Genomic DNA, 43,898 nt, shown 5'->3' with positions numbered 1-43,898 from the left:
TCAACCAGGTGGAGCGCTGGTTTGGGATCATCACCCAGCGGGCCATCCGCCGGGGCAGTTTCTCCAGCGTCAAGGGGTTGATCGCCAGGATCGAGCAGTTCGTGGCGGCTTACAACAAGACCAAGGCCCCGTTCAACTGGACCGCCACAGCGGATTCAATCCTGGAGAAGCTCCAGCGACTTTGCTCGCAAATCTCCGGGACAACACACTAGCAAGACTGCTTATGCCAGCCGGTTGCCGATCCTCAGGGCAGAGGCCGAGGCCCTCGACCTAACGATTCGCGATCAGGAGCTGCAGGCGCTCCTCACCGCTGCACGTCGCGCCACAACCGGCTCAGATCAGCCGGTCTTGCCAGGCCAGTGGCTTGATGTGACGCCAACCCCATGGCTCTGGGATGGCCTCGTAATGCTTGGCCGCCTGAACCTGATGATCGCCCTCCCGAAGCAAGGGAAGACCTCCCTGCTGCTGGTCTGGATCGCTGCTCACCACCGCAACGAGCCTGCATTCCTGGATCGCACACTGCATGGCCCCTGCCCTGAGGTGCTGGTGATCGGCACCGATCAGGGGGGCAACGACTGAGGCCAGATGCTCGTGCAAGCTGGCTTGGCGGAGCGGCAGGGGAGCAGGGTCCGTATCGGCGCCCCGCTTCACCTGGACCCCGAGGGAATCGACCGGATCGCCGCCTATGCGCAGCAGCGTCCCGGCCTGCTGATCGTGATCGACTCCCTCTCCGCCTGCGTCGCCCCCTTGGGCCTCAAGGAGGAGTCCCCGCAGATCGCGGAACCGATCCACCACCTCATGCAGCAGGTGGAACCCCACGGCGCCACCGTGGTTCTGATCCACTACGCCGGAAAGGGTAGGGCAGGGGAAGGCGCTTCCCAGGCATCCAGAGGATCCACCGCCGTGCCTGCGGTGGCGTCTCCCAGACAATCAAGCTCGCCCCCGCTTCCGCCAGCCACAACGACCCGCGCAAGCTGCTCACCACCGAAGGCAGGGGAGGCGCACCGCAGGCGTTGGTGATCCAAAGGGATGAGGGCACATGGAACTACCACGGCACCGCCGAGATGCTGGAGAAGGAGCAGGACGCCGCCGACGGCCGTAAGGGTCTGAACGATCGCCAGGCCGACACCCTCGACCTGGTGCGCGAGCGGTGGGAAGACCGGATGGAGCGCACCGCGGCCGCCGACGTGGTGGAGGGCCTCGCGCTAACAGGGAAGGATCCCGCCATCACGGCGCTCAAGACCCTTTAGCAGCTGGAGCGGAGGGGACTCCTCGGCAGCGTCCAGCCCCTTCAGTCCAAGCGGGTTGGAGGGAGGCCCGCCTACGAGTTCTGGCCGGTTTCTGCCGCATCGCCTCGCGCACGCACGCACGGGGGCCAACGAACCATCGGCAGAAACGGCAAAAACGGCAGAAACCTCCCTCGCGCCTGAGGGCCGGAAAGGTTCAGATCAGTGTCCTGTAGGGGCCCGGGGTTTCTGCACTTTCTGCCGTTTCTGCCGGTCATTCGGTGGAGATAAGGAAAGTGGCAGAAACCCCCCTTCGTTATCACAACGAACAATTCCAGCCACTGAATTCGCCTGGCACGCGCCCGCCATGGCACTGGAGCATCCCGACTGGCTGCCGGAGCAGATCGCCACCGCCCTGGGACCGGACTTCGCGCACGTTAACGGACGGAAGGTGAAGGCGTTCCTCGCTGATGGAGCCGAGACGTGATGGCCCCATCCCCCGACCACATCCACATCGCCCGGCGCTGCCGGTTGCACCCATAACCCGCCGCATACTCCGCCCATATCCATGCGGCAGCGATCGGCCCAGCACTCCACAGCCACCATGGCGCCACCGCTTCGCCTGGGCCTTCGGCAGAGGATTGAGTGTCAACATCATCAGCACAGGCGTCAACAACTTGGTATGAACAGCTGAGCTCAGCGCTGAACCTGGGCCGGCAGTGGTTGGGTGCTGATCAAGGGTCTGCCGGACGCGGCCGTGCCAGGCCTGGCTTCGGCTGGTTCATTCCAGACAACCCGCAGTCGGTTGGGAGCGATCCACTGATCCTGTTCGCGGATCAACTGTTGCTCACCAGTGGTGACGAAGAGTTGATCGAAACGCTTCTGAGCCTTCTGTAATTTGGCTTTCTCGATCTGAAGGATTGCACTCAGTTCATCATGCTGGTTTAACCGCTGCTGGTAGGCAGCAGCTAAATGGACCAGGCTGAGGCCCGCCAAGAGAGTCACACCCAGCTTGACGCTGAGGCCAATCACGCTGCAAAGCAATTCCTGCCGATCGATCGATCCCTGGTGAATTGAAACCACAGTCGCTGCACTGACGGGTAGTGCGGCGGCGGGCCGGGATGCTGGCCGTCGCCCGGATGCCGTCTGACGCTTCGGGGCGGATACGGGCCTGAGCTGCTGCGCGGCGGACAAGGGGGGGGAAGGAGAAGATCTTGCCCGCTTCTAGCAGTTCAGGCCATACATGCCAAGGGCGAGCCCTCGATTCAGGCCCGGTAAAGGCTGACGCAGAGACGAATCGCCAGAACGCCGGCATGTGCGGCGACCACCAGGGCGATCAGAACCTCTGCCTGGGTGAGTGTTGTGACCATGGACAACGAAGGGGTACAGGTGTCGCCACCATTGTTCGGCTCCCTTCTGCCCGGTGTCACAGGATGGCATCGTGCTGTCACAGCTCTTGATGGCTCAACCTCCTTCCAGTCTTTCTGTTTCCGCCGAGAGCGTCCGCGCTCTTGATCTTTCGCCGCTTCAACCCTGGGGCGCGTGCGCTCCAGCTGATCTACTCGCGTGTGCTGGAGCTTTGGGCCTCGACTTTGACTGGCCCCTTCAGCCAGGCGATCCACGCGAGCTCTCAGAACTGCCTGAACTGCGCCTGTGGAGTCTGAGGGCCGATGCGCTTAACCCCTGGCTACCGCTGGTGCTCGACCGCAGCAGCGGCCAGCTTTGCCGCCACGTCGCCATGCTTCTGCCCCATCGCTTCAGCCGCAATGAGGGGATCCGTTTTGCGCCGGAGAGCCTCGAGCTCTGGATCACCCACCGTTTCTTCCTGCTGGATCACTGGAGCAATGAGCGAGGCCTGAATTGCCGTCAGGGGCTCGCTCAGATGGCCGCGGTGCTGGGTTTCGAGCTCGATCCCAGCTTCTGGGAGCCGATCAGCCGATCAGCAGGCTGAAGGCCCGCCGGCCGCTGTCGAGGGCCAACAGGCCAGTGAGCCCCCGCAGCAGCTGAACCAGGACGGTCTCTGGAACTCTCTCCAGTCGTGCCGCCGACCAGCGGGCCGCCACTGAGGCCGATCCCCCCAGGATGAGGGCAATGTCCCCCTGGGCCTTCGCGCCGATCAGGAAGATCACCGACGCTGCCGACGCGGAGCACAACACGGCCAGGGTGCTCAGGCGGATGGACTCACGCACGGGCAATCGCAGGCACCTGATCATGAGGGGAACCATCAGCAGGCCGCCACCCACCCCCAGCAGCCCTCCGGCAAGCCCGGCGACGCTGCCCACCAGTGCCAGAGCCGGCAGCAACGCCGGGCCTGGAGACGGTTCCGTCTCATGGTCCTGGCGAGGAGAGATCGTCAGAGTCAGGGTCAAGTACATCAGGGCCTGCAGGCCCAGCAGCTGCCAGCCGCTGAGCAGTCCCCCCAGTCGGCTGAACAGCAGCCCGCTCAAGGCGGCACTCAGGCCGATGGTCAGGCCCATCGCAGGCAACACACGACCCTGGCGCAGATGCACCCAGGTTCCCCCCAGTGTGGTGGGCACGATCGCCAGGGTGCTGGTGGCCAAGGCCTGATGGGGCGCGAGGCCCACCATTAGCAGCATCGGTGCGAACACCAGACCGCCGCCGATGCCCAGCAGACCCGAGAGCAGCCCAGCCACCACACCGAGGGGCACCAGCACCAGCAGATCGCTGAGCATGATCGGGAATGAGTGGCGGCCGTACGGTGGCACCAGCATCCTCTGCTGACACCCCTTTCCCGTCGAGCTGGCGCTGGATCCCACCCCTCTGCCTGCGCGGCGACTGGCAGATGGCCATCGACGACTGGCTGCTGGATCAGCTGCCGCTCAAGCCAGGGCAGGGAGTCGTGCGCCTTTACAGCTGGAGCACACCGACTTTGTCGCTCGGCCACCACCAGAAGGCCATCGACCCGGCCTGGAGAAGCGCGACCCGACAAGGCCGACTGGCCCTGGTGCGCCGGCCAAGCGGCGGTGGCGCCGTGCTCCATGCCGGCTGCCTCACCTATGCCCTGCTCTGGCCCAATCCTCCCCGCCAGCGCCAGCAGGCCTACGTCTTGGTAGCCGCCTGGCTGGCTCAGGCTTTGGCGCGCCTGGGGCTGGAGCTCATTCCTGGCCAGGACGAGACCACGGCGCCGGCCTCCAACTGTTTCGCCAGCAGCACCTCCGCTGATCTGGTGGGCATCGATCGCCAGAAGCGGGTGGGCAGTGCCCAGCTCTGGCGCAAGCGCCAGTTGCTGCAGCACGGCAGCGTGCTGGTCGACCCTCCGGCTGCCCTGTGGCAGGAGTTGTTCGGTTCGCCCCTTGAGGCTCCAGCAACAGCTCCAGGGCTGTCTGAGGCTGCTTTGGAGCGCCAGCTGCGGCTTGCGGCGATCAGGAATCTGGGGGGAGGACCGCTGTTGGTTGAGCCACTGAGGCCAGAGGAATGGGCGGCAGTCGATCGCCGCCGCTTCAGGTTTCGTCTCTCTTGAGGAACGGCAAGAAAATGAGGGTCAACCCTCGCCGCTCTCGGCGATCCCCCGGGCCACCTGGGCCAGGGCCAGACCAAGCGGGTAAGTGCCCTGGCGCCGGGCGGCCTCCAGCAATGGCGGCGGCAGCCGCAACCCCAGGCGGGCCAGCACCACTTCAGAGAGTTCCGGGCGCTCCAGGGTGCCGGATGGCAGGCCCGCCGAACCCAGCACCAGCAGTCGATCGACGCCTGGCTCGTCCAGCTGCAGGGCGGCCTGCCAGAGCGGCGCATCGTGCTGGATGCTCGGGAGGGTGTTCAGGGGCTGAATGTGGTCCAGCACCCGCTCCTGATCCCAGCGCTGAACAGGCAGATTCTGCAGGGGGTCATCGCCGATCACCCCTTTCCAGCGCCCCCGCTCGCAGACGAGAACCCAGTCGGGATTGCCATCGCTGTCATCCCGCCGCATCCGAGAAAGCTCGCGTAGCGGCGCATCGCCCTCCAGGACCCGAAACCGGCGACGGGAGGCCTCACTGACCTTGAGGTCCTTGAGGGCCTTCTGCAGGGCCAGCAGCTGGATCTGGTTTCTGGAAGCGCCCAGCCCGAACCACCCGAGCATGATCAGCCAGAAGGCCCCAAGCCCGCCTCCCCGCAGCAGCAGCAGGGTGCCCATGCCCACTGCCATCAGCGAGAGGAAGCGACCCATGGCGGCAGCAACCTGCACGCCGCGCCGTTGACTGCCAGTCCACTGCCAGACCAGCGCCTTGACGATCAATCCACCGTCAAGCGGCAAGCCGGGGAGCAGGTTGAACAGGGCAAGTACCAGGTTGAGGGTGCCGAGCTGGCTGACCATTTCACCCAGCAACGGTGAGACATGGGCCACGGCATGGCTGCCACCGAGAAAAAGACCGGCCAGCAGCAGGCTGACCAGGGGGCCGGCTGCAGCCACCTGCAGGGCCGCCATCGCTGTGCTGCATTCCTTCTCGACACTGGCCACACCGCCCAGCAGAAACAGAGTGATGCTGCGCACTTTCACCCCATGGGCGATGGCCACCAGGGAGTGGCCCAGCTCATGCAGCAGCACAGAAACAAACAGCAGCAGCGCTGTTCCCAGCGCCAGCAGCCAGAGGCTGGCACTGGAGGCCTGTCCCGCCAGCTGAATGCCGTATTGCTGCTCAAAGCCCAGGGTGGCGAGCAGCAGGATCACGAACCAACTCGGGTGGATGCGCAGCGGGATGCCGCCGATCTTGAGGAGCTGCCAACCTTCACCCACCTGGTTCCCTCCTGCCGATGCCCAGGCAGATCCTGGGCGGTGTTGATCCGATCCTAGAAAGAGTGGCTCCGACCTTCCTGTGCTGACTCCCCCCCTGTTGAAGATCTGCGGTCTGCGCCAACCGGCCCAGGCCCAGGCGGTGGCCGAGCTGGGCGTGGATGCCGTGGGGGTGATTGCGGTGCCCTCTTCCCCGCGCTGGCTGGCCCCGGATCAGCGACTGCTGCTGTTCCAGGCGATGGCCGCCGGCCGCCCAGACTGCCGAGGGGTGCTGGTGCTGGCGGATCCAGGTGACGAGCTGATCGGGCAGATGGATCCCGCCCATGGCCACCAGGTGCTGCAACTGCATGGGCAGGAGTCCCCCGCTCGCTGCCGGGAGCTGGCCGCAAGAACAGGCTGCACGATCTGGAAAGCCCTGCGAGTACGTAGGCCAGAGGATCTCGACCGGGTCGAGGAGTATCGAGACGCGGTGGAAGCGGTACTGCTGGACGCCTGGGTTCCGGATCAACTGGGAGGCAGCGGTCGGCAGATCCCCACTGCCTGGCTGGAGGGCTTCCAACCATGCCTGCCCTGGTGGTTGGCCGGTGGCGTTGGGCCAGCCAACGCCGCTGATTTGCTGGCACATTTCAACCCCTGCGGACTGGATGTATCCAGTGCTGTCGAACGCGCTCCCGGCGAGAAAGATCTCGATCTGGTGCGCACTTTGGTGCAGGTGGTGAAAGGAGCAGCTTCTAGGGAAACCTGAACTCAGGTGCTGAGCAACGCTTGCTGTTGCTTCACCAGTTCAAAGAATTCCTGCTTGAGACTGGGGTCGTGGCGGAAATCACCCCGTACCACTGAATTGACCATGCTGGTCTGGGGTTCTTTGACCCCACGCCACTTCATGCAGTAGTGCTGGGCCTTGACCAGGATTGCCAAACCCTGAGGTTTGCACAGACGTTCGATTTCATCAGCGAGGATCATCACAGCTTCCTCCTGGATGTGCGGACGGGAAAACACCCAATCCGCCACCCTGGCAAACTTGGAAAGGCCGATGACCCGATCGCCGGGCTTGATCCCGATCCAGCAGTTGCCCAGGATCGGTACAAGGTGGTGGGAGCAGGCCGAGCGGACGCTGATTGGCCCAACAGTATAGATCTCGTCAAGATGTTTGACGTTGGGAAAGCTGGCAATCTTCGGTTGCTTATGATAACGACCCTTGAAAACCTCGTGGAGGTACATTCTAGCGACGCGCTCGGCAGTTTCCTCAGTGTTGTGATCGTTATCGATGTCGATAACGAGGCTTCGCAGCATCTCCCTGACCTTCCCAGCCACCTCGATCTCGAGCTGATCGAGTTCGCCCTCGAGCAGATGATCAGCAATGTTGTCGTTGGCGAAGTGAGGCACGCCAGCTTGGTTCAGGCGTTCGCGAATGCGGGCACTGATGGGCCCTGGTGCCACGTCGGGGGTGATCGACTTGGAGCGAGTGGTGGAGGGGATGGTGGATGTCATGAAAGACTCAGAAAGCGCCAGAGGCGGGCATGAGGGTCAGGTCCTCCACCACCTGGGACGGAGGCTGCTGGGCAAGGAACAGCAAGGCTTCCGCGGCTTGATCAACATCAAGCATGGCACGGCGATCGAAGGAACTGTGGACGGTTTTCGTCACCCAGAGAGGGGTGTCGACCGCGCCGAGAGTGAGGGTGGAGACGCGAATGCCATGGCTGCGTTCCTCGGCGGCGAGGCAGCGACTGAAAGATTCCAGCGCCGCTTTGGTAGTGCAATAGGCCCCCCATTCGGGAAACGCATTCCTGGCGGCATGGCTGCTCACGTTGATGATCAGGCTGGATTCTTGCTGACGTAATCCAGGCAGGACCGCCTGACAGACCTGAAAGACACTGGTGAGGTTGAGTTGAAGCAACCATTGCCATGCGCCCAGATCCATCGTGGCCAGTTCACCGGTGTACGCGGCTCCGGCATTGTTGATCACCACCGTGGGCAGCAGTCCGCGGCCCAGCAGATCACTTAGATGGCCTGGGAGGTTCTGGGAATCGGTGAGATCCGCCGTCACCCATTCCACTCGTCGGCCGATGGCACGAAGCGGGGCTGCGACGCTTTCGAGATCACCGCCGGAGCGTGCCAGGAGCAGAAGATCCCAGCCTGCAGCCGCGAAGCGGCTGGCAGCAGCTGCTCCGATGCCCCTGGAGGCACCAGTGATCAAAACGGAAGCCAAGCTGGTCGTGTGTCGAATCGAACCTTAAGGGGTAGCGCCGGATTCCGTGGCCTCTGGATCCAGGATCCGGCCCATGCGCCGGAACTTGGCATAACGCTGCTCCAGCAGGTCGGCTTCGCTGAGCTGACCCAATTCTTGCAGGCCCTGAACCAGGGCAACACGCAGGGTCTCGGCAGCCTGGAGCGGTGCCCAGTGGTTACCGCCGGAGGGTTCACTCAACACTGTGTCGACAACCCCCAACTGCAGTAGATCGTCAGCGGTAATGCGCAGGGCGGCGGCGGCGGCCGGGGCCTGGGCCGCATCCCGCCAGAGGATCGAGGCGCAGGCTTCAGGACTGGCCACGGTGTAGACGCTGTGCTCAAACATCAGCAGGCGGTCGGCCACACCGATGCCAAGGGCGCCGCCGGAGCCACCTTCACCGATCACTGTGGCGATCACCGGAACCCGGAGGCGGAACATCTCGCGCAGATTCACAGCGATCGCCTCGCCCTGCCCCTGCTCTTCGGCGAGCACGCCGGCGTAGGCGCCAGGGGTGTCAATGAAGCAGAGGATCGGCAAGCGGAAGCGATCGGCATGCTCCATCAGGCGCAGAGCCTTGCGGTACCCACCCGGGGAGGCCATGCCGAAGTTTCTGGCCACATTCTCCTTGGTGTCGCGGCCCTTCTGGTGGCCGATCAGGACAACCCCCTGCTCACCGATGCGGCCGATGCCGCCCACCAGGGCCTGGTCATCGGAGCCTCGGCGATCTCCGTGGAGCTCAAACCATTCATCGGTGATCACCTGGATGTAATCCAGGGTGCTCGGCCTCTGGGGGTGGCGAGCCACCTGGATCTTCTGAGCGGGTGTGAGGGACTGAAAAATCTCCACCCGGCGACGGGCCGCCAGGGTTTCCAGCTGCAGCAGTTGCTGACTGACATCCACTTCCGAATCCCTGGCCAGCTGGCGGATCTGATCAATCTGATCCTCCAGTTCCACCAATGGTTTTTCGAAGTCGAGCAGTGGGCGGCGGGCCATGGCGTGGGAAGGGGGATGGCTCTGGGGGAATCAGCGCTGGCTCATGGGGAGGATCGCCAGCTGATGTGTGATGACCGTTCAGACAGCCGCGAGCTGTGGGAGCTGAGCCTGATTCAGGCCGATCGAACGGAAGCCATGACGAAGAGACGCGGCCCCGATCAGCTCCATGTTCGCCAGGGTGATGTTGTTGCGGCCCCAGCTGAAATTGGTGTGAATACCCTCGAACTCCAGCAGCATGGCTTCTGCGAAACAGGCAAATAGCTGACGCCTGGGATTTTCCATCTCTGCCATCTCCATCATCTGCCAGCCGATGTCCTGCCAGAACTCAACGATGCCCCCCTTAATGACGTGCACGTTGGCGCCAGCCACCTTGCTGTCGAGATTCTTGGGATAGCCGCCATCAATCATCAGGCAGGGTGACTTGAGGCTGGCCGGATCGATGCTCAGGCTCTGCGGCAGGCTGGCCACCCACACCACCACATCGGCTTCTGGCAGGGCCTCTTCAAGGCTGAGGATGCGGCCGCCGCCAAGTTCGGTCTGCAGATCAAGCAAAGGCTGGGGCTGGCGTGCCACCAGCAGCAGCTCACCGACACCCGTTTTCTGACTGAGCCAGCGGCAGACGGCACTGCCAATGTCGCCTGTAGCCCCTACCACGGCCACCTTGGCGAGGCTCAGGTCGATGACTAGAGCTGGTGCGTTCGTTTCCACCTGTTGGGCAATAACCCAGGCGGTATGGGTGTTGCCGGTGGTGAAGCGCTCCCACTCCAGAGCGGTGCTTCGGATCTGCTGGTTCTTGAGCAGGTTGAAGTTCTCGAAGATGATCGAGGTGAATCCCCCCAGGGCAGTGATGTCAATCCCACTCTTCTGGGCCAGTTCCATCGCGCTGAGCACTTTGCGCCGGGCTGTCTTGAACCGGCTGAGCATCTCAGGCACGAACACCGAATCGATGTAGGCACCCTCAATGGTTTTGCCAGTGAGGCTGGTGACGCTGAAAGTCTCCACGAGCTGAGGTGGAGCAACACACCACAGGTCGAGGTCACCGTCGGCGTATTCGGGAAAACCCAGCTCCAGGGCCTTGCTCCGAGCTTGCTCAAGGCTGGTTGAGTGGCCGATCAGACCGAACATGCAGCTGTTGAGGGGGGCGGATGGATGCGGCTGTGGCCGACAACACATCCTGCCATGGCTGAAGTAGCTGGAAGAGCTCACCCAGTGGCTGGAAGAGCTCCTCGAGAGGCTTCAGCCCAGCAGCGCGGCGGTGGCCATGCGGGCGATCTCCCTTGTGGTGAAGCCGATGTCGGTGAGAGCTTCCTGGTAAGAGGTCATGAAGTCGGCCATCAGATCCTCCTGGTCCATCTGCAGCACCGCGGCGTCGCCGGCCACCTGCTCCAGCATCTTGCGCACCAGTGGCAGGTTGACCCTGTTGGCCTGCTCGAGTTCTTCGCGGGAGGACTCGAGGTTGGCCTTCAGCCATTCCTGACCGTAGTTGAGATGAGTGTATTCATCCTTGACCACACCTTCGGTGATCTTGCGGGCGAAGGGATCTGCAACGGGGATGTAGATGTGGTAGGCCGAGATGGCAAATGCTTCGATCAGGATGGCCTGGATCAGCAGACAGGTGACCACCTTGCCTTCGGCCAGTGCCGTCTGGAAATTGCCATGCAGGGGTGAGAAGAACTCCTTGGCGAAGTCCATGTCGGCAATGACCGACAGATTATTTGCGCAGGCCGTGAACCCCTTCTTATGCTTGAGCTCCATGCGGGCGAGCCGAGCAAGCTCTTCAGCCTGGTCGGGGATCAGGCTGCCGAGCGAAATGTAGTTGTCGTGGGCTTCCTGCTCACCTTCGATCACAATTGCGTTGATTCGGCTGTAAGCGTCCTTGTAGATGCTGCTGCTGAAATCAGGCAATCCGAGAGCCTGCTCAGCGCTGGCGCCGAGAGCCGTGACGGCGGCGGCTGTGGCGGGAGCAGTTGCAGCGATGGTGCTCTCGAGGCTGGACATGGCGTCGCCGGCAAGGGGATCAGTGTCAGCGACTGTAACCAGGCCTGCCGGAATCGGTTCAGGGGTGCGGTGGCCAGTCACTGGTGAGCAGATCCTTGAGCAGCGTGACCCAGCCCTCAACAAGGGCTCTGTACAGCGCTTCGCCTAGGGCTCCGTCGGCGCCACGGGCATCTCCCACTACCCCGCTGGCGGAGAGATCGGCTGTCAGCCAAGCGGTGGGGACAGCGCCCTCAAGGCTCCAGCCCGCTGGCGGGGCCGGATCGGGTTGACCCTCCCGGGGCCGTTCATGCCCTACCAGTTCCGGGGCCAGATGCAGCATCAGGCTCGTTTCGGCCAGTGCTGCATGCAATCCCTCGCTGCGTTCCGGCTCGGGCAGCAGTGCCGCCACCCCTGGCGGACCGCTCCAGAGGAAGCAAGGCATCACGGCCAGGCGGGGATGGGCAGCCCGCAGCTGCCGCGCCGCCACCTGCAACAGGGCGATCTGGCCGCCGTGGGCGTTGAAGAGCACCAGGCGCTGAAACCCGGCCCGGGCGAGGTCGCCCCCGACGGCCATCACCACCTGGAGCATCACCTCCGCTGGGAGGCTGAGAGTGCCTGGGAAGGCTCCATGTTCGGGGGAAAAGCCCAGCTGGAACAGAGGCAGCCGCCAGATCGGCAGCTCAGCCGGCAACTGTTCGAGTACGGCCTGCAGCACCCGTTCGGCAAAGATCGCGTCGGTGCCCAGCGGCAGGTGCGGGCCGTGTTGCTCCACAGCTCCGAACGGCCAGATCACGGTGCTGCCCGGTCGAGCGGCCGCCTCCTGGGCCGTCATCCAACTGAGACCTTCCAGGGCGTGCTTGGCAGGTACTCCCATCCTCTCCAAGGGCCGATCCTTACAGTGTGATGCTGTCAGATCACACTGGGCCATGGCTGGATCGCAGCGTCCCGTTCCTCCCGCAGGCCCCCGCTCCAAGCCGGTGCCTTCTTCCCAGGCGGAGCCGCCGTTGCGCAAGCCTCCCCAGCTCATGTATCTGAGCCGTAAAGATGAGGAAGATGACAAGACACCGGCGGAGTCCAACGCAGAACAGGCTGGAGTGAAAGCACCGCAGGGTGCCTCGACTGCGGCCCCACCCCGGCCGGCTTCAGCTCCCCAGGCTGGAGGAGAGCTGGCCAGTGATGACGACCGCTTCGAGACCGCGAGCCTCGAAGGCATGACCATGGCCGACCTGATGGGGGCGCCTGATGGTCCGTCCCGTCAGGGCCGCTCCAGCCGCTCTGCCGGTGGCGCCAGTTCAGGCGCCACCACATCCCGGCCAACCCGCACAGTCGATGATTTCGACTTCGATGAGGACGCCTTTCTCGCCGCGCTCGATGAGAACGAGCCTGTGGGCGCCACCGGTGATGTGGTCACCGGCACGGTGATCAGCGCTGAAAGCGATGGTGTCTACATCGACATCGGCGGCAAAGCGCCGGGCTTCATGCCCAAGGCCGAAGCCGGTCTCGGGGTTATCGGCAATCTCAAGGAACGCTTTCCAAAGGGTCAGCCCGTTGAGGTGCTGGTCACCCGCGAGCAGAACGCCGATGGCATGGTCACGATCAGCGCCCGGGCCCTGGCCCTGCGCCAGAGCTGGGAGAAGTTGAAGCAACTGGAGGCCGCCGGCAAGGTGGTTCAGGTGAAGGTGACCGGCTTCAACCGGGGCGGCGTCACCTGCGACCTGGAGGGACTGAGGGGGTTCATTCCCCGCTCCCAGCTGCAGAACGGAGAGAACCACGAGCAGCTGGTCGGCACTTCTTTTGCCGTGGCCTTCCTGGAGGTGAATGCCGATACCCGCAAGCTGGTGCTCTCCGAGAAGCGGGCCGCCAGTGCCTCATTGCTGGCGGAGCTGGAGGTGGGTCAACTGGTGGATGGTCAGGTGGTGTCGGTCAAGCCCTATGGCTTCTTCGTGGATCTCGGTGGGGTCAGTGGTCTGCTGCACCAGTCGTCCATCACTGGCGTTCATCTGCGCGACATCCGGGAGGTCTTCAGCCAGGGGGAGCGGCTCAAGGCACTGGTCACCCAGATCGATTCGTCCCGGGGGCGGATCGCCCTCAACACTGCCCTGCTCGAGACCCAGCCCGGCGAGCTGCTCACGGCCAAGGACACGGTCATGGCCGAGGCTGAGGACCGGGCCAATCGGGCACGCCTGTCGATGAGTCAACAGGAGCAGGAGGCAGGATGAGTCAGGCCGCCCCTGCAGTGCCCGGCGTCCAGCACACCCCCGACTGGGAGGTGGATTTCTTTTCCCGTCCAGTGCTTGATCCTGGCGGTAAGAAGCGCTGGGATCTGCTGATCACGGCTACGCCCGCCACTGATGGCAACCAGCCCCGCTTTCGCTGGGCGAAGAACTGTCCGGCCAACACGGTTAATTCGGTATGGCTCCAGGGAGCGCTCAACGAAGCGCTGGCGGCGGCAGCTGAGCAGGGACTGGGGACCCCGCGGCGGCTGCGCTGCTGGCGGGCCACGATGCGCACCATGGTGCAGCGTGCCGCCGAGTCCATTGGCCTTGAGGTCATTCCAAGCCGGCGCTGTTATGCCCTGGCCGAATGGCTAAGTGAACGGGAGCGCGACGTTTATCCCGCCGAGGAGGGGTACATGGCAGGCCCCCTGGCACCGCCTCCCCTGCCGATGCGTTCGCCCCCCCTGCCCCTGCCGGAGGCGGCCAGGGGGGATTCGTGGGCATGGGCTTCCCTGCCCCTCGGTGCCCTTCGCGAAGCCTCCGAGTGGGAGATCGGCTTCGGAGGGTTGTTTCCCATACCCGCAGATCTTCCCGATGAACTGGTGGTCCCGGGCCTGCGCCTGTTCAGCCGCAGCCGCTCCCTGGCCATCGCCGGCTGGTTCGCGGGACTTGAGCCTGCCCGTCTGGAGATGGAAGCAAACAAACTGGTGCTTGAAGCGGGCCTGGAAGACCGCTGGAGGCTCGCGGTCCTGGCTGAGAAGGAGGCGAAGGAGGTGGCCGAAGCTTTCACAGCGGCTCGCGATGCCGCAGCAGGTCTGCAGTTCATCGCCGTTCAGAGCGATGTGGACTCAGGGCGTTTCGATGGCTTCTGGCTCATGCGCGACATGCCCGACTTCTGAGACCGATCTCCCGTGGCTGAAGCCGTCGACCCCCCTTTCGATCGCCCCGATGGGGGCTTCAATGCTCTGGACGGCTGGACCTGGGTGGGTACCTATGGCGGCTACTTTCTCCAGTGCGACCTGCTGCAGGAGTTTGAGCACGGCTTCTTCACACGCCAGTGGAGTGGGCGCGGCCCCCAGGAGCTGGCGGCCGCCATCAGTGCCGGTGTTTCGGTTCACCGCACCCGCCAGATCCATAGTTCCCGGGTGCTGGCCGCCAGCGAAGCGGCAGCTGAACCCTGGCCGGAGGGCGATGGGCTGGTCAGCGATGCTGGGGGCCAGTCGCTCTGGGCCTGCGGCGCCGACTGCACCCCCGTGCTGATCGCAGATCGGGCCAGGGGCTCGGTGTCGGCCTGTCATGCCGGCTGGCGCGGGGTGGCCACCGGCATCCTGCCGGCAGCAATCGAAACCCTGGAGCGCTCGGGCAGCAATCGCAGCGATCTGCTGGTGGCCCTGGGGCCTGCCGTGAGCGGTGAGGCCTACCAGGTGGAGTTGGATGTGGCCCTGCAGGTGGGCAGCGCCTGCTGCGGCCCTGGTGAGGATCCGGCAGCGATCCTGGTAGAGGCAGGGGCACTCAAACCCGAGTCTTCGCCCGCCTCGCCTGGGAATCGGTACCGTCTCGACATCCGCCTGGCCGCCAGGGCCCAGTTGCTCAACGCCGGACTTGGCCCTGAGCAGCTGCGGCTCTGCCCCCTGTGCACGGTGGCTGAGCCGCAGCTGTTTCACTCCTGGCGCCGCGATCAGGTCAAAGCTGTGCAGTGGAGCGGCATCGTCGCCCAGGCCTGAACCTTGGCTGGATTCGAGTCATGCCTGTTTAGGACCCTGCACCCCCAGCAGACTGCAGGCCACCGCTTCTGCCACCCGAATGCCATCGATGCCGGCGGAGAGGATGCCACCGGCATAACCGGCGCCCTCCCCGGCTGGGTATAGGCCGCGGGTGTTCAGGCTCTGCAGGTCAGGCCCCCTCAGGATCCGCACCGGCGAGGAGGTACGCGTTTCGACCCCGGTAAGCAGGGCTTCGGCCATGGCGTAGCCGGGAATGCTGCGCTCGAAGGCTGGGATCGCCTCCCGCAGAGCGACGACGGCGAACTCCGGCAGGCAGGCGCTCAGATCAGCGGGGGTGGTGCCGGGGGCGTAGGAGGGCTGGATCGAGCCTGGCGGGCGACTGACCCCACGGCCCGCCAGAAAATCGTCGAGCCGCTGGACGGGCGCCCGATAGCTGCTGCCGCCGAGGGCAAAAGCTTTCGCTTCCCAGTGACGCTGGAAGGCAACTCCGGCCAGGGGGTCTTCTGGTCCCTGGCCGTAGGGGAGCAGATCTTCCAGCTCCAGTCCGACCACGATGCCACTGTTGGCATTGCGCTCGTTGCGGGAGTGTTGGCTCATGCCGTTGGTGACCAGGTGGCCGGGCTCAGACGCGGCTGCCACCACCAACCCGCCGGGGCACATGCAGAAGCTGTAGACGCTGCGGCCATCGCCCAGATGATGGACGAGCTTGTATTCGGCTGCGCCCAGTCGCGGGTGGCCCGCGCAGGGCCCCCAGCGGGCCGCATCGATCAACGCCTGGGGATGCTCGAGGCGCACTCCGATCGAGAAGGGTTTGGGCTCCATTCGCACCCCGCCTCTGTGCAGGCTGGCAAAGGTATCGCGGGCGCTGTGGCCCACCGCCAGCACCACATGACGGGCCGCGAGACAGGAGCCATCGGCGAGCACAACGCCACAGACCCGTTGTCCGCCTGGGGCCGCTTCGGTCTCGAGGCACACCACCTCGCTCTGGAAGCGGATTTCCCCTCCAAGGGCCTCGATGCGGCTGCGCAGTCCGCGTACCACCGTGGCCAGCTTGAAGGTGCCGATGTGGGGGTGGTGCAGCGTCAGAATCTCGGGATTGGCACCGCAGGCCACAAGTTCCAGCAGCACTTTTCGCCCCAGGTGACGGGGGTCGCGCACCTGGCTGTAGAGCTTGCCGTCAGAGAAGGTGCCGGCTCCACCCTCGCCGAATTGCACATTTGAATCAGGGTCGAAGGGCCGCTGGCCCCGCCAGAAGCCGAAGGTGTCGGCCGTGCGTTCCTTGATCGATTTGCCCCGCTCCAGCAGCAGGGGCCGCAGCCCCATCTGGGCAAGCACAAGCGCGGCGAAATAGCCACAGGGTCCTGCCCCGATCACGATCGGGCGCTCGGGCCGCTCTGAGGCCCCTGGCTCCAGGCGAGCCGGGAACCGGTAGGTGGTGTCGGGGGCCGGGCGCAGATGGGGGTCCTTCCGCCAGCGCTGCAGCAGGGCCTTGGCATCGGCCACCTCCAGATCGAGGCTGTAGCTGAAGCGGATGGCGTCCTTGTTGCGGGCATCGACGCTGCGCCTGACCAGCTTCAGACCACGCAGGCTCTGGGCTGGAAGCCCAAGCCGCTTCAGCACTGCCTGGCGCAGGTCGTCGTCGGTGTGATCAAGGGGAAGCTTGAGTTCGCTCAGCCGCAGCACGTGCCTGCCTGGTCCCGGGTGGAAATGTTGCTTGACCCTGTATTCCAGCAGCCCGCCCCCAAGGGCGCATCAGGGCTGTCAGGCTGGGGCCACGAATCCGTTGGCATTGCGACTGCTGTTTATGGGTCTTGCCCACTGCCCGCTCTGCGTTGCCCTGGCCGTTATCAGCCTGGTGCGTGGCGGCGCCCTGGGGGTGCTGCTCTTCCGGCTGTGCATTGGCGAAAGCCAGTCACGTTGGCGCCTCAGCGCTGCCTAAGTTCGAAGACCACACCAGTTTTCGAGCTCTGGCGCCATGGCATTCCAGGCCACCTACTTCGGCGCCAACGGCTGGCTGCTTGATTTCGACGGCTGCCGCATCCTGCTCGATCCCTGGTTGACGGGACCACTTGAATTTCCTCCCGGCCCTTGGTTCTTCCGGGCCGAGCTCAACCAGGCCTGGCCGGTCCCCGATGGGCTGGATCTGCTGTTGCTGACCCAGGGGCTCCCCGACCACTGCCATCCAGCGACCATGGCGTTGCTGGATCCCAGCCTGCAGGTGGTGGGCTCGGCCGGAGCTGCCGCCAAGGCGTCCCAACTGGGCTTCCAGGCGGTCAAGGCCCTCGTTCCCGGGGAAAAGTTTCAGTACGGCGAGCTGACGATCACCGCCAGTTCCGGGGCCCCTGTGCCCCAGGTGGAGAACGGGTACCTTCTGCAGCATCCCGCCGGCAGCCTTTATGTGGAACCCCATGGCTTTCTTTCGGCTGACCTCCCGTCCCAGCCGATTGATGCGGTGATCACCCCGGTACTCGATCTGGGCCTGCCTCTGGTGGGAGCCTTCGTCAAGGGGAAGCAGGTGCTGCCCCAGCTCCTGGAGCGCTTCCAGCCCAGGGTCGTCCTGGCCAGCACCAGTGGCGGTGATGTGAATTACGAAGGACTCCTGACCCGGATCCTCTGGCAGAAGGGGAGCATGGAGGAAGCGGCTGGGGTGATGGCGGCCGGCTCCCGCTTGATCGATCCAGTGCCAGGTGTGATCTACGACCTGCAGGCCGCTCAGGGAAGCACCAGCAGTTCATGTTCCACCATGAAAATGTTGCCGTAGAGATTGGCAAGAATCTCTTTGCCGGCCTGAGTAAGCTCTAGATATGGAATCGCATTCTTGATGTAGGGGAACACCTGGCCCCAGTAGAAGGTTGGATAGGCCTTGAGCAGCTGGCCGGGGTTTTCGCAGCCCAAGGCCTTGTTCACTCCCGTTTCCTCGAATTCCCAGAACAGGGCCGGAATCTTGTTGAGGTAGCGGGGATCGCTCAGCTGACCAATCAAATCAGAAGCACGCACCAGGCCGGGCATGTGGGTGGTGCACTGGTGATCGGTGGAGGCTGGAACTGGAAAGCGGGTGAGTTCGATGTTGCTCTTGATCGTCTCGGCATCGATCAGACCGTGGCCGCCGAAGCGCTCGTCGATGAACAGCTTGCCGCGATCTATGTGGTACGGCGTAAGCGCTGCGCAGGTGGCGCCTTCCTTGAGCCTCACTGATTCACCGTTGACGCCTGTGGCGTAATGGCCATCAGTGTCGTCACGGCAGACACCCTTGATGTAACCAATGTCGTGGCAGAGGTGTGAAATTGTGAAATGCAGCCAGTCGTCCGGTGTGATGCCACCTTCTCTCAGATGCTTTCCATAAAGGATGTGCTGGCCCACCAGGGTAACCAGGATCGTGTGCTCGACGTCGTGATAGAGAGCATCACCCGTGGCGATGTTTTCCAGGGCCATGGAAGCCGCCCAGGAAATGATCTCCTCGTATTCACGCTTGAGCGTGCCATAGGAGGATCGGTAAGTGGCGACCAGACGTTGCTGCACGTCGGCGATCATCAACCGTGTGGCGTTGAACATCGCGGATGGTGACGGACTGCCCGCCTGATTCTTCGCTACAAGCTTGCCACCTTCTCAGCGGCTGTGAAGACTGGATGGCAACCGACCGGCCATCCTGGCAGCAGTGCACCAGCTCTCTCTGTGACCACCATCGTAGATCCGGCAGCCCGCCCAGAAGCCAGCTCGATCGCTGCTCACGACCGCTTCGACCTGGTGGTGATCGGGGCCGGATCCGGGGGGCTGGCCGCCGCCAAACGCGCCGCCAGCCATGGGGCCAGAGTTGCCGTGGTCGAGGGGGACCGGGTCGGGGGGACCTGCGTGATCCGCGGCTGCGTGCCCAAGAAGCTGCTGGTCTATGGATCGGCCTATCAGCACCTGCTGGCCGATGCGGCCAGCTATGGCTGGAGCGTGGGACCGACCCACTGCGATCCCTCCCAGCTGCTGGCGGCGGTGCGTGCGGAGGTGGATCGCCTGAATGGATTGCACATCGGCTTTCTCCAGCGCGCAGGGGTTGAGCTGGTGACGGGCTGGGGGCGCTTTCTCGATGCCCATCACCTTGAAGTGGTCGGCCGCGGTGGCAGCTCGGATGGCAGCTCTGATGGAAGCCGGCGCCTCCTGCGCGGTGAACGCCTGCTGATCGCCACGGGGGGGCGCCCGCACCGCCCCTCGATTCCTGGGGCTGAGCTGGGCTGGGTGAGTGATGACATGTTTCTGCTGGAGGGTCTGCCCCAGCGGGTGCTGATCGTGGGCGGCGGCTTCATCGCCTGCGAATTCGCCTGCATCCTGCGCGGTCTTGGGGTGGAGGTGGATCAGTTCGTGCGCGGTGATCACCTGCTGCGGGGCTTCGACCGGGAACTGAGTGCCGCCGTACACGAGGGTATGGAAGCCGACGGCATCACCATCCACTTCGCCCAGACCCTGACCGCAATCACCGGCAAGGCCGGTGAGCTGATCGCAACCACCTGCCAGGGACGAGCGGAGCCCTGTGGCGGTGTACTACTGGCCACGGGCCGCCAACCCTTTCTGTCCGGCCTGAATCTGGCGGCGGCGGGAGTGAAGGTGGACGGCGGCCGTATCCCGGTGGATGCGGCTCAACGCACCAACGTCCCTCACATCTTCGCGGTTGGGGATGTCACCGACCGCATCAACCTGACTCCGGTGGCGGTGGATGAAGGCCGTGCGTTTGCCGACAGCGTCTATGGAGGACGAGCCCGACAGGTGGACCACGACCTGGTTGCCAGTGCCGTGTTCAGCCAACCGGAGCTGGCCACGGTGGGCTTGAGTGAGGAAGAGGCCATAGCCCGCTTCGGATCCGAAGGGATTCGCCTCCATCGGGCCCGCTTTCGCTCCATGGCCCAGGCCCTGCCTCGGCGCGGTCCTCGCTGCTTGCTGAAGCTGGTAGTGGAGGTGGCCTCAGACCGGGTGCTGGGCTGCCACATGGTGGGCGACCACGCTGCAGAGATTATCCAGATGGCGGCGATCGCAATCGGCATGGGGGCTACCAAGGCCGATTTCGATCGCACCATGGCCCTCCATCCCACCGTCGCCGAGGAGTTCGTGACGATGCCCCAGTGAGCAAGGCCGGATGAGCGCGGCCAGAGGGAAATGATCACAAAGCTGTCAGTGGATGCAGACAGCGGCAACATTGATCACCTTCTGTGGCAGGGCTGACTGAAAGTCAATTCATCCCGTCTGTGCGGATTTGACACCAACCCAGCCGAGCATTTGGTTGATGTCATGCGCCACGGCCATCAGGCCAGCGCGGATTGAGCGAAAGCCATTGCTGCGCAGGAGGTTGAGGGCCAAGGTGCGCAGCAGGGCCAGTACCTGTACGCCGTTGCGTTGGGTGTAGCGGTGCGCATCCTCGCCGAGCTGGGTGTCGCGCGGCCAGTGCCACTGGTTTTCGATCGCCCAGCGTTGCCGCACCAGGCGCAGCAACGCTTTTGGACTGGTGCGCAAGGTGGTGATGAACAAGTGCACATGGCGAAATGGCTTTCCATCTCGTCGGCCGGTGCTCACCAACTCGACGATCCAGCTGGCCCCTTCCCAGCGCTCACGGATGGCGTCTGTGGCATTGCGGGCTCTGAGCTGCCAACACACCTGACGCCCATGGCTTGCCTCGAAATCGCTGATATTTACTGGGAAGTGCCGGTGCCCGCGGAACTGGGAGAGGATCTGCTGATACAGCCGGCGCTGGTTGTTCTTGACCGTCAGGAGCAAGTCGGCGCCCTGCTCGGCGGCGAGTTGAAAAACGCGGGTGAGGTGTGCAGCGCATCCGCCTGGATCAGCACACCCTCCAGCTTCAGGGTTCCGAGAAGGGCCTTGAGTGCAGCGCGCTCATGGGATTCGCCGGTGTCGAATGATGTTTGGGCGATCGCCACACCCAGCTCCCGGGCGTAGAGCGTGACCTGGGTGACAAAGCGCGTAGCGCTATCGGGGCCATCGAGCTGTGCGGCAGAACCCCGCAGGGTCTTGCCATCACAAATCAGCTGGTCGAAATCCTTCTCCTGATCTGCGATCTGGGCAAGCATCCATTCCCTGAGCATCCCGAAGAGCTCCTCCAGCTCCACCCGCTCAAACAGGTAGAGGAAGGTGGAATCACAGGGCGACTTGGGCATCTCCAGATCCAGAGCTGCGCTGAATTCTTGGTGATGCCGTTTGGCAAAGCGCTCAAGATCACGGGCGCTACGGCAGCCGCTCAGGATGCCAAGAATCGCCATCAACAGCAGCAGCCACTGGGGATAACGCACCCCTCGGCGCTTGCGGCCTTCTGGGAGGGCCTGCAGAAAGGCGATCAGATCAACACTGGCAGAAGGCTGGGCCAATGGACGGGAGCAGCCCCGATAAAACCGGCACCAGCATGGCCGCACCAGCTCCCTTGTGCCTGACTTTCAGTCGGCCCTGCCTTCTGTGGTTTATTCGATTACGAGTAATGCGCTGCGATGGCCGCTCTCGTTCTCCTCATCGACCATGAACGGATCGGGCGTGAAAGCCTGGCCGCTCAATTGCTGGAGGCTGGCTTCGTGGTGGCGGAGGCCGAGGATGGTCATCGAGGCCAGGCCATGGCTTTGCAGGCCAATCCCCAGCTGATCGTGATGGATCTGTTGCTGCCGGGAATCGATGGTCTCACCATTCTGCAGCGCTTGCGGCGGGATCAACGCACCAGTCGGACCCCGATCCTGGTGCTCACGGTCCTGAGCAGCATTGATGACAAGGTGCGGGGCTTTACTTCCGGTGCTGACGACTACCTGATCAAGCCCTACGCCCCTGAGGAACTCCTGGCAAGGGTCAAGGCACTGCTTCGGGGGCGAGCCACCACACCCCAACTGGTGCGGGCACCGGACCTGCTCAGTTACGGCCCACTCACCCTGGTGCCGGAACGGTACGAAGCCCTATGGCATGAAACGCCGGTACGCCTGACACGCACGGAATTCGAACTGCTCCATTGCCTGCTGCAGCGTCACGGTCAGGTGGTGCCCTGGGCGGTGCTCCTGCGGGAGATCTGGGGCTACGGACCCGAAAACGATGTGGAATGCATCCGCACCCACATCCGCCATCTGCGCGGGAAGCTGGAACGCGACAGCCACAGACCAACCCACATCAAAACGATCTACGGGATTGGCTACTGCCTGGACCTGCCCCTGGATACGGCCGCTGAGTCTTACGTCGGCAAAGGGCGCCTGGAACTGGTGGAGGAATCCCCCGATCAGCCCGGTTTGACAAGCGCGCCAAGCTCCTTGGGCTGGGACCGAGGAAACCGCCGTCTGCAGGCCTGAGTAACATTAATCACATCGATCGGTCGTTCTTGGACGTCCAGCCTTGGCCAATGGCGCTTGGATGAATCCAGGATTTTTCCCTTCTCCCTGAATCCTGTGAACGACACTTGCCCCTGGATTGATCCCTGCCTCGAGCGAGTGGCCTGCCCGGTGATGAGCACGGCCAAATCGAGCGGAAAAGGCTGTAAAGCCAAGAAGTGCTCCAACTGGAAAGGCGGTCGCTGCCGCTGTGGCCGCGACTGAACTGCAGCCGTCTTTTTCCAGAGGATCTGATCCTCTGGAAAAAGACGATTCCTCGGGCAGAAGACGGCTCAGACAGACGATCGCTCAGGCTGCTGTGGGTCCTGCAGCGGCGCTGAGGGATTGGTCCAGGATCATCAGAGCGCCGAAGTCGGTGTGGCAGTGACGAACCTGGGCCAGCAGATGTGCCACTTCGCTCTCGGCATCCACCTGAGTCTTGATCATTGGGTCAAGAAAGATGGAGCTGCGGTAGTCGCCGCAGCGCTCCGCCAAGCTGTAAAGCTGTTGTAACGATGTCGTTACTTCTGCCTCCATCTCAAAGACGGATATCAGTACGTCTTCGACATTCGTCCACGTCTGTCTGGGTTGGGATAGGTCAGAGAGCTCGACCGGCTGGGAGCGGGCCACCAGGTAATCAACGAACAGACCGGCGTGGACCCTCTCGCCGTCGGATTCAGCCCTGGCATACGTAGCAAACCCATTCAGTTCTCTCTGGGTGAACCACACGGCTATTGAAAAATAAGTATAACTGGCCATCAATTCCATCTGCAGATGGTTGCACAGTCCCTGGTGCAATTCAGCCTCCATCTCCTGGGCCACCGGCCGTCGTGGCAGCAAGGGAACTGCATTCAGGCTGGTGACGCTTGCCGGATTGCTGATCAGCATGGATCCACTTCAATTGGCCCAGTCTACAAAGGCACCCTGGGTTGCTGCCAGCATCTGCTCGCCTGGATCAGGAACCGGCACCCGGACCCTTAAAGTCAAGGCCATCTCCAACTTGATTCTGTTCAATTGCATGTCTGAGGACTGGCGCGCCCCCGGCAGCATGCCAACGGATATGGCCTCCCTGACCCGATTGTGCTGGTCTCTTGGGGTGCGGAGTCGTCAGGCCCTCCAGGCCGCCAAGAGTTGCTCAAACCCGCAGTTGCGCAACAGGTTAGAGCACGAATTATTGCATTTCCGTCTGCAGAGCAACACCATTTCTCGCCATGCTGAGACCGTGGCGGAGTCGCTGGATTCGCTCCACTGGGAGGTTGCACTGCTCCGTGAAGTGGTGCGCCGTAATCAGCGTCACTTCGGTGTTTCCACGACCGGCTGATCCCTTTCTCGTCTCCCCCAGCGTCGTTGTCACAACGATTGACGGAGAAGGTGTCGAGAGGCCGTGAGAAGACCCCCACAGCCGTTGTCGTGTGGTCCCGGCGCGCCCTAGACAGGAGAGGTGAGATCAGATGTCATGAGCCCATCCAGCCCGTCGCAGCAGCACCACCAGATCCTGATCGTCGGCGGCGGAGCGGCGGGGATCACGGTGGCCAGTCAGTTTCTTCTCGCCCGTAAAGGTCTTGACGTGGCCATTCTTGAGCCCAGCAGCGATCACTACTACCAGCCCGGCTGGACCCTCGTGGGCGGAGGGGTGATGACCCAGGAGCAGACCCGCCGTGATGAGGCCGACCTGATCCCCGCCGGTTGCAGCTGGATCCGCGCAGCCGCCGCCAGCTTCGAGCCGGAGGCCAATCAGGTGACCACCACCGACGGGGACACCATCAGCTACGACGCCCTGGTGCTGGCCACCGGCCTGGAGCTGCGCTGGGAGCGGATCAAGGGGCTGAAGGAGGCGCTGGGTCGCCAGGGTGTCACCAGCAACTACTCCCGGGAACACCTTCCCTATACCTGGGCGACCATCCGCCACTTTCCTGGCGGTACCGCGATCTTCACCTTTCCGGACACCCCGATCAAATGTGCTGGGGCGCCCCAGAAGATCATGTACATGGCCGACGACATCTTCAAGGCCACCAGTGGCGTGGGGGTCAACACCAAGGTGGTGTTCGCCACCGCCGGGCCCGGCATCTTCGGTGTTCCGGTCTATGCCCGGGTGCTGAAGAAGGTGGTGGAGGAACGGGGCATTCAGGTCCTTCTGCGCCACAACCTCAAGGAGATCAGGGCCGATGAGCAGGTGGCGGTCTTCGAGGTCAGCGATGCTGAGGGGCCCATCTCCAGAAAGGAGATCCCGTTCACGATGATCCACGCGGTGCCGCCGATGTCGGCCCCCGATGTCATTGCCCAGAGCCCGTTGGCCACCAGCGCCCCCGGTGGCTGGGTGGAGGTAGACAAGTTCAGCACCCAGCACGTCCGTTATCCCAATGTCTTCTCCCTGGGGGATGTGTCGTCGTTGCCCACCTCAAAGACCGCTGGGGCGGTGCGTGGGGAGGCACCTGTGCTAGTGGCAAATCTGCTGGCCCAGCTCGCCGGTAAGCCTCTTCAGGCCCGCTACGACGGCTATAGCGTCTGCCCGCTGATCACCGGTTACGACAAGGTCGTGATGGCCGAATTCGACTACGACCTGCAGCCCGTGAGCTCCTTTCTGATCGACCCCACTCGCGAGCGCTGGAGCATGTGGCTGATGAAAACCAAAGGTCTGCCCTGGATTTACTGGAACAGAATGCTCAAGGGGCAACCCCATGAGAGCCGCTTCCTCAAGCCCTTCAAGCCACTGATGCAGGCCCTTGGACTGTCCTACAAGGGCGAACCGTCCGCCAGCTGAGTCAGCTGGTGCGGGCCAGTTCATCTAGCTGGTCCTGCATCTCTGCCACAACCCGCCTGTAGCAGGCCTGCACGTAGGTCCTGTCGCGACTGGCGGCATGGCCGCTGCGCTCGAACCGGATTGGCCGGCAGACCCGCGTGTGGATCTTGGCCGGCAGTGGCAGGTTGGGCAGTGGCCCCACGGCCAGGCCCCACGGCAGGCCGAGGTAGAGGGGAAAAACCTCGGGGTCGATGCCGAACAGCCATGGCAGGCCGCGTTCATGCCAGCGCTGCATCGGTTCGTAGCAATCCTCCAGGACGATCAGAGTGTCGTGGCTGCCCCAGGAGATCAGCGGCACGATCGGCACGCCGTGACAAAGGGCCAGTCGGATGAAGCCAGTCCGCCCCCTGAACTGGATTGTCTGGCGCAGGCGGTGCGGCCGGAAGGCGTCCTGGCCGCCGCCGGGGAACACCAACAGGCTGTCGCCTCGTTCCAGCACGGTCAAGGCCCCGCGCGGGTAATAGGGAATCGCCCCGGTTCGGGCAGCCAGTTGCGCCGCCTGGGGAAACACCTGCCACACCTTGGGATGGGCCAAGCCATAGACCCTCCGCTCCAGACCGATGCGCCAGAACCAGTCGAACATCAGCATCGGCAGATCAGGACTGGCCAGCCCGCCGTTGTGGGATCCCACGAGCAGCAATTGTCCTTCGCCAGGTATGTGCTCCCAGCCGCTGGTGCTCACCCGGAAGTAGTGGCGGTAAAGCCATTCCCAGAGCGGCATCAGGCGCTGGATAACCTCTGGATCGCGCTCGGCCCCAGGTTCAGGGCCCGCCGTTCGGCCTTCAGTCATGGGATTGGGTGAGGCCACCGCGTGAGTTGTTTGCCATGACACCGTCCATTGGTGGTTCTCTGCGCCTGCGCAGCCTGGTGGCCGAGATCCAGGTGCTGATGCTGCTGGTGGGGCGACTACCGCTCGACCGGAGCCAGCCCGGCGGCATCAAACACTCCTTCGAACAGCACCGAACTCAGGTAGCGCTCCCCGGAGTCAGGCAGCACCACAACGATCGTCTTGCCGGCGAAGGCCTCCTCAGCGGCCAGGCGCAGGGCCGCCACGGTGGCGGCCCCGCAGGAGATGCCCGCCAGTATGCCTTCCTCGCGCATCAGCCGCCTGGCCATTGCCACTGCCTCCTGGTCGCTGACAGCCTCAACTCGATCCACCAGGTCAAGATCGAGATTGTCGGGCACGAAGCCGGCGCCGATCCCCTGGATCTTGTGGGGCCCGGGCTGGGGTGGTTCGCCAGCCTTCGCCTGCGCGATAACCGGGCTGTTCACGGGCTCCACCGCCACGGAGAGCAGCGACTGCCTTCGTGTGGTCTTGAAGTAGCGGCTCACCCCGGTGATGGTGCCGCCTGTACCGACCCCCGCCACCAGTACATCCACCTTGCCGTCGGTGTCATTCCAGATTTCCGGTCCGGTGGTGTCGTGGTGGATCTGGGGATTGGCAGGGTTTGAAAACTGCTGAAGGAGTACGTATCGCTCGGGATCTGAAGACGCGATCTCATTGGCCCGTCCAACCGCGCCGGTCATGCCGAGCTTGCCCTCGGTGAGCTCGAGCCTGGCGCCGTAGGCGGTGAGGAGCTTGCGACGCTCCAGGCTCATTGTTTCCGGCATCGTCAGCGTCAGCGGAATCCCTCGGGAGGCGGCCACGAAGGCCAGAGCAATGCCGGTGTTGCCGCTGGTGGGCTCGATCAGCTCTTTGCCGGGACCGAGTCGACCCTCCTTTTCGGCCTGCCAGATCATCGCGGCACCTATCCGGCATTTGACCGAATAGGCGGGATTGCGTCCCTCGATCTTGGCGAGCACCGTGGCCCGGCTGACACCGACCACCCGATTCAGCTTCACCAGTGGGGTGCGGCCGATGCTCAGGCTGCTGTCAGCGAAAATCGACGCCATCAAGAAAACCGGAACTCTGGGAACCCTCGCATCCTCGGGCCATCAAGATCAATTGCCGGTCTCGGCCTGAACGCTCGATCGGCGCAAATGCTGCCAGACTTGGAAGGCCAGCAGCAGCACCAGCGCTGGAACGATGACCCAGAGGGTGAAGCTGCGCAGCGGTGACGCCAGGGCCGGAACGGTGAGAGGAAGGATCTGCTCCACCAGATAAAGACCGTAAAGGCCAACCAGAAGGATTCCTTCCTGCCGGGAAATCACCCCCCCGGTCCAGAAAATGGGAAGCAGCGCCAAGGTCGTGGCCACCATGATCGGAAGATCCCGCTGGACCATCGCAGGATCCACGTTCAAACCTCTTGATCCAGAGATAAAGGCGCATCCCCCCAGGATCACCAGCTGGTTCAGCAGGTTGCTGCCCACCACATTGCCGATAGCGAGATCGGCCTTGCCCTTGAGGGCCGCCATGATCGATGTGACCAGTTCCGGCATCGATGTGCCTGCCGCCACGATTGTGAGGCCGATCAGGGTTTCACTGACCCCAAGGCTGAGCGCAATGGCCGTGGCTCCTTTGACCAGAATCTGGGAACCCCAAACCAGCAGGCCGAGTCCGGCAGCCAGCTTCACCAGCGCCGGCAGGTAGCCACCCTCCGCTTCGGAGGAATCGATGTCACCGTCACCGCCGGTGGGCCCTGCTTCCCGGGCCGTGCGCGTTTCCCAGATGGTGTTGATCACCACCCCGGTCAGCAGGGCCAGGCCCGCCTGCCAGGTGACCCTGCCTGTGGAGGCCATGCCCCACACCGCCATAGACACCGCAAGCAACACAGGCACATCGCGGCGGATCAGGCGGCTGTGCACCCTCAGCGGCAGGATCACGGCACTGATGCCCAGCACCACCAGCACGTTGAAGATGTTGCTGCCCACCACGTTGCCGACCGCAATGTCGTCAGCGCCCTGCAGGGTCGAGAGAAGGCTCACGAACAGTTCCGGGGCGCTTGTTCCCATCGCCACCACGGTGAGGCCGATCACCAGCTGCGGCACGCCCAGAAGCAGTGCCAGGGCCACCGAGCCTTGGACGAACAGTTCTCCACCACCAAAGAGCAGGAGGATGCCCACGAGGATCTCGATCACGCTCAGCAAACTGGTCTCCACGGGGATCCCGATTATGCCTTGTGATAGCAGGGAGGAGAAGCAACCTTGGCCTCCAGCTGGATACCGCCCTGCTGTGGTCAGCTCACGATCGCCGGTTGTATGCGTTGTCACCAGGCTGACGGATTGTCACATCCTGGGCTGATCATCCCCATCGCCCAGATATTGGACGTACCTCTCTCTTAACGTCCGACCCAATCATCAGTAAGAACAGTGTGGCCATAGCCCGCCCGATGAGCTGGTTGAACCAGATCAGTTCACAACACATCAAAGGGGATGTGTTCGGCGGTCTCACGGCAGCGGTGGTGGCCTTGCCGATGGCCCTGGCCTTCGGTGTCGCCTCCGGTGCCGGCGCGGTGTCGGGCTTATGGGGCGCGGTGCTTGTGGGTCTGTTCGCCGCACTCTTCGGCGGTACCCCCACCCTGATCTCGGAGCCAACCGGTCCGATGACGGTGGTGATGACAGCGGTGATCGCCAGTCTGACGGCGAAGGCATCCAGTCCCGAACAAGGACTGGCGATGGCCTTCACGGTGGTGATGATGGCCGGGGGGCTCCAGATTCTGTTCGGCTTCTTGAAGCTGGGCCGCTACATCACGATGATGCCCTACACGGTGATTTCGGGCTTCATGTCCGGCATCGGTTTCATCCTGATCATTCTTCAGTTCGGTCCTTTCCTCGGTCAGGCCATTCCCAGGGGGGGCGTGATGGGCACGCTCAAGGCCCTGCCCCAGCTCATCCCGGCCACGCATCTGACGGAGCTGATCCTGGCGTTGGTTACTGTCGCGATCATCTGGTTCACGCCAGCCCAGGTGAAGCGGTTTGTCCCTCCCCAGCTGTTGGCGCTAGTGGTGGGAACGCTGCTGTCGCTCACCCTGCTCAGTGGCGACGTCAGCGCGGAGGTGCAAGGGATCCGCCGCATCGGCGAAATCCCCAGCGGATTCCCCCAGCTGGTGGTGCCCCACTTCGAGCCAGGCCTGTTGCAGCTGATGGTGGTCGATGCTTTTGTGCTGGGTCTGCTGGGTTGTATCGATGCCTTGCTTACCGCCGTGGTGGCCGACAGCATCACCCGTACCGAGCACAACTCTGACAAGGAGCTGATCGGCCAGGGACTTGGCAATATTGTATCTGGTCTGTTCGGTGGCATCGCTGGTGCCGGCGCCACCATGGGCACCGTGGTGAACATTCAGACGGGGGCGAGATCCGCTCTCTCGGGCATCACTCGTGCCCTGGTTCTGATGGTGGTGATTCTTGGGGCATCAGGGCTGGCTGCTTCGATCCCGATGGCTGTGCTTGCCGGCATTGCCTTCAAGGTGGGTTTTGACATCATCGACTGGAGCTTCCTGCGCCGGGCGCACCATGTCTCAATGAAGGGGGCGGTGATCATGTATGGCGTGATCCTGCTCACCGTCCTGGTGGATCTGATCGCAGCAGTTGGTGTGGGCATCTTCGTGGCCAATATCCTCACGATCGAGAAGATGAGCACCCTTGAGACCAAGTCAGTGAAGGCCATCAGCACCGCTGACGACGATCTCAACCTGCCTGAGAATGAAAAGGCCCTGCTGGATCAGGGAGGTGGCAAGGTACTGCTGTTCCAATTGATCGGACCAATGATCTTTGGTCTGGCCAAGACCATCTCCCGCGAGCACAATGCAATCCAGGAGTGTGATTCGATTGTGTTTGATCTCAGTGAGGTTTCGCACTTGGGGGTCACAGCTTCCCTGGCCCTCGAAAATGCCGTCAAGGAAGCCCTGGAGAAACAGCGCAATGTTTATGTGGTGGGCGCTGAAGGCACCACGCTCCAGCGCCTCAAGAGCCTGAAGGTGTATGGCCTGCTGCCCCCCGATCATGTGGAGCTCAGCCGGGCGGAAGCCCTGGCCGATGCTGTCAACTCCCTGCCCAAGGTCGGCATTGCCTGAAGCCCATTCCCAACTCACACTGGAGTAGGAAATTCAGGACTGCAGCACGAAGCCCCAGGTGGTGGCCTTTACGCCAGGAAGATGGGGAAGAAGAAGATCGCCGTGGGCCATCAGGTTAATCTGACCAAGTGTTTTGTACTTATTCAGGCTCTTAGTAACGGTCACCCGGGTCAGTCCAGTCAGTTCAGCGAGAATCTGGTGGGTCAGATTCATATCCTCCAAGGAGAGACTGTGCCCTAAGCTATTCACTCGTCCGAACTGGGCAGCCAGCCAGCGCAACATTGTCAGCAGGCGATCATCGGCCTTGCGGATCCGGCTGATGCGCATGATCTCCATCGAGCGGCTGATCTGCCGTGTGAGGGATTCGAGGAGTTCGGCATCGGTGGCTATCCGTCCCTCAAGTGAGACAGCGGAAATCGTGCTGATTTCGTTGCGGCACTCAAAGGTTGCCTGGGTGCCGAGGATGAGGTCGCCTGGCCCCCAAATCATCAAAGTGATCAGTTCAGCATCTTCATTCCAGGTGACCTGTCGAACATAGCCATCGCTGATCAACCAGCTCATTCCAGTCGGTATCACCGAGTTGGGCTTGAGTTGAAGGAATGGACAATGTCCCGGGTTGGGTGGGGGCATCACTGGACATCAGCACAATGTAGGAACTCATCCAAGGAACACAAAAACGGCCTGGTTGAGAGAGAACCGGCCTGGAACAGCTTCTCTTGTGGCTGGTTGCTGGTTGCAGCTGGTTCGTGGTTGGGCAAACCTAGAACCGCCTCAATCCCTTGGGGAGGCTGGTTCAGACAGTATCAACAATTCCAGGGATCAGCCGCGTTAATCAGTCGAGGTTTGGCTCCAACCTCAGATACAAAGAAACCACCGGTGGCAAAGGACACCGGTGGAGAGGTGGGGGGCAGCTGATTGGCCGGCTCGGGCGGGGGAGTGTGATTTCAGCTCTTAGCGTTCAGCGTCCCCGTGATCGGGAGACCCGAACAGGGACCAGCACAGGTTGCATCATTCCGCCACCGCCGTTGTCGTCGTCAGAATTGGTGGTGAGCCAGAAGGCCAGGCCGAACAACGCGAGAACGCTGGAGGCAAGCAGCAGTTCGGCCATCGATCCGGCTCAGAGTCCCCGTAACCTAGCCAGAATTCATGGCCACGCTGTGACCGATGCTGCGATTGGGTCGGTCCAGCCCGATGCCCGCTCGCAGCTGGCGTGTTTTTTCCAGCCGTTGCGCTCCGTCAGGGCCATGGCACCTCAGCTCTTGAGACCCAGTTGCTCTGCAGAGACGTTGTCAGCGCGGAAGGTGCCCATCCGCTTGAGGGTGGCGTTGTCGCCATAACCCTTGAGTGGGTATTCCTGATTGGCTTCGGCGTAGCCGCGTCCACCGCTGGTGGACGCGAAAAACTCCAGCAGTTACAGGGCAGCTGCAGGATTGTTTGAGGCGGTGGTCACACCACCTCCGCTGATGTTCACGTGGGCAGGATTGGGAAAGACCACTTTTACGCCTGGGCAAGGGCCTTGTCGGCCTCGCCACTTTCGCCTGAGAGCATCCGAGCCACGTAGTAGGTGTTCACCACTCCCACGCCGCACTCACCGTTGGCCACGGCCCGCACCAAGGGGGTATCGGAGCTGAAGAAGGGCTGGGTGGAGGCTTCAGCACGCTGGATCATCTGGTCGGCCACCAGTGGCTGATTGTAGGGACTCTGGCGGTTTCGCAAGCAGAGTTTTCCTTTTAACGCAGGTTTGGCAAATTCATCATAGGTGCGGATTGTTGCCGGATTGACCCGTTTTGGGATCACCACCACCCTCCCCACCCACCAGCAGAAGGTTCCCGGATCTGGGCAATGCCTTCGTGACCCAGTCCGATCGCATCCGCTGGAGGGCTCGTGACGGCGTCTCGAACCAGAGCCAGCAGCGGCAACAGGGCAAGGAAACAGATGGGCAGGACGGCAGCGACGAGAAAGAGACGGGTGCTCTTGCCTGGCGTCCTGGCCACGAATGAATGGCTGAGGAAGGCGACCTCCTACTTCCAATTGGCCTGTTGCATCAGCTGCACGGCTTCGCGGTTGCGCTGACCGAGCTGCTGGATCGTCACCGGAGTGGACCTGAACGTGCCAAAGCTGCGCAGCGTGGGGTTGTTGCCCCACCCCTTCACGGGATACTCGTTGTTGGCCCTGGCGTAGCCCTCGCCCGCGGTAGGGGAGGAGAGGAACTCAAGCAGCTTGCGGGCCCCTTCCGGATTGCGGGACGATCTGGTCACCCCGCCGCCGGTGATATTCACGTGGGTGGGATCGACCCACACCACCTTCACCCTCCGGGCGTTCGCCTTGTCGGTGGCGTTGTCAGAGTTGAGCAAGCGGGCGAGGTAGTAGGTATTGGCCACCGCGGCGCCGCACTCACCCTGGCCCACGGCGCGCACCATGGTGGTGTCGGAGGTGAAGAAGGGCTGCTTGACGTTGGCGACCATACCCTTCAGCCATCGCTCGGTGGTGGCTTTGCCCGCCCGCTGCAGCACATCGGCTGTGAGGGACTGGCTGTAGACACTGGCGCGGTCGCGCATGCAGAGCTTGCCCCTCAGCTCCGACCGGGCGAGATCGCCGTAGGTGCGGATCAGATTGGGATTCACCTGCGCGGGATTGACCATCACCGGCCGAGCCCGGCGGGTGAGAGCGAACCAGTGGCCGTTGGGGTCGCGCAGATTGGCCGGCACGTCTCTCCTGAGTGCGGCCGAGTTGATCGGGCGGAACAGATTCAGCCCCTGGGCTCTGACGAGGCGAGCAGCATCCACAGTCACAAGAACGTCGGCGGGGCTGTTGGCACCTTCTCGGCGCAGACGCTCGATCATTTCATCGTCCTTGCCTTCGATGAGATTCACCCGAATACCAGTTTCACGCGTGAACTGCGCGTAAAGCTCCTTGTCGGTGTTGTAGTGGCGGCCCGAGTACACACCGATTTCGGATCCTTTGGAGGACTGGGCCAATTCTCCGCCCATCTCCTGGGCAGCCACCTGGGGAATGGAGTCAGCGGCCGTGATGGAGGCGGTGAGAACGAGCAGACTGGTGACAGCCTGCTGGATTGGACGGGAACAGAGGGGCTTTGCCAAGATTGACGGCGGGATTGAACGCCTTGACGACGCTTCAAACGTAGAAATGACCGAGTAGAGTACCTCGCTTCAATGGAACAAGACTTGGTGATTTTTGTGACCTGATCGGATGTGATTTAGGCAAATCCCCGGCCCGGGTCCTTGGCCACGCAGGCCTGAAGCTGGCGGCGCAGGCGCTGGTGATACAGATTCTTACCGATCAGGACCAGCTGGTTCTTGCGCTCACCATTCCAGTCAGAGTCGTCGATCGAGAAGCGTTTGCCAGCCAGGTGGAACACATGACGGCGCTCGCTTTCGTTGAACCAGAGGATGCCCTTGGCCCTGAACACCTCCGTGGGAAGCTGATTGTCAAGGAAGTTCTGGAATTTGCGCAAGGCGAAGGGTCCGTCGCTGGAAAATGAGAGCGAGGTGAACCCCTCGATGGCGAGATGGTCGGCCGGATGCTCGTAGGAACCCTCTTGGTGCTCATGGCCATGCTCATGGACATGATCGTGGCCGTCATCGTGGTTGCAGTGACCATGATCGTGGTCACAGTCGCCGTGGTCGAGATGATCGCTTGCCTGGGCTCCAGCGACTGCAGATACGGCTGTGTCGCTACTGGCCACCACCCGGTCGGATTCGAACAGGCCCACGCTCAGCAGTAGTGGCAGGGCCACGTCTCCCTTGACTGAGCGCAGGATGCGTGCATCTGGTTTGAGGTTGCGCAGCAGAGCTTCCAGCTGCTGCAGCTTCGTCTCGGGCACCAGATCACACTTGTTGAGCATCAGGATGTCGCCGTAGATCACCTGGGCACGGCCCACTTCGCTCTCAAAACTGCTCGCTTCGAAATTCTCGGCATCGATCAGGGTGATGATCGAATCCAGGCGGGTGCTGTCACGCAGCTCGCTGCCCAGGAAGGTCATCGCCACCGGCAGAGGGTCGGCCAGGCCGGTGGTTTCCACCACCAGATAATCAACGGGCTCGGGGCGCTCGAGAATCCGCTCCACTGCTTCCAGCAGCTCTCCGTTGATCGAGCAGCAAATGCAGCCGTTGCTGAGCTCCACCATGTCTTCACCGGTGGCGATGATCAGGTCGTTGTCGATGCCGATCTCACCGAACTCATTGACCAGAACGGCGGTCTTGAGGCCGTTCTGGTTGCTGAGGATGTGGTTGAGCAGGGTGGTTTTGCCGGCCCCGAGGAAGCCCGTCAGGATCGTCACCGGCAGACTGGTGGGGCTCGGATCCTCACCCCCCCCCTTGGCGGGAGAGGACGCGGGACGAGCAGGGGCAGTGCGGGTCATCACGGGCAAGCGGGGGCGACATTCGCCTGGTGCGGGCAGTCTGGCGCCAAGGCCGTCGATGGGGCAGAAGAGTGGGCACCAGGCCTGGGCGCCAGTCCCGGAGTCTTCCCCCCACAGGACTTGCCTCAGCGCTGTTCTGGGGGCCTTGTTGGCTTGGTTCAGAAAACCGCTGCCCCCAAGGTTACCGCCCCCCAACCCGGCCTCCGTCAGAGCCCTGCCGGGTGAACCAGGGCAGTTGTCCCAGCCGGTGACAACACCATCACCACGCTGCTTTGACCGTTGACCCTGGCCCAGCGATTGGGCTCAGAACGAGAAGCTGGTCTTGACCAACCCGCCCAGTTGGCTGAATGAGCTGTCGCTGGGGGTGTCCTGGCCAAGGGGACGGCTCAGATAGAACAGCGCCGGGGTGACCGAGATGTTGTCGGTGACCTGAAGTTTGTACCACCACTCCCAGACGAAATTGCCGTCATCGGGGCTTTCGCCTCCGCTCAGTGCCGTGGCGAATACCGGCTGACCTACCGCCATGCCCAACGTGTTGCCCTTGAGCAGCACATCGGCCCACTCCAGACCCACCATCCACGACTGGCTGGCTCGCAGTGCCCCGCTTCCGGGATCTGAGCTATAGGAGGTGGTGCCGTATCCCCAACCGGCGCTTATCGAGGGGATCCAGCCAGATTGTTCAGGCTGCCAGTAGCCGCTTAGCCCGAAGGCATTTGTGCGGCTGGAGGACGGATCTTCGAATGCAGCGGTGGCGAATGGTGTGGCCCCTGGGATTGCCACGCCGTTCTGAACGTAGTTGTAGATGGCCGCCACGGCCCAGCGATCTCCGGCGTAGGCCAGCTGGGCGGTGCCGGTGCTCTGACTGTTGCCGTTGCCGAGTCCGCCACGGCTGGAGTCACCCAGAAACCCTGTGGCGGCCACATAGGCGGCGCTGAAACTCCAGCCGTTGCTTTGCCACCACAGGCCCGCGCCGGGTCCGGCGTTCTTGCTGTAGTTGAGCGTACTTCCGTTGAGGAAAAAGAGATTCAGAATCGGTTCAGTGACATAGGCGCTCGGCCAGATCGCCAGCATGTCTTCCTGCCCGAGGCGCCCGCCGATGGTGGCGGTGAAATTAGTGCCGATCGGGAACTGGTAATAGAGCTTGTCGATCCCAAGGGAGTCGGGGCCCGATGCTTCCTCGAAGGCAATCTCCAATGTGGAGAGGTTGCCGGTTGGCCCCGCGCCACCGAAGGCACTGGTGCCGAAATTGCCGGCCCGCAGAACTGTCCGCAGCAGATCCTTGCCGGTGAAGCTGGTGTCGAGCACCAGCTGCAGGTCGTAGTTGAAGGTGGTGGCGCCAACTTCCCGGCTGGCCGCATCCCGCAAATCGGTGGCACTGCCGCTAAAGGCATTGGCACCCACCACGAACGTGGCCAGTCCACTGAGCTTGGTGGTGGTGGAGAACTGGTTGGCCTCCAGCTCGCCGACCTTGGCCTCGAGGTTGTCGACGCGGCCGCGCAGGATGGCGAGCTCCTTCTCGAACTCCTTGAGCAGGCGGCGCAGCTCATCGGTCACCTCGGTGATCCGATCGAGGCAGGCGTTGAGCAGAGCGGCGGCTTCCCAGCGGCTCAGCGGCTTCTTGCCGCGGAAGGTGCCGTCGGGATAACCAGCGACGCAGCCGTAGCGCTCGATCAGGTTCGAGAGCGCCTGGTAGGCCCACTCGGTGGGCTGCAGGTCGGAAAACTGGGTGATGCTGGTGACCTGGTCCTGGCTGTTCTGACCGGAGCCGGCGGCGTACTGGTTGATGCCGTCCAGGTTCATGGCGATTGCGGAGGCACCGAGCGGGGCCACTGGCGCCAGCACGGCAAAGGCCGCAGGAGCGATCCGGCGAAGCAGGGAGTGCATCATCAACTTGAAAGTTTTGAAGAAAGAACTGGAAGGAGGGGCCTGACAGACCAGTCAGATCGTTAAATTCTTTGAGGATGATAACGGTTATCGCTCTGGCCAGGGCGCTGCTGCGGTGGGCATGTCTTCGCAGATGGGTCTCAGCTGATCCGCGACCAGGCCTGCACCAACGCCTCACCGCCCTTGCGGTCACAGCTACCCCCCCAGCCCTCCACGATCGTGCAGGTGTTGCGCACCAGGGTGGCCATCAGGCTGAGCGGGGTATCAGGCCCCATCGCCAGACCATCGGCGGCCAGTGGTACCGGGGCGATCGGCACCCCGCTGAGCTCGCTGATGCGCTGCAACGCCTTGGCAGGGGGGATCTGCTCTGCGAACAACCGAGGCGTGGAATCGGCATTCAGAGCCTCGATCACCTTGCGGAAGCCTTCCGGACGCAGGGCATCGCTGGTGCTGGTGGCATCCACCAGGGGCAGCTCCTTCAAGCCGTATGCCTGAGCCAGGCTGGCAAAGGCGCGGTGACTGCTGGCCAGAGCGGGCCAGGGCCTGGGGATGGAATCGAACTGAGCACGGTTCCAGGCATCGAGGCGGTCGAGCTGCTCGGCCATGGCCTTTGAACGCCGCTGAAAGTCCCCGGAGGCAGCTGGATCGAGGCGGCCGAGCCGGTCGGCGATCACTGCCGCCATGGCCGCCGCCTGGCGTGGGTTGTGCCACACATGGGGGTCGTAGTCGCCGTGGTCGTGACCAGCGCCATGGTGGTCTTCAGCGCTGTGGTCGTGGTGGTCTGTGGATTGGCCGCTGCTGGCTGGCGTGAGCCTCAGGGGTTGGGGGACGGCCTGCTCGGAAACCGCTACAGCCCCCTGCAGAGACGAGAGCGCTGGGGTGAGGTCGAAGCCACTGATCAACAGCAGACTTGCGTCGGTGATCTGGGCTTTCTGATCGGGTCTGAGCCGGAAGTCGTGGGGATCATCTGCCGGCTGCAGCAGACAGCTCACGGCCAGTTCGCCGCCGGCCAGCCGCTGGGTGAGATCGCAGAGCACCCCATCGGCGGCCACCACCCGGGGCTGGCCTGTGGGCGGGGTCTTGCTGGCTGCGGTTGAGGTGTCCGGGCCCCGGCTGCAAGCCAGCAGGGAGAGTCCAAGGCCGGCACAGACCAGGAATAACGCCGGGTTGAGCGGGTGGCGCTGATCGGCGAGCCGGGAACCAGGGAACGGGGCCAAGTCTCACCGATGACAATATTCGACGATAACAGTTCTCATTTCTGATGAGATCAGCGTTTGCCTGGCGCCGGCCTGACGGCTCCTGCGCGCCCCGGTCCTCGGTAGGTTGCGCCAACCCATCCCCCGTGCCAGTGCCGATGGCCCTCGAGGTCCGCCATCTCAGCGTGCGCCGCGGCGAAGGGCTGGCCCTGGAGGACATCAGTTTTCGTTTGGAGCCCGGCACTCTCACGGCTCTGGTGGGACCCAACGGCGCTGGCAAGAGCACCCTGCTTCAGGCGATCGAGGGCCAGGTCCCCCTGCTCTCCGGTGAACTGCTGCTTGACGGCGCACCGCTCACCCCCCGCCTGGCTCGGCGCCAGCTGGCCCTGATGCCCCAGCGTGGTGAGATTGCCTGGCAGTTCCCGATCAGCGTGCGTGAACTGGTGGGTCTTGGCCGGCTGGTGGCCGCCCGGCCCGGCTGCTGTGCCGTGGAGGCCGCCCTGCAGCGGGTGGGGATCGATGGCCTGGCCTCACGCCGCCTCGATCAGCTCTCCGGCGGCCAGCAGCAACGCGCCCTGCTGGCCCGCCTGCTGGTGCAGCCCGCCTCGGTGTTGCTGCTGGACGAACCCTGCGCTGCAATAGATCCCCCCTCACGCACCCAGCTGCTGCAGGTGATGGGCCAATTGAGGGATGCCGGCTTCATCCTGCTGGTGAGCAGTCACGACTGGGGCCATGATCTCGACGCCTATGACCGCGTGCTGGTGATCGACCGCCGGCTTCTGGCCGATGGCCCCCCGGCCTCGGTGCGCCATTCCCTTGGTGATTTGCGCCTGGGCAACCATCGCTGCGGCTGAATGGTCGCTTCTTCAGGTGTCCTCAGGGGCGGATTGGCGACAAAGGGAGCAGCGACCGAAATACTCCAGGGTGTGGAACAGCAGCTCAAAGCCATGGGCTGCCTCTGGTTGCGGCTGGATGCCATGCATCGGACAGTGATCAAGCGGCAGCGTCAGGCCGCAGGAGACGCAGGTGAGGTGATGGGTGTCCCTCTCCCTGGGGGCATAGAGGGCCTCACCGCTGGGGAGGTGGCGGCAGCGGGCCAGGCCCAGGCGCTGGAGCTGGCGCAGGTGCCGATAGACCGTGGCGAGCCCGATCGGCTGGCCGTTGAGGCGCAGGCGCTGATGCAGATCCTGGCCGGAGAGCTCTTCGGAGCTCTCTCGCAACATCGCCAGCACACTCACCTGCTTGGCGTTCAGCTGCTGAGCGGCTGCCTCGGAATCCATCGGTGTCTGCTCGGGCCCCTGGTCGGGATCCTATGCAGACCGGTTCATTCCCATCGCCCCGCAGCCGCCCTATGAGCCCGTCCTGGTGGATGCTTCCCCTGGCCCTGGCCCTGCTCAGCGGCCTGCTCTGCCCCCTGGCTGGCACCCTGCTGCTGGTGCAGGGGCGCCTGTTTCAGGCAAATCTGATCTCCCATGCGGTGCTGCCCGGCCTGGCAGTGGCCATGGCGCTGGGCATCGACCCAGGCCTGGGTGGTGTGGTGAGCGGGGTGGCCGGCGCCCTGCTGGCGGAGCGGTTCAGCCGGCCCGGCAGCTCCGGGGGTCGTGGCGATGAGGCGGTGCTGAACACGGTGCTGGCCGGATTCCTGGGCCTCGGGGTCCTGCTGATCCCCTTGCTGCGTATCCGGGTGAACCTTGAAGCGGTGCTCTTCGGAGATCTGCTCGCGGCAGGACTGCCGGATCTGCTGCGCACCGGCCTGTCGCTGCTGGCGGTTCTGGCATTGCTCAGCTTCCGCTACCGCCAGCTGGTGTTTCTCGGTGTGGACCCCCTGGGCGCGGCCAGTGCCGGGCTGGCGGTGGGGCGCCTGCGCCTGCTGCTCACCCTTGTGACCGCTCTGACTGTGGTCAGCGCCATGACGGCCGTGGGGGTGGTGCTGGTGATCGCCCTGATGGGGGCTCCGGCACTGCTGGCCCTGCAGGGGGCGGTCAGCCTGCGCCAGGCCCTGCTGCGGGCGGCGTTGATCGGCGCGCTGCTGGCTGGCTGCGGCTTTCTGCTGTCGATCCAGCCCGCCATCAACCTGCCTCCTGGGCCCCTGATCGGAGTGCTGAGCCTGCTGCTGCTTCCCCTGGTGCTGAAACTGCGGCGCTGAGCAGTGGCATGGGCACTCAGCCTGGAGGCAGCCAGCTCACCTGACGCACCGGACCCTTGAGCATGGTCAGCTCAAGGCTGGTGGCATCGATCAGGCCAGCCTGGGGTTCAGCTCGGGAGCTGCCCAGCGCAGGTGCTGGGAGTTGCAGGGGGCGCAGGGCCAGCAACAGGCGATCGGTAGTGGGGTCGTAGCTCAGCCCCGTGCCCGGCTCCAGTTCCCAGCCCAACAGACGCTGTCGCCGTTCGCCCCCATCGCGGCTGAGGGCCAGCACGGTGAGCACAGGCTGCTCGATTCCATCCAGCAACAAGGCCCAGACCCGATCGCCACCTCTTGAGCAGGCGCTGGCCAGCAGTGCCTCCTGGCCCAGCCAGAGGGTTTTCGGTGCCTGGGCCGGCTCCACCAGCTCCAGGGAGCGGCGGAAGTCGGGCCAGTGGCGGGGGGGCAGGGGCCGCCCCCCCACCGGGCGGAAGCTGCTGAGGTCGCGGCTGCCGGGTAGCAGCTGGCGGCGGGCCGGGCGCGGCGGCAGGGTTCTCAGAGCCAGGCCATCGGACTCGGGCACGATCATGGCTCCTCCCTGGGGCACCAGGGCGATCGGTCCACGGGGGTCCAGCCCCAGACTCCGGCGGCTGCCGCCGCGCTCCCACAGCACCACCTCCTCCTGGGGGGGCTCAGGTCCCAGGGCCTGGGCTGCGGCCTGCACCAGCAGATCGCCACTGGCATTGCTGCTCAGGCTGGCGAACACATAAGCGTGGGTACTGAATGGCTGCAACCGCCCCGCCCGGGCTGAGCCCAGGTCGCTGGAGCGCCTGGTCAGGTGGTTTCGCTTCAGCTCGAGTTTCCAGACCTGGTGTTCCCCCTGCTGGTTCCGGCTGACCAGGCCAAGACCCGAACCATCTCCAAGGGCGACGGACTGAGTGATTGCCGGCCACACGGGCGTCAGCGGTGTCCAGGCCCCAGAGGCTGTGAGCAGACGGACCTGCTCGCCCCCATCCACCGGAACCACCGCCAGAAGGTCGGGGCGGGGATCCCAGAACCAACGCTGGGTGGGAAGGGACAGACCTCGCTTGTCGCGCCCGGCCAGCCGAAGCTCCAGAGGTTGTTCGATGCGAGCCCCGACGGCCGGCAACAGCAGCAGGGGGTTGCCCTCCCCCTGGATCGTGAAGGGAAGCGGCGGCTGCAGCTTGCTGCTTGTGGTGACGCTTGAAGCCTGAATCGGCCGGCTGAAGCGCAAGCTCAAAGCCGCCGGCCCTGAGCTGGCGCTGGCCTGGCGCAGTTCCAGAAGGCGCGGCGGCCGGTGCCAGAGAAGCTGCTGCTGCAGTACCGCCACGGCGGCGGCGGCGATCAGCAGCAACCTCAGGCGCTTCTGCCGACGCCACCAGCGCAGGGGCGTCGCCCTCATGGCTCAAGCGGCTGGCGGGGCCGGGGGATCGGCACGACACGGCTGGCCTTGACCGCACTGCGCTGGCGTCCGCCGATGGTTTCGCTCACCATCACCCCCTCCAGCCGCAGCCACTGGTCGGGGCGGGGCCGGGGCTGATCGGGAGGCCAGCGCACCGGCAGCCCCACGGGTACGGCATCCACCAGGCAGCAGCGCACCAGCAGGCGCGCCAGGTGCGGCTCCTCACCTTCGATGGGAAGGACGAAACCGCTGATGCGTACGGGATCACCTGCGTGGAGACGCGGATCCGGTTCGCTGCGCAGCAACCGCACCCAGTCGGTGAGGCTGCGTTGGGCCGGCGGGAGCACAAAGCTCAGGCCAGGTTCCTCCAGCAGGTTTGCCTGGCGATTGGCGGCCAGATAGGCAAAAGAGGGTCGGGGGGGCAGGGCCAGCACGGCCAGGGCCGCGCCGATGCTCAGCAAGGAGGTCCAGCGCCCGCTCGTGCGGCTGCCATCCCGCCAGCGACCGCTCAACTCCACAGCGGCCAGCAGCAGCAGCAGGAGTCCACTGGCCCAGACGAGCGGATGGAACACTGCCCGAAGCAGCAGATCGAGTCGTCCGCTGAGGTAGCTCTGCAGCAGCGCAATCCCCCACAGGCCCAGAGCCAGGGCCTTCAGGGGGCCAGGCGCCAGGCGCCGGAGCGTCAGGGAACGCTGGGGCCTGGAGCTCAAAGAAGGATCAGGTTGACCCATTGACCGATCAGCAACACCACCAGGGACGCAGCCCCCGCCGTGAGCAGGATGGCGCGGGGCCGCAACAGGATGCTGAACAGCCCAACCAGCTTGAGATCCATCACCGGCCCCAGCAGCAGGAAGGCCAGCACCGCCCCTGGGGTGACCTGGGCGGCAAAACCCAGGGCCAGAAAGGCATCCACGCTGGAGCACACCGACACCACCAGGCTGAGCAGCATCAGGCTCAGAATCGAAAGAGTGGGAGCACCACCCACCGCAATCAGCCACTGGCGAGGCACCAGGGTCTGAACCAGGGCGGCGATGGCACAACCCATCACCAACAGCAGGGCCAGCTCCAGAAACTCGGTGCCGCCGTGGGAGAGCACCTGGCCGAGGGGGGGGCGCCGGCTCGATCCCACCACGGCTGTCGCGGCGGAGCTGGCCGGCGCACCGATCAGGCCACTGCGCCGCTCCAGCAGGGTCACCTCTTCCAGAGGCTGACTCAGACGCCGCTCCTCCAGCAGGGCCGGCTGCAACAGCTGGCTGTCAGGCAGGAGCCGCAACAGCGTGGCCAGAGCCACCGCGATCAGCACGGCCCCCAGGGGCCGTGCCGCCAGCAGCCAGGGCTGATCAGGAAAGGCGGCCCAGGTGCTGGCCAAGACGATCGGATTTAGAACCGGAGCCGCGAACAGAAACCCCAGGGCGGTGGCGATCGGCGCACCTTTCACCAGCAGATGACGGGCCATGGGCACGTTGCCGCATTCGCAGGCGGGCAGAGCAAACCCCAGGGCCGCCCCGCTCAGGGGGCCCAGCAGCGGGTGGGCAGGCAGGTCACGCACCCACTTCCCCCCAGGGCTGATCCAGCGGGCCAGGCTGGAGAGAGCCACCCCGATCAGCAGAAAGGGCATCGCCTCCACCAGCAACGCCTGGAACAGAGCCCAGGTGGTGGCCAACCGCTCCACACCCATCACGCGCAGGTCAAGGATTCTGTGATCAAGGAGCGAGGGCCACTGCTCCAGCAGCAGGTCATCAGCATTCACCAAGAAAGTTTGAACTGCCCACCCTGTGGACCCAGCAGGCGAAGCTAAGGCTGCGGCTTAATCTCAACCCAAGAATCTAGGGCCCCACTCGAGAATGGAGAGATAAATTGCATCATTGCCCTACTCAGCGGGAGGGCAGTGCCTTGAGGTCTTCTCCAGATCCCATCACAACAAGCAATTCTCCTTCTTTAAGGATATGGGATGCCGGTGGGTTGACGGTCAGCTGATTTTCCGGGCCGACAGCCAGGACCGTGACATTGTGGTTCTTACGCAGATTCAGTTCACGCAGAGACTGATCCACGAAGGCCTTTGGCACACGAATCTCCTCGATGCAGTTGCGATCATCGAGTCGCAGCCGTTCCAACATGTTCGGGCGAACCAGTTCAAGTCCAAGTCGGTGACCCTGCATCTTTGAGGGATACACCACCCGATCGGCTCCAACGCGCTGGAGCATCTTCATGTGAAGGTCGCTTGTAGCACGGGAAATCACCTGCTTCACTTTCGTCCCATCGCTATGCTTTACAACCAGAGTGGCCGTGATGCTCGCCTCGATTGGCTCACTGATCGCCACCACGACTGTGTCGACTTCCAGAGCCCCTGCTTCACGCAGGGCTTCCTCATCAGTGCAATCCACAACTCTGGCCTCGATCGAGGGATCAATCAGACGCACTGCATCAATTGCACGCTGGCTGGCATCAATTGCCAAAACAGACGCACCGTTCTGAATCAGTTCGTCACAGACTGCTGACCCGAAGCGGCCGACTCCGATCACCGCGAAGCTTCCGCATGACGAAGGTTCCTCAAGAGCCCATTGCCACCAACCGTTGCTTGTTGCCATCACTTAAGACCTCAGATGAAGACTTCTTCGCGGGGGTAGCCGACCCTGGACTGGGGTCTGCTGCCATAGAGGGCTGAGAGCAGCAGCATGATGCCCAGCCGTCCAACGAACATTCCCACCATCAGCACCAACTGC

General features: G+C 63.6%; 49 protein-coding genes and 1 pseudogene. 20 read left to right on the top strand and 30 right to left on the bottom strand.

Annotation, left to right across the window (positions count from 1 at the left end):
* The 4 genes and pseudogenes from KBY93_RS11640 to KBY93_RS11625 form a co-directional block, all read left to right on the top strand.
* Positions 1 to 212: pseudogene (locus tag KBY93_RS11640) on the top strand (IS630 family transposase); the annotation flags it as partial.
* 22 nt (positions 213 to 234) lie between these two features.
* Positions 235 to 579, top strand: coding sequence for an AAA family ATPase (locus KBY93_RS11635; RefSeq protein WP_255094572.1), 345 nt, complete (start codon positions 235 to 237; stop codon positions 577 to 579).
* Positions 580 to 585: 6 nt separating this feature from the next.
* Positions 586 to 1,020, top strand: a complete 435-nt coding sequence (locus KBY93_RS11630) for a helicase RepA family protein (RefSeq protein ID WP_255094571.1) — start codon at positions 586 to 588, stop codon at positions 1,018 to 1,020.
* A complete protein-coding gene (locus tag KBY93_RS11625; RefSeq protein WP_255094570.1) occupies positions 1,014 to 1,250 on the top strand; it encodes a hypothetical protein in 237 nt (78 codons plus the stop codon). Before KBY93_RS11630 ends, KBY93_RS11625 begins: the two co-directional genes overlap by 7 nt.
* A gap of 672 nt (positions 1,251 to 1,922) precedes the next feature.
* Here KBY93_RS11625 and KBY93_RS11620 read toward each other — a convergent pair.
* Both KBY93_RS11620 and psaM read right to left on the bottom strand, forming a co-directional pair.
* A complete protein-coding gene (locus KBY93_RS11620; protein ID WP_255094569.1) occupies positions 1,923 to 2,222 on the bottom strand; it encodes a hypothetical protein in 300 nt (99 codons plus the stop codon).
* 269 nt (positions 2,223 to 2,491) lie between these two features.
* Positions 2,492 to 2,596 carry a photosystem I reaction center subunit XII gene (gene psaM / locus KBY93_RS11615; protein ID WP_094554455.1) on the bottom strand — a complete coding sequence of 35 codons (105 nt, stop codon included), beginning with the start codon at positions 2,594 to 2,596 and terminating at the stop codon, positions 2,492 to 2,494.
* A gap of 89 nt (positions 2,597 to 2,685) precedes the next feature.
* Between psaM and KBY93_RS11610 the strand changes: the two genes are divergently transcribed.
* A complete protein-coding gene (locus KBY93_RS11610; RefSeq protein WP_094554594.1) occupies positions 2,686 to 3,177 on the top strand; it encodes a CRR6 family NdhI maturation factor in 492 nt (163 codons plus the stop codon).
* Here the strand turns inward: KBY93_RS11610 and KBY93_RS11605 are convergent.
* Positions 3,158 to 3,958: a sulfite exporter TauE/SafE family protein gene (locus tag KBY93_RS11605; RefSeq protein WP_255094567.1), complete on the bottom strand. Its 801-nt coding sequence runs from the start codon at positions 3,956 to 3,958 to the stop codon at positions 3,158 to 3,160. The two genes, KBY93_RS11610 and KBY93_RS11605, sit on opposite strands and share 20 nt — an antisense overlap.
* On the opposite strand from KBY93_RS11605, the gene KBY93_RS11600 reads away from it, so the two are divergent.
* Positions 3,946 to 4,707 (top strand): lipoyl protein ligase domain-containing protein, encoded by a 762-nt coding sequence (locus tag KBY93_RS11600; RefSeq protein ID WP_255094566.1) that lies wholly within the window; start codon positions 3,946 to 3,948, stop codon positions 4,705 to 4,707. The genes KBY93_RS11605 and KBY93_RS11600 overlap by 13 nt on opposite strands.
* A 21-nt stretch (positions 4,708 to 4,728) precedes the next feature.
* Here KBY93_RS11600 and KBY93_RS11595 read toward each other — a convergent pair whose 3' ends face one another.
* Complete coding sequence (locus KBY93_RS11595) at positions 4,729 to 5,955, bottom strand: site-2 protease family protein (protein ID WP_255094565.1); 1,227 nt, start codon at positions 5,953 to 5,955, stop codon at positions 4,729 to 4,731.
* Between the two features lie 79 nt (positions 5,956 to 6,034).
* Between KBY93_RS11595 and KBY93_RS11590 the strand changes: the two genes are divergently transcribed.
* Complete coding sequence (locus KBY93_RS11590) at positions 6,035 to 6,697, top strand: phosphoribosylanthranilate isomerase (protein WP_255094564.1); 663 nt, start codon at positions 6,035 to 6,037, stop codon at positions 6,695 to 6,697.
* A gap of 2 nt (positions 6,698 to 6,699) precedes the next feature.
* On the opposite strand, the gene folE is transcribed toward KBY93_RS11590, so the two are convergent.
* The 6 genes from folE to KBY93_RS11560 form a co-directional block, all read right to left on the bottom strand.
* On the bottom strand, positions 6,700 to 7,443 hold the full coding sequence (folE, locus tag KBY93_RS11585; RefSeq protein WP_255094563.1) for a GTP cyclohydrolase I: 744 nt from the start codon (positions 7,441 to 7,443) through the stop codon (positions 6,700 to 6,702).
* Between the two features lie 7 nt (positions 7,444 to 7,450).
* Positions 7,451 to 8,161 carry an SDR family oxidoreductase gene (locus tag KBY93_RS11580; RefSeq protein ID WP_255094561.1) on the bottom strand — a complete coding sequence of 237 codons (711 nt, stop codon included), beginning with the start codon at positions 8,159 to 8,161 and terminating at the stop codon, positions 7,451 to 7,453.
* Positions 8,162 to 8,185: 24 nt separating this feature from the next.
* Positions 8,186 to 9,175, bottom strand: coding sequence for an acetyl-CoA carboxylase carboxyltransferase subunit alpha (locus KBY93_RS11575; RefSeq protein WP_255094560.1), 990 nt, complete (start codon positions 9,173 to 9,175; stop codon positions 8,186 to 8,188).
* Positions 9,176 to 9,253: 78 nt separating this feature from the next.
* Positions 9,254 to 10,300, bottom strand: a complete 1,047-nt coding sequence (locus KBY93_RS11570) for a long-chain acyl-[acyl-carrier-protein] reductase (protein ID WP_255094559.1) — start codon at positions 10,298 to 10,300, stop codon at positions 9,254 to 9,256.
* 111 nt (positions 10,301 to 10,411) lie between these two features.
* Positions 10,412 to 11,173 (bottom strand): aldehyde oxygenase (deformylating), encoded by a 762-nt coding sequence (locus tag KBY93_RS11565; RefSeq protein WP_255094558.1) that lies wholly within the window; start codon positions 11,171 to 11,173, stop codon positions 10,412 to 10,414.
* A gap of 58 nt (positions 11,174 to 11,231) precedes the next feature.
* Positions 11,232 to 12,026 carry a creatininase family protein gene (locus KBY93_RS11560; RefSeq protein ID WP_255094577.1) on the bottom strand — a complete coding sequence of 265 codons (795 nt, stop codon included), beginning with the start codon at positions 12,024 to 12,026 and terminating at the stop codon, positions 11,232 to 11,234.
* A 52-nt stretch (positions 12,027 to 12,078) separates the two neighbouring features.
* Between KBY93_RS11560 and KBY93_RS11555 the strand changes: the two genes are divergently transcribed.
* The 3 genes from KBY93_RS11555 to pgeF are packed head-to-tail and all read left to right on the top strand — an operon-like array spanning position 12,079 to position 15,092.
* On the top strand, positions 12,079 to 13,371 hold the full coding sequence (locus KBY93_RS11555) for a S1 RNA-binding domain-containing protein (protein WP_255094557.1): 1,293 nt from the start codon (positions 12,079 to 12,081) through the stop codon (positions 13,369 to 13,371).
* Positions 13,368 to 14,267, top strand: a complete 900-nt coding sequence (locus KBY93_RS11550; protein WP_255094556.1) for a Tab2 family RNA-binding protein — start codon at positions 13,368 to 13,370, stop codon at positions 14,265 to 14,267. The genes KBY93_RS11555 and KBY93_RS11550 overlap by 4 nt, the downstream gene beginning before the upstream one ends.
* 12 nt (positions 14,268 to 14,279) lie before the next feature.
* Entirely contained in the window at positions 14,280 to 15,092 is an 813-nt protein-coding gene (gene pgeF, locus KBY93_RS11545) for a peptidoglycan editing factor PgeF (RefSeq protein ID WP_255094555.1), read from the top strand.
* Between the two features lie 18 nt (positions 15,093 to 15,110).
* Here pgeF and KBY93_RS11540 read toward each other — a convergent pair whose 3' ends face one another.
* Positions 15,111 to 16,775 (bottom strand): NAD(P)/FAD-dependent oxidoreductase, encoded by a 1,665-nt coding sequence (locus tag KBY93_RS11540; RefSeq protein ID WP_255094554.1) that lies wholly within the window; start codon positions 16,773 to 16,775, stop codon positions 15,111 to 15,113.
* A 100-nt stretch (positions 16,776 to 16,875) separates the two neighbouring features.
* Here KBY93_RS11540 and KBY93_RS11535 point away from each other — a divergent pair, with 100 nt between their 5' ends.
* Positions 16,876 to 17,031, top strand: coding sequence for a hypothetical protein (locus tag KBY93_RS11535; RefSeq protein ID WP_255094553.1), 156 nt, complete (start codon positions 16,876 to 16,878; stop codon positions 17,029 to 17,031).
* A 36-nt stretch (positions 17,032 to 17,067) separates the two neighbouring features.
* Positions 17,068 to 17,853, top strand: coding sequence for an MBL fold metallo-hydrolase (locus KBY93_RS11530; protein ID WP_255094552.1), 786 nt, complete (start codon positions 17,068 to 17,070; stop codon positions 17,851 to 17,853).
* On the opposite strand, the gene KBY93_RS11525 is transcribed toward KBY93_RS11530, so the two are convergent.
* Entirely contained in the window at positions 17,805 to 18,644 is an 840-nt protein-coding gene (locus KBY93_RS11525) for an Npun_R2479 family HD domain-containing metalloprotein (RefSeq protein WP_255094551.1), read from the bottom strand. The genes KBY93_RS11530 and KBY93_RS11525 overlap by 49 nt on opposite strands.
* 129 nt (positions 18,645 to 18,773) lie before the next feature.
* Here KBY93_RS11525 and gorA point away from each other — a divergent pair, with 129 nt between their 5' ends.
* A complete protein-coding gene (gene gorA / locus KBY93_RS11520) occupies positions 18,774 to 20,198 on the top strand; it encodes a glutathione-disulfide reductase (protein WP_255094576.1) in 1,425 nt (474 codons plus the stop codon).
* A gap of 108 nt (positions 20,199 to 20,306) precedes the next feature.
* On the opposite strand, the gene KBY93_RS11515 is transcribed toward gorA, so the two are convergent.
* Both KBY93_RS11515 and KBY93_RS11510 read right to left on the bottom strand, forming a co-directional pair.
* Positions 20,307 to 20,843, bottom strand: coding sequence for an ISAs1 family transposase (locus tag KBY93_RS11515; RefSeq protein ID WP_255094550.1), 537 nt, complete (start codon positions 20,841 to 20,843; stop codon positions 20,307 to 20,309).
* Positions 20,834 to 21,448: an ISAs1 family transposase gene (locus tag KBY93_RS11510; RefSeq protein ID WP_255094549.1), complete on the bottom strand. Its 615-nt coding sequence runs from the start codon at positions 21,446 to 21,448 to the stop codon at positions 20,834 to 20,836. Before KBY93_RS11510 ends, KBY93_RS11515 begins: the two co-directional genes overlap by 10 nt.
* Before the next feature lie 117 nt (positions 21,449 to 21,565).
* Here KBY93_RS11510 and KBY93_RS11505 point away from each other — a divergent pair, with 117 nt between their 5' ends.
* Positions 21,566 to 22,399 (top strand): response regulator transcription factor, encoded by an 834-nt coding sequence (locus KBY93_RS11505; RefSeq protein ID WP_255094548.1) that lies wholly within the window; start codon positions 21,566 to 21,568, stop codon positions 22,397 to 22,399.
* A 327-nt stretch (positions 22,400 to 22,726) separates the two neighbouring features.
* Here KBY93_RS11505 and KBY93_RS11500 read toward each other — a convergent pair whose 3' ends face one another.
* A complete protein-coding gene (locus KBY93_RS11500; protein WP_255094547.1) occupies positions 22,727 to 23,239 on the bottom strand; it encodes a ferritin in 513 nt (170 codons plus the stop codon).
* 37 nt (positions 23,240 to 23,276) lie between these two features.
* On the opposite strand from KBY93_RS11500, the gene KBY93_RS11495 reads away from it, so the two are divergent.
* Together KBY93_RS11495 and KBY93_RS11490 are read left to right on the top strand one after the other, a co-directional pair.
* A complete protein-coding gene (locus KBY93_RS11495; protein ID WP_255094546.1) occupies positions 23,277 to 23,738 on the top strand; it encodes a hypothetical protein in 462 nt (153 codons plus the stop codon).
* Positions 23,739 to 23,873: 135 nt separating this feature from the next.
* Positions 23,874 to 25,178, top strand: coding sequence for an FAD/NAD(P)-binding oxidoreductase (locus tag KBY93_RS11490; RefSeq protein WP_255094545.1), 1,305 nt, complete (start codon positions 23,874 to 23,876; stop codon positions 25,176 to 25,178).
* A 1-nt stretch (position 25,179) separates the two neighbouring features.
* Here KBY93_RS11490 and KBY93_RS11485 read toward each other — a convergent pair whose 3' ends face one another.
* The 3 genes from KBY93_RS11485 to KBY93_RS11475 form a co-directional block, all read right to left on the bottom strand.
* A complete protein-coding gene (locus KBY93_RS11485; RefSeq protein WP_255094544.1) occupies positions 25,180 to 26,007 on the bottom strand; it encodes a lysophospholipid acyltransferase family protein in 828 nt (275 codons plus the stop codon).
* Between the two features lie 116 nt (positions 26,008 to 26,123).
* Positions 26,124 to 27,110 (bottom strand): cysteine synthase A, encoded by a 987-nt coding sequence (gene cysK, locus KBY93_RS11480; protein ID WP_255094543.1) that lies wholly within the window; start codon positions 27,108 to 27,110, stop codon positions 26,124 to 26,126.
* Positions 27,111 to 27,158: 48 nt separating this feature from the next.
* Complete coding sequence (locus tag KBY93_RS11475; RefSeq protein WP_255094542.1) at positions 27,159 to 28,256, bottom strand: calcium/sodium antiporter; 1,098 nt, start codon at positions 28,254 to 28,256, stop codon at positions 27,159 to 27,161.
* A gap of 230 nt (positions 28,257 to 28,486) precedes the next feature.
* On the opposite strand from KBY93_RS11475, the gene KBY93_RS11470 reads away from it, so the two are divergent.
* Positions 28,487 to 30,169 carry a SulP family inorganic anion transporter gene (locus KBY93_RS11470; RefSeq protein ID WP_255094541.1) on the top strand — a complete coding sequence of 561 codons (1,683 nt, stop codon included), beginning with the start codon at positions 28,487 to 28,489 and terminating at the stop codon, positions 30,167 to 30,169.
* A gap of 33 nt (positions 30,170 to 30,202) precedes the next feature.
* Here the strand turns inward: KBY93_RS11470 and KBY93_RS11465 are convergent, their stop codons facing one another.
* The 3 genes from KBY93_RS11465 to KBY93_RS16165 all read right to left on the bottom strand — a co-directional run bounded on the left by KBY93_RS11465 (position 30,203) and on the right by KBY93_RS16165 (position 31,849).
* Entirely contained in the window at positions 30,203 to 30,799 is a 597-nt protein-coding gene (locus tag KBY93_RS11465) for a Crp/Fnr family transcriptional regulator (RefSeq protein ID WP_255094540.1), read from the bottom strand.
* A 328-nt stretch (positions 30,800 to 31,127) separates the two neighbouring features.
* Positions 31,128 to 31,277, bottom strand: a complete 150-nt coding sequence (locus KBY93_RS11460) for a hypothetical protein (protein ID WP_255094539.1) — start codon at positions 31,275 to 31,277, stop codon at positions 31,128 to 31,130.
* A 389-nt stretch (positions 31,278 to 31,666) separates the two neighbouring features.
* Entirely contained in the window at positions 31,667 to 31,849 is a 183-nt protein-coding gene (locus tag KBY93_RS16165) for a hypothetical protein (RefSeq protein ID WP_315856407.1), read from the bottom strand.
* Positions 31,850 to 32,019: 170 nt separating this feature from the next.
* On the opposite strand from KBY93_RS16165, the gene KBY93_RS11450 reads away from it, so the two are divergent.
* Positions 32,020 to 32,169, top strand: a complete 150-nt coding sequence (locus KBY93_RS11450) for a hypothetical protein (RefSeq protein WP_255094538.1) — start codon at positions 32,020 to 32,022, stop codon at positions 32,167 to 32,169.
* A 21-nt stretch (positions 32,170 to 32,190) separates the two neighbouring features.
* On the opposite strand, the gene KBY93_RS11445 is transcribed toward KBY93_RS11450, so the two are convergent.
* The 4 genes from KBY93_RS11445 to KBY93_RS11430 form a co-directional block, all read right to left on the bottom strand.
* Positions 32,191 to 33,270: an extracellular solute-binding protein gene (locus KBY93_RS11445; protein WP_255094536.1), complete on the bottom strand. Its 1,080-nt coding sequence runs from the start codon at positions 33,268 to 33,270 to the stop codon at positions 32,191 to 32,193.
* A 116-nt stretch (positions 33,271 to 33,386) separates the two neighbouring features.
* Positions 33,387 to 34,550, bottom strand: a complete 1,164-nt coding sequence (locus KBY93_RS11440; RefSeq protein WP_255094535.1) for a GTP-binding protein — start codon at positions 34,548 to 34,550, stop codon at positions 33,387 to 33,389.
* Positions 34,551 to 34,853: 303 nt separating this feature from the next.
* On the bottom strand, positions 34,854 to 36,434 hold the full coding sequence (locus KBY93_RS11435; protein ID WP_255094575.1) for an iron uptake porin: 1,581 nt from the start codon (positions 36,432 to 36,434) through the stop codon (positions 34,854 to 34,856).
* Positions 36,435 to 36,574: 140 nt separating this feature from the next.
* Entirely contained in the window at positions 36,575 to 37,651 is a 1,077-nt protein-coding gene (locus tag KBY93_RS11430) for a metal ABC transporter substrate-binding protein (protein ID WP_255094534.1), read from the bottom strand.
* 137 nt (positions 37,652 to 37,788) lie between these two features.
* Here KBY93_RS11430 and KBY93_RS11425 point away from each other — a divergent pair, with 137 nt between their 5' ends.
* Complete coding sequence (locus KBY93_RS11425) at positions 37,789 to 38,484, top strand: metal ABC transporter ATP-binding protein (RefSeq protein WP_255094533.1); 696 nt, start codon at positions 37,789 to 37,791, stop codon at positions 38,482 to 38,484.
* Positions 38,485 to 38,496: 12 nt separating this feature from the next.
* On the opposite strand, the gene KBY93_RS11420 is transcribed toward KBY93_RS11425, so the two are convergent.
* Positions 38,497 to 38,910, bottom strand: coding sequence for a transcriptional repressor (locus tag KBY93_RS11420; protein WP_255094531.1), 414 nt, complete (start codon positions 38,908 to 38,910; stop codon positions 38,497 to 38,499).
* A gap of 71 nt (positions 38,911 to 38,981) precedes the next feature.
* On the opposite strand from KBY93_RS11420, the gene KBY93_RS11415 reads away from it, so the two are divergent.
* Positions 38,982 to 39,776, top strand: a complete 795-nt coding sequence (locus KBY93_RS11415; protein WP_255094529.1) for a metal ABC transporter permease — start codon at positions 38,982 to 38,984, stop codon at positions 39,774 to 39,776.
* Positions 39,777 to 39,792: 16 nt separating this feature from the next.
* On the opposite strand, the gene KBY93_RS11410 is transcribed toward KBY93_RS11415, so the two are convergent.
* From KBY93_RS11410 to KBY93_RS11395, 4 genes are all read right to left on the bottom strand, one after another.
* Positions 39,793 to 41,175, bottom strand: a complete 1,383-nt coding sequence (locus KBY93_RS11410; RefSeq protein ID WP_255094528.1) for a hypothetical protein — start codon at positions 41,173 to 41,175, stop codon at positions 39,793 to 39,795.
* Positions 41,172 to 41,885, bottom strand: coding sequence for a TIGR03943 family putative permease subunit (locus KBY93_RS11405; RefSeq protein WP_255094526.1), 714 nt, complete (start codon positions 41,883 to 41,885; stop codon positions 41,172 to 41,174). The genes KBY93_RS11410 and KBY93_RS11405 overlap by 4 nt, the downstream gene beginning before the upstream one ends.
* A complete protein-coding gene (locus tag KBY93_RS11400; protein ID WP_255094574.1) occupies positions 41,882 to 42,853 on the bottom strand; it encodes a permease in 972 nt (323 codons plus the stop codon). Before KBY93_RS11400 ends, KBY93_RS11405 begins: the two co-directional genes overlap by 4 nt.
* Positions 42,854 to 43,049: 196 nt before the next feature.
* Complete coding sequence (locus KBY93_RS11395; protein WP_255094524.1) at positions 43,050 to 43,763, bottom strand: TrkA family potassium uptake protein; 714 nt, start codon at positions 43,761 to 43,763, stop codon at positions 43,050 to 43,052.
* Between the last annotated feature and the right edge of the window lie 135 nt (positions 43,764 to 43,898).

This window comes from Synechococcus sp. J7-Johnson (assembly GCF_024345795.1).
In the GTDB taxonomy this organism is placed as follows: Bacteria; Cyanobacteriota; Cyanobacteriia; order PCC-6307; family Cyanobiaceae; genus Regnicoccus_A.
Note: the sequence above shows the minus strand (reverse complement) of the source record. Positions and strands in the feature narration are given on the sequence as shown.

Coding starts and splice junctions, on each gene's coding strand:
- KBY93_RS11630 (WP_255094571.1), top strand. CDS start 586: ATGCTCGTGCAAGCTGGCTTGGCGGAGCGGCAGGGGAGCAGGGTCCGT.
- psaM (WP_094554455.1), bottom strand. CDS start 2,596: ATGGTCACAACACTCACCCAGGCAGAGGTTCTGATCGCCCTGGTGGTC.
- KBY93_RS11610 (WP_094554594.1), top strand. CDS start 2,686: ATGGCTCAACCTCCTTCCAGTCTTTCTGTTTCCGCCGAGAGCGTCCGC.
- KBY93_RS11605 (WP_255094567.1), bottom strand. CDS start 3,958: ATGCTGGTGCCACCGTACGGCCGCCACTCATTCCCGATCATGCTCAGC.
- folE (WP_255094563.1), bottom strand. CDS start 7,443: ATGACATCCACCATCCCCTCCACCACTCGCTCCAAGTCGATCACCCCC.
- KBY93_RS11575 (WP_255094560.1), bottom strand. CDS start 9,175: ATGGCCCGCCGCCCACTGCTCGACTTCGAAAAACCATTGGTGGAACTG.
- KBY93_RS11570 (WP_255094559.1), bottom strand. CDS start 10,300: ATGTTCGGTCTGATCGGCCACTCAACCAGCCTTGAGCAAGCTCGGAGC.
- KBY93_RS11565 (WP_255094558.1), bottom strand. CDS start 11,173: ATGTCCAGCCTCGAGAGCACCATCGCTGCAACTGCTCCCGCCACAGCC.
- KBY93_RS11560 (WP_255094577.1), bottom strand. CDS start 12,026: ATGGGAGTACCTGCCAAGCACGCCCTGGAAGGTCTCAGTTGGATGACG.
- KBY93_RS11555 (WP_255094557.1), top strand. CDS start 12,079: ATGGCTGGATCGCAGCGTCCCGTTCCTCCCGCAGGCCCCCGCTCCAAG.
- KBY93_RS11550 (WP_255094556.1), top strand. CDS start 13,368: ATGAGTCAGGCCGCCCCTGCAGTGCCCGGCGTCCAGCACACCCCCGAC.
- KBY93_RS11530 (WP_255094552.1), top strand. CDS start 17,068: ATGGCATTCCAGGCCACCTACTTCGGCGCCAACGGCTGGCTGCTTGAT.
- KBY93_RS11525 (WP_255094551.1), bottom strand. CDS start 18,644: ATGTTCAACGCCACACGGTTGATGATCGCCGACGTGCAGCAACGTCTG.
- KBY93_RS11505 (WP_255094548.1), top strand. CDS start 21,566: ATGGCCGCTCTCGTTCTCCTCATCGACCATGAACGGATCGGGCGTGAA.
- KBY93_RS11490 (WP_255094545.1), top strand. CDS start 23,874: ATGAGCCCATCCAGCCCGTCGCAGCAGCACCACCAGATCCTGATCGTC.
- KBY93_RS11485 (WP_255094544.1), bottom strand. CDS start 26,007: ATGACTGAAGGCCGAACGGCGGGCCCTGAACCTGGGGCCGAGCGCGAT.
- cysK (WP_255094543.1), bottom strand. CDS start 27,110: ATGGCGTCGATTTTCGCTGACAGCAGCCTGAGCATCGGCCGCACCCCA.
- KBY93_RS11470 (WP_255094541.1), top strand. CDS start 28,487: ATGAGCTGGTTGAACCAGATCAGTTCACAACACATCAAAGGGGATGTG.
- KBY93_RS11465 (WP_255094540.1), bottom strand. CDS start 30,799: ATGCCCCCACCCAACCCGGGACATTGTCCATTCCTTCAACTCAAGCCC.
- KBY93_RS11460 (WP_255094539.1), bottom strand. CDS start 31,277: ATGGCCGAACTGCTGCTTGCCTCCAGCGTTCTCGCGTTGTTCGGCCTG.
- KBY93_RS11440 (WP_255094535.1), bottom strand. CDS start 34,550: ATGACCCGCACTGCCCCTGCTCGTCCCGCGTCCTCTCCCGCCAAGGGG.
- KBY93_RS11435 (WP_255094575.1), bottom strand. CDS start 36,434: ATGCACTCCCTGCTTCGCCGGATCGCTCCTGCGGCCTTTGCCGTGCTG.
- KBY93_RS11425 (WP_255094533.1), top strand. CDS start 37,789: ATGGCCCTCGAGGTCCGCCATCTCAGCGTGCGCCGCGGCGAAGGGCTG.
- KBY93_RS11420 (WP_255094531.1), bottom strand. CDS start 38,910: ATGGATTCCGAGGCAGCCGCTCAGCAGCTGAACGCCAAGCAGGTGAGT.
- KBY93_RS11415 (WP_255094529.1), top strand. CDS start 38,982: ATGAGCCCGTCCTGGTGGATGCTTCCCCTGGCCCTGGCCCTGCTCAGC.
- KBY93_RS11410 (WP_255094528.1), bottom strand. CDS start 41,175: ATGAGGGCGACGCCCCTGCGCTGGTGGCGTCGGCAGAAGCGCCTGAGG.
- KBY93_RS11400 (WP_255094574.1), bottom strand. CDS start 42,853: ATGGGTGTGGAGCGGTTGGCCACCACCTGGGCTCTGTTCCAGGCGTTG.
- KBY93_RS11395 (WP_255094524.1), bottom strand. CDS start 43,763: ATGGCAACAAGCAACGGTTGGTGGCAATGGGCTCTTGAGGAACCTTCG.